The organism is Rhizobium oryzicola (assembly GCF_030504645.1).
Taxonomy (GTDB): domain Bacteria; phylum Pseudomonadota; class Alphaproteobacteria; order Rhizobiales; family Rhizobiaceae; genus Neorhizobium; species Neorhizobium oryzicola.
This window is the reverse complement of the sequence record NZ_JAUKWQ010000001.1, coordinates 1404857-1461784: the sequence shown is the minus strand read 5'-3', so window position 1 is coordinate 1461784 and position 56928 is coordinate 1404857. Positions and strand designations below refer to the sequence as shown.

General features: G+C 59.8%; 51 protein-coding genes, 1 tRNA gene and 1 pseudogene (1 of these 53 running past the window's edge). 25 read left to right on the top strand and 28 right to left on the bottom strand.

Annotated elements, in window-relative coordinates; translation table 11 throughout:
• Positions 1-36: 36 nt before the first annotated feature.
• Positions 37-112: transfer RNA gene (locus Q2T52_RS07260), tRNA-Thr, on the bottom strand.
• Between the two features lie 100 nt (positions 113-212).
• Between Q2T52_RS07260 and Q2T52_RS07255 the strand changes: the two are divergent.
• Positions 213-1052 (top strand): annotated as a pseudogene (locus Q2T52_RS07255) (NAD kinase); the annotation flags it as partial.
• Here Q2T52_RS07255 and Q2T52_RS07250 read toward each other — a convergent pair.
• Positions 1053-1709 carry a TetR/AcrR family transcriptional regulator gene (locus Q2T52_RS07250; protein ID WP_302075971.1) on the bottom strand — a complete coding sequence of 219 codons (657 nt, stop codon included), beginning with the start codon at positions 1707-1709 and terminating at the stop codon, positions 1053-1055.
• A gap of 167 nt (positions 1710-1876) precedes the next feature.
• Here Q2T52_RS07250 and Q2T52_RS07245 point away from each other — a divergent pair, with 167 nt between their 5' ends.
• On the top strand, positions 1877-3079 hold the full coding sequence (locus tag Q2T52_RS07245; protein WP_302075970.1) for a multidrug effflux MFS transporter: 1203 nt from the start codon (positions 1877-1879) through the stop codon (positions 3077-3079).
• A 70-nt stretch (positions 3080-3149) separates the two neighbouring features.
• Here Q2T52_RS07245 and prfB read toward each other — a convergent pair.
• The 3 genes from prfB to Q2T52_RS07230 form a co-directional block, all read right to left on the bottom strand.
• Positions 3150-4278 (bottom strand): peptide chain release factor 2 gene (gene prfB / locus Q2T52_RS07240; RefSeq protein ID WP_302075969.1). Its coding sequence is split into 2 segments (ribosomal slippage): positions 3150-4208 and positions 4210-4278, totalling 1128 coding nucleotides; the frame shifts between segments, so codons are not numbered across the junction.
• Between the two features lie 84 nt (positions 4279-4362).
• On the bottom strand, positions 4363-6819 hold the full coding sequence (locus Q2T52_RS07235) for a penicillin-binding protein 1A (RefSeq protein WP_302075968.1): 2457 nt from the start codon (positions 6817-6819) through the stop codon (positions 4363-4365).
• 266 nt (positions 6820-7085) lie between these two features.
• Positions 7086-8261, bottom strand: coding sequence for an N-acetylmuramoyl-L-alanine amidase (locus Q2T52_RS07230; protein WP_302076063.1), 1176 nt, complete (start codon positions 8259-8261; stop codon positions 7086-7088).
• 718 nt (positions 8262-8979) lie between these two features.
• Here Q2T52_RS07230 and Q2T52_RS07225 point away from each other — a divergent pair.
• The 6 genes from Q2T52_RS07225 (at position 8980) to aat (ending at position 15920) form a co-directional block, all read left to right on the top strand.
• The gene (locus tag Q2T52_RS07225) at positions 8980-11898 is read left to right on the top strand and encodes an Rne/Rng family ribonuclease (RefSeq protein WP_302075967.1); all 2919 of its coding nucleotides are present in this window, start codon (positions 8980-8982) and stop codon (positions 11896-11898) included.
• Between the two features lie 194 nt (positions 11899-12092).
• The gene (locus Q2T52_RS07220) at positions 12093-12860 is read left to right on the top strand and encodes a DsbA family protein (protein ID WP_302075966.1); all 768 of its coding nucleotides are present in this window, start codon (positions 12093-12095) and stop codon (positions 12858-12860) included.
• 114 nt (positions 12861-12974) lie between these two features.
• The gene (gene aroQ, locus Q2T52_RS07215) at positions 12975-13430 is read left to right on the top strand and encodes a type II 3-dehydroquinate dehydratase (protein ID WP_302075965.1); all 456 of its coding nucleotides are present in this window, start codon (positions 12975-12977) and stop codon (positions 13428-13430) included.
• Between the two features lie 7 nt (positions 13431-13437).
• Positions 13438-13917, top strand: a complete 480-nt coding sequence (accB, locus tag Q2T52_RS07210) for an acetyl-CoA carboxylase biotin carboxyl carrier protein (RefSeq protein WP_302075964.1) — start codon at positions 13438-13440, stop codon at positions 13915-13917.
• Between the two features lie 9 nt (positions 13918-13926).
• Positions 13927-15276, top strand: a complete 1350-nt coding sequence (accC, locus tag Q2T52_RS07205) for an acetyl-CoA carboxylase biotin carboxylase subunit (protein WP_302075963.1) — start codon at positions 13927-13929, stop codon at positions 15274-15276.
• Positions 15277-15278: 2 nt separating this feature from the next.
• A complete protein-coding gene (aat, locus tag Q2T52_RS07200; protein ID WP_302075962.1) occupies positions 15279-15920 on the top strand; it encodes a leucyl/phenylalanyl-tRNA--protein transferase in 642 nt (213 codons plus the stop codon).
• Between the two features lie 35 nt (positions 15921-15955).
• Here aat and Q2T52_RS07195 read toward each other — a convergent pair whose 3' ends face one another.
• The 7 genes from Q2T52_RS07195 to Q2T52_RS07165 form a co-directional block, all read right to left on the bottom strand.
• Positions 15956-17083: an acyltransferase family protein gene (locus Q2T52_RS07195; RefSeq protein ID WP_302075961.1), complete on the bottom strand. Its 1128-nt coding sequence runs from the start codon at positions 17081-17083 to the stop codon at positions 15956-15958.
• 156 nt (positions 17084-17239) lie between these two features.
• Complete coding sequence (locus Q2T52_RS07190) at positions 17240-17659, bottom strand: DUF2155 domain-containing protein (RefSeq protein WP_302075960.1); 420 nt, start codon at positions 17657-17659, stop codon at positions 17240-17242.
• A 101-nt stretch (positions 17660-17760) separates the two neighbouring features.
• Positions 17761-18159, bottom strand: a complete 399-nt coding sequence (locus Q2T52_RS07185; protein WP_302075959.1) for an NADH:ubiquinone oxidoreductase subunit NDUFA12 — start codon at positions 18157-18159, stop codon at positions 17761-17763.
• 99 nt (positions 18160-18258) lie between these two features.
• Complete coding sequence (locus Q2T52_RS07180; RefSeq protein WP_302075958.1) at positions 18259-18726, bottom strand: GNAT family N-acetyltransferase; 468 nt, start codon at positions 18724-18726, stop codon at positions 18259-18261.
• Positions 18727-18779: 53 nt separating this feature from the next.
• Positions 18780-19283, bottom strand: coding sequence for a GNAT family N-acetyltransferase (locus Q2T52_RS07175; RefSeq protein WP_302075957.1), 504 nt, complete (start codon positions 19281-19283; stop codon positions 18780-18782).
• Between the two features lie 39 nt (positions 19284-19322).
• The gene (gene gatB / locus Q2T52_RS07170) at positions 19323-20828 is read right to left on the bottom strand and encodes an Asp-tRNA(Asn)/Glu-tRNA(Gln) amidotransferase subunit GatB (protein WP_302075956.1); all 1506 of its coding nucleotides are present in this window, start codon (positions 20826-20828) and stop codon (positions 19323-19325) included.
• An 88-nt stretch (positions 20829-20916) separates the two neighbouring features.
• Positions 20917-21426, bottom strand: a complete 510-nt coding sequence (locus Q2T52_RS07165; RefSeq protein ID WP_302075955.1) for a GNAT family N-acetyltransferase — start codon at positions 21424-21426, stop codon at positions 20917-20919.
• A 296-nt stretch (positions 21427-21722) separates the two neighbouring features.
• Between Q2T52_RS07165 and Q2T52_RS07160 the strand changes: the two genes are divergently transcribed.
• Positions 21723-22214 (top strand): CesT family type III secretion system chaperone, encoded by a 492-nt coding sequence (locus tag Q2T52_RS07160; RefSeq protein ID WP_302075954.1) that lies wholly within the window; start codon positions 21723-21725, stop codon positions 22212-22214.
• Positions 22215-22254: 40 nt separating this feature from the next.
• A complete protein-coding gene (locus Q2T52_RS07155) occupies positions 22255-23430 on the top strand; it encodes a hypothetical protein (protein WP_302075953.1) in 1176 nt (391 codons plus the stop codon).
• A gap of 93 nt (positions 23431-23523) precedes the next feature.
• Here the strand turns inward: Q2T52_RS07155 and gatA are convergent, their stop codons facing one another.
• The 3 genes from gatA to Q2T52_RS07140 all read right to left on the bottom strand — a co-directional run bounded on the left by gatA (position 23524) and on the right by Q2T52_RS07140 (position 26194).
• Positions 23524-25005, bottom strand: coding sequence for an Asp-tRNA(Asn)/Glu-tRNA(Gln) amidotransferase subunit GatA (gene gatA, locus Q2T52_RS07150; RefSeq protein WP_302075952.1), 1482 nt, complete (start codon positions 25003-25005; stop codon positions 23524-23526).
• A 61-nt stretch (positions 25006-25066) separates the two neighbouring features.
• Positions 25067-25354, bottom strand: a complete 288-nt coding sequence (gene gatC / locus Q2T52_RS07145) for an Asp-tRNA(Asn)/Glu-tRNA(Gln) amidotransferase subunit GatC (protein WP_302075951.1) — start codon at positions 25352-25354, stop codon at positions 25067-25069.
• A gap of 135 nt (positions 25355-25489) precedes the next feature.
• Positions 25490-26194, bottom strand: coding sequence for a metal-dependent hydrolase (locus Q2T52_RS07140; protein ID WP_302075950.1), 705 nt, complete (start codon positions 26192-26194; stop codon positions 25490-25492).
• A 208-nt stretch (positions 26195-26402) separates the two neighbouring features.
• Between Q2T52_RS07140 and ruvX the strand changes: the two genes are divergently transcribed.
• Positions 26403-26897 (top strand): Holliday junction resolvase RuvX, encoded by a 495-nt coding sequence (ruvX, locus tag Q2T52_RS07135; protein ID WP_302075949.1) that lies wholly within the window; start codon positions 26403-26405, stop codon positions 26895-26897.
• Here the strand turns inward: ruvX and Q2T52_RS07130 are convergent.
• The 3 genes from Q2T52_RS07130 to Q2T52_RS07120 form a co-directional block, all read right to left on the bottom strand.
• Positions 26834-27166, bottom strand: coding sequence for a DUF6105 family protein (locus Q2T52_RS07130; RefSeq protein WP_302075948.1), 333 nt, complete (start codon positions 27164-27166; stop codon positions 26834-26836). The two genes, ruvX and Q2T52_RS07130, sit on opposite strands and share 64 nt — an antisense overlap.
• Complete coding sequence (locus Q2T52_RS07125) at positions 27163-27333, bottom strand: hypothetical protein (RefSeq protein ID WP_302075947.1); 171 nt, start codon at positions 27331-27333, stop codon at positions 27163-27165. The genes Q2T52_RS07130 and Q2T52_RS07125 overlap by 4 nt, the downstream gene beginning before the upstream one ends.
• A 130-nt stretch (positions 27334-27463) precedes the next feature.
• Positions 27464-29116, bottom strand: a complete 1653-nt coding sequence (locus tag Q2T52_RS07120; RefSeq protein WP_302075946.1) for an acyl-CoA dehydrogenase family protein — start codon at positions 29114-29116, stop codon at positions 27464-27466.
• A gap of 124 nt (positions 29117-29240) precedes the next feature.
• Between Q2T52_RS07120 and Q2T52_RS07115 the strand changes: the two genes are divergently transcribed.
• The 10 genes from Q2T52_RS07115 to rpmG all read left to right on the top strand — a co-directional run bounded on the left by Q2T52_RS07115 (position 29241) and on the right by rpmG (position 41200).
• On the top strand, positions 29241-30197 hold the full coding sequence (locus tag Q2T52_RS07115; RefSeq protein ID WP_302075945.1) for an aspartate carbamoyltransferase catalytic subunit: 957 nt from the start codon (positions 29241-29243) through the stop codon (positions 30195-30197).
• Positions 30194-31489: a dihydroorotase gene (locus tag Q2T52_RS07110; protein WP_302075944.1), complete on the top strand. Its 1296-nt coding sequence runs from the start codon at positions 30194-30196 to the stop codon at positions 31487-31489. Before Q2T52_RS07115 ends, Q2T52_RS07110 begins: the two co-directional genes overlap by 4 nt.
• Before the next feature lie 23 nt (positions 31490-31512).
• Complete coding sequence (gene plsY, locus Q2T52_RS07105; protein ID WP_302075943.1) at positions 31513-32130, top strand: glycerol-3-phosphate 1-O-acyltransferase PlsY; 618 nt, start codon at positions 31513-31515, stop codon at positions 32128-32130.
• An 8-nt stretch (positions 32131-32138) separates the two neighbouring features.
• A complete protein-coding gene (gene dprA / locus Q2T52_RS07100) occupies positions 32139-33287 on the top strand; it encodes a DNA-processing protein DprA (RefSeq protein ID WP_302075942.1) in 1149 nt (382 codons plus the stop codon).
• Positions 33288-33520: 233 nt separating this feature from the next.
• Entirely contained in the window at positions 33521-36187 is a 2667-nt protein-coding gene (gene topA, locus Q2T52_RS07095; protein WP_302075941.1) for a type I DNA topoisomerase, read from the top strand.
• The gene (gene rnr / locus Q2T52_RS07090) at positions 36184-38544 is read left to right on the top strand and encodes a ribonuclease R (RefSeq protein WP_436799495.1); all 2361 of its coding nucleotides are present in this window, start codon (positions 36184-36186) and stop codon (positions 38542-38544) included. The genes topA and rnr overlap by 4 nt, the downstream gene beginning before the upstream one ends.
• Before the next feature lie 10 nt (positions 38545-38554).
• Positions 38555-39022 (top strand): DUF983 domain-containing protein, encoded by a 468-nt coding sequence (locus Q2T52_RS07085; RefSeq protein WP_302075940.1) that lies wholly within the window; start codon positions 38555-38557, stop codon positions 39020-39022.
• A 5-nt stretch (positions 39023-39027) separates the two neighbouring features.
• Positions 39028-39723 (top strand): NUDIX hydrolase, encoded by a 696-nt coding sequence (locus Q2T52_RS07080; RefSeq protein WP_302075939.1) that lies wholly within the window; start codon positions 39028-39030, stop codon positions 39721-39723.
• A gap of 30 nt (positions 39724-39753) precedes the next feature.
• A complete protein-coding gene (locus tag Q2T52_RS07075; protein ID WP_302075938.1) occupies positions 39754-40938 on the top strand; it encodes an MFS transporter in 1185 nt (394 codons plus the stop codon).
• A 94-nt stretch (positions 40939-41032) separates the two neighbouring features.
• Positions 41033-41200: a 50S ribosomal protein L33 gene (gene rpmG / locus Q2T52_RS07070; protein ID WP_003587245.1), complete on the top strand. Its 168-nt coding sequence runs from the start codon at positions 41033-41035 to the stop codon at positions 41198-41200.
• Between the two features lie 717 nt (positions 41201-41917).
• On the opposite strand, the gene Q2T52_RS07065 is transcribed toward rpmG, so the two are convergent.
• Complete coding sequence (locus tag Q2T52_RS07065; protein ID WP_302075937.1) at positions 41918-43285, bottom strand: PleD family two-component system response regulator; 1368 nt, start codon at positions 43283-43285, stop codon at positions 41918-41920.
• A 13-nt stretch (positions 43286-43298) separates the two neighbouring features.
• A complete protein-coding gene (locus tag Q2T52_RS07060) occupies positions 43299-43670 on the bottom strand; it encodes a response regulator (protein WP_302075936.1) in 372 nt (123 codons plus the stop codon).
• Between the two features lie 127 nt (positions 43671-43797).
• On the opposite strand from Q2T52_RS07060, the gene Q2T52_RS07055 reads away from it, so the two are divergent.
• The 4 genes from Q2T52_RS07055 to Q2T52_RS07040 all read left to right on the top strand — a co-directional run bounded on the left by Q2T52_RS07055 (position 43798) and on the right by Q2T52_RS07040 (position 47502).
• Positions 43798-44106 (top strand): DUF3572 domain-containing protein, encoded by a 309-nt coding sequence (locus tag Q2T52_RS07055; RefSeq protein ID WP_302075935.1) that lies wholly within the window; start codon positions 43798-43800, stop codon positions 44104-44106.
• A complete protein-coding gene (locus tag Q2T52_RS07050; protein WP_302075934.1) occupies positions 44106-44762 on the top strand; it encodes a hypothetical protein in 657 nt (218 codons plus the stop codon). Before Q2T52_RS07055 ends, Q2T52_RS07050 begins: the two co-directional genes overlap by 1 nt.
• Positions 44763-44836: 74 nt before the next feature.
• Positions 44837-46126, top strand: a complete 1290-nt coding sequence (locus Q2T52_RS07045) for a DNA polymerase IV (RefSeq protein WP_302075933.1) — start codon at positions 44837-44839, stop codon at positions 46124-46126.
• Between the two features lie 128 nt (positions 46127-46254).
• On the top strand, positions 46255-47502 hold the full coding sequence (locus Q2T52_RS07040) for a L,D-transpeptidase family protein (protein ID WP_302075932.1): 1248 nt from the start codon (positions 46255-46257) through the stop codon (positions 47500-47502).
• A 12-nt stretch (positions 47503-47514) separates the two neighbouring features.
• Here the strand turns inward: Q2T52_RS07040 and dnaE are convergent, their stop codons facing one another.
• From dnaE to Q2T52_RS07000, 8 genes are all read right to left on the bottom strand, one after another.
• Positions 47515-50997, bottom strand: a complete 3483-nt coding sequence (dnaE, locus tag Q2T52_RS07035) for a DNA polymerase III subunit alpha (RefSeq protein ID WP_436799505.1) — start codon at positions 50995-50997, stop codon at positions 47515-47517.
• Positions 50998-52079: 1082 nt separating this feature from the next.
• On the bottom strand, positions 52080-52262 hold the full coding sequence (locus Q2T52_RS07030; protein WP_302075930.1) for a hypothetical protein: 183 nt from the start codon (positions 52260-52262) through the stop codon (positions 52080-52082).
• On the bottom strand, positions 52259-52543 hold the full coding sequence (locus Q2T52_RS07025) for a hypothetical protein (protein WP_302075929.1): 285 nt from the start codon (positions 52541-52543) through the stop codon (positions 52259-52261). The genes Q2T52_RS07030 and Q2T52_RS07025 overlap by 4 nt, the downstream gene beginning before the upstream one ends.
• An 11-nt stretch (positions 52544-52554) precedes the next feature.
• Positions 52555-52743 carry a hypothetical protein gene (locus tag Q2T52_RS07020; RefSeq protein ID WP_302075928.1) on the bottom strand — a complete coding sequence of 63 codons (189 nt, stop codon included), beginning with the start codon at positions 52741-52743 and terminating at the stop codon, positions 52555-52557.
• 148 nt (positions 52744-52891) lie between these two features.
• On the bottom strand, positions 52892-53578 hold the full coding sequence (locus tag Q2T52_RS07015; RefSeq protein WP_302075927.1) for an ABC transporter ATP-binding protein: 687 nt from the start codon (positions 53576-53578) through the stop codon (positions 52892-52894).
• A 15-nt stretch (positions 53579-53593) separates the two neighbouring features.
• A complete protein-coding gene (locus tag Q2T52_RS07010; protein WP_302075926.1) occupies positions 53594-54904 on the bottom strand; it encodes a lipoprotein-releasing ABC transporter permease subunit in 1311 nt (436 codons plus the stop codon).
• A 51-nt stretch (positions 54905-54955) separates the two neighbouring features.
• A complete protein-coding gene (proS, locus tag Q2T52_RS07005; protein ID WP_302075925.1) occupies positions 54956-56278 on the bottom strand; it encodes a proline--tRNA ligase in 1323 nt (440 codons plus the stop codon).
• Positions 56279-56753: 475 nt separating this feature from the next.
• Positions 56754-56928, bottom strand: the 3' portion of a protein-coding gene (locus Q2T52_RS07000; protein WP_302075924.1) for a DUF1467 family protein. It continues 104 nt past the right edge of the window; 175 of the gene's 279 nt are visible here — the last part of the coding sequence; its start codon lies beyond the right edge, outside the window; the stop codon is at positions 56754-56756.

The window sequence follows — 56928 nt, the reverse complement described above, 5'->3', positions numbered from 1 at the left end:
ACGCAAATAAGCGCCATCAAATTCAGAAGATGAAAATGGTGCCCCCGGCAGGGTTCGAACCCGCGACCCCCTGATTACAAATCAGGTGCTCTACCAACTGAGCTACAAGGGCGTTGGGCGGGGAATTACCACATCCTGTTCTGCTGTAAAGCGAAATCTGCTTTTTATCACAGGGATCATTCTCTTGAGGTGAGCGAGAACGGAACGTTTATCGCGACCTGCAGGCTTGTCCTTGCTTGAGATTATCGAGTACGAAAGCATGCTTATATGAGGGCGCCATGGTCGCGAACACAAAACGTCTTTCGTTTCAGGCGTCTCCGGCACCGGAGGCGCAGCATGCTTTCGAACAGTTGACGACCCTTTACGGTAACAGTTCCGTCGAAGACGCTGACGTCATCATTGCCTTGGGTGGCGATGGCTTCATGTTGCAGACGCTGCATCAGACCATCAACAGCGGCAAACGCATCTACGGCATGAATTGCGGCTCGGTCGGCTTTCTGATGAACGACTACCGCCTGGACGGTCTGTTCGAGCGAATCGACACTGCCGTCGAGAATGATTTTCATCCGCTGCAGATGAAGACCGTCAACGATGACGGTACAACATCCATCGCGCTTGCGATCAACGAGGTCTATCTGTTTCGCCAATCCTATCAGGCGGCGAAGCTGAAGGTAACAATCGATGGGCATGTGCGGCTGGAGGAACTGATTTGCGACGGCCTGATGATTGCGACTCCGGCGGGCTCCACGGCCTATAATCTTTCCGCCCATGGGCCAATCCTGCCCCTGGAAGCACCCCTGCTGGCCATGACGCCGGTCAGCGCCTTCCGCCCTCGCCGCTGGCGGGGCGCGCTTCTGCCGAACAAGGTCTGCGTGGATATCGAGATCCTCGAGCCCTCAAAACGCCCGGTCAACGCGGTTGCCGACAATACGGAAGTGAAGAGCGTGCTGTCAGTGCGAATCGCCCAATCGACCGATCGCACGGCGCGTATTCTTTCCGACCCCGATCACTCGTGGTCGGAGCGCATTCTCGCGGAACAGTTCAGCGACTGATCAATTACGGCGACCAAAGGCGCGCAGGAAGGTGCGTGTGGCATCAGCAGCCATGCGGTCAATTTCATGTTCCGGCGTCCTGCGCCCAAGCTGCTGGTCGATCCTGAGATCGGTTGCCAGAAGCGACATGTATTGGCGGGCGGCCAGTGCCGGATCGTCGAGTTCAAGATAGCCGGCAAGCGCCAGTTGCGCCAGGCGAGCAGCAACCGCCGGGTTTTTCTTGCCCGGCCCATATTCCTTCCAGGTCTCGAACAGCTCCGGGAAACGCGCGCCTTCCGTCTCCACCACCTTGCGTAACCAGCGGCCATTGGGATCACAGATTGCCTTGCGAAGAAGGCGAGCAGAAAAGTCCGTCAGCTCCTTCTCAAGATTTTCAGGTGCGACAGGAAAGGTGTCGAGGACCCGGAAAAATCCGGCGCTTGATCGATCGGTGATTTCCGACACGACCACCTTGAACAGATTATCCTTGTCGCCCAGTTGGTTATAGACTGTCTGTCGGGAAACCCCGGCCCTCGCCGCAATGGCATCAATGCTTGCGCCTGCAAAGCCTTCCTGCGCGAAAACATCGGCCGCGGCATTCAGGATCGCCTGACGCTTGTTCTGCGCCGGCGGCCAGGTGTCGAGCTCCGTCGCAAGTTCTGCTGTTGAATTTTTCATGACACTAACATACGACCCCTTGACGGATTGGACAATCGTGTCCAAAATATTTTACATGATCGCCAAGCCCCACGATCCACCGCTGGCTGGCTTTCATCTTTGCCCCCAAAATCGTCCTCGCCCTGCCGTAACACGACAGATGTGGTGACGGGAAAGGCTTTCTCCAAATGCAACGCAGAGCACCGTCACATGCCCTGACCCTGGGGCTGCTCTCCGCCATCGGGCTTTTCGCGCTCGACATGTATCTCCCCGCCTTGCCAACCATTGCCGCCAACCTCAAGGCCGACAGCCACGCGGTTCAGGCGAGCCTCATTTCCTTCTTTGCCGCCATGGCGGTCTCCCAGATCGTCTATGGCCCCGTATCCGACATGTTCGGGCGCAAACGTCCGCTCTATGTGGGACTCGTTCTCTACGGAATCGGCGCCATCGGCTGTGCGCTCTCCCCGTCTATCGGATGGTTGATCGCCTTCCGGTTCCTGCAGGGCATGGGTGCCTGTGCCGGGGTGGTCATCGGCCGGGCGATCGTGCGCGATCTGCACACCGGCGCCGCGGCAGCCCAACTGATGTCACGGCTGATGCTGGTCTTCAGCGTGTCACCCATCCTGGCACCCCTGGCTGGCAGCATCGTCACCGCTTTCGGAGACTGGCGACTGATCTTCCTGGTCATGGTCGCCGCCGGCCTGGTCGGACTGGTCGTTGCCATCTTCTTTCTTGAAGAAACCCGCCTGCCGTCGGCCCGCAGCCAAAGCAGCATCGCCGGTGCCCTGAACGCATATCGCACGCTGCTCAGCGACCCCTATTATCTGGGACTTGTCCTCATGGCAGCCTTCGGCATGTCCAGCTACATGATCTATGTGGCCAACTCCTCCTTCGTGCTGATCGAGCATTACGGCCTGTCGCCATCCTTCTACAGCGTCGTCTTCTCCTGCAATGCTGTCGCTTTTATCGGCATGTCACAGATGAATGGCTGGCTGGCGCGCAAGATCGGCCTACGCAAGGTGATTCGCGGCGCGGTCGCCGGCTATGCGACAATGATGGTGGCGCTCGCCTTCATTACCTCGCTCGGCATTGATCGCCTTGATGTCATGGCGGCCTTCCTGTTTTGCGGCTACGGCTTCCTGGGCATGATCATTCCCACTGCTGCCGTCCTTGCGCTGGAGCATCACGGACGTATTGCCGGCACAGCATCCGCCATGATGGGCACGATACAGTTCATCACCTCGGCCTTTGTCGTCGGGATCGGCGGCCTGTTCGTCGATGGCACGTCGCGGCCGATGGTGACCGTCATCGGACTTTGCTCAGTTGTCGTCTTCCTGCTGTCGATCGTCGTTCTACGGAGCCGGCAAGGTTCGCTGGCTGCCGCTGAGTAAGCTCATTCCCCTCAAAACAAGAACGGCCGGATCTCGCGACCCGGCCGTTTTCGATTTTCCTGTCAGGCGATCAATCGATATCGGAAACTGCGTCTGCCTTGCCGCTGATGCGATGAGCAAGCGCTGCTTCCATGAACTCGTTGATATCGCCATTCAGCACATCGTCGGGCGCGGTGCTTTCAACACCGGTGCGCAGATCCTTCACCAGCTGATAGGGCTGGAGCACGTAGGAACGGATCTGGTGACCCCAGCCGATATCGGTTTTGGAGGCCGCTTCGGCATTGGCCGCATCTTCGCGCTTCTTCAGCTCCTGCTCATAGAGACGAGCGCGCAACATGTCCCACGCCTTGGCGCGGTTCTTGTGCTGCGAACGTTCCTGCTGGCAGGCCACCACGATACCCGTTGGAATATGCGTGATACGCACAGCCGAGTCAGTGGTGTTGACGTGCTGACCACCGGCACCGGACGAACGATAGGTGTCGATGCGGCAATCGCTTTCATTGATCTCGATGTTGATCGTGTCATCAATGACCGGATAGACCCAGATCGACGAGAAGGACGTATGACGGCGTGCGTTGCTGTCATAGGGCGAAATGCGCACGAGGCGATGGACACCGGATTCGGTCTTCATCCAGCCATAGGCATTGTGGCCCTTGACGAGGATCGTCGCAGACTTGATGCCGGCTTCTTCGCCGTCATGCACTTCCAGCACTTCAACCTTGAAGCCGTTGCGTTCCGCCCAGCGGGTGTACATGCGCAACAGCATGCTGGCCCAGTCCTGGCTTTCAGTACCGCCGGCGCCGGAATGGACTTCCACATAGGTGTCGTTGCCATCAGCTTCGCCAGACAGCATCGCCTCGACCTGCAGCTTGCCGGACTCTGCCTTCAGGGCCTTCAGGGCTTCTTCGGCTTCGGTGACGATGCTCTCGTCGCCTTCTTCCTCGCCCATTTCGATCAGCTCGATGTTATCCTTCATCTGCTGTTCGAGGCGCTTCACGCCATTGATGCTTTCATCCAGTTGCTGACGCTCGCGCATCAGTTTCTGGGCTTCCTGGGCATCGTTCCAGAGGGTGGGATCCTCTGCCTTGTTATTCAACCAGTCCAGTCGTCTTATCGCCTGGTCCCAGTCAAAGATGCCTCCTCAGCAGGCTTATGGCCTGCTTGATTTCGTCGATTGCATTCAGTGTTTCGTTACGCATAGGTCTTCTTCTTGGTCCTCACGAAGGATGGGCCGTGCATAGTTGCGTTAGGCTCGGATGTAAAGCTTGAGTGGCCTTGGGCGGTCAGAACAGACCGCCCGCCCCCGATGTTACCGCCTGCTGTGCCTGCGGCGATGTCTTCAGGATTTCCTCGGGCTGAAGAACCTGCTCGCCAGCGCCGATGACGGAGAAGCTGGTGGCCGGGCCGGTGCCGGGCTTGAAGGCTTCCACGATGGTATCGGGATCGCCTTCCATGGCGGCCATGCCGGTCTTGCGGTTCACAGCCATCATGGTCATGCCCTGCGGCACTTGGAACTTGCTGGGCGCCGTCCGCTTGGCGGCATCCTTCAGGAAGTCACCGAAAATCGGCGCGGCAATCACGCCACCCGTACCACCGCGACCGAGAGGGGCCGGCGTGTCGAACCCAACGTAGAGGCCGGCGACCAGATCCGGCGTAAAGCCGACAAACCAGGCGTCCTTTTCATCATTGGTCGTACCGGTCTTGCCGGCGACCGGACGATCCTTGACGGGGATCTTGCCGGCGGCCGTGCCGCGCGTCACGACACCTTCCATCATCGATGTGATCTGGTAGGCAGTCATCGGGTCGAGAACCCGCTCGCGATTGTCCTGAATGTTCGGCTCGTCCTGGCGCGCCCAGTTGCTGAAATTGCAGCCGTCGCAGGTGCGCTCTTCATGACGGAAAATCGTCTTACCGTAGCGATCCTGAATGCGGTCAATCAACGTCGGCTTGATCTGCTTTCCACCGTTGGCAATGACCGAATAGGCGGAGACCATGCGCAGCACCGTGGTTTCACCGGCACCCAGCGACATGGAAAGCACCGGCAGCATCTTGTCGTAAATGCCGAAACGCTCGGCATACTGAGCGACAAGATCCATGCCCATGTCCTGCGCCAAGCGCACGGTCATGCGGTTGCGGGAATGTTCGATGGCAAAACGAAGCGTATTCGTGCCGCCGCCTTCACCTTCATAGTTGTCAGGGCGATAGACCTGGCCGCCAGAAACGATCTCCAGCGGATCATCGCTCAAAACGGAAGCCGGTGTATAACCGTTGTCCAGCGCGGCTGCATAGACGATCGGCTTGAAGGACGAGCCCGGCTGGCGCATGGCAAGCGTCGCGCGGTTGAATTCCGACTGGCCATAGGCAAAGCCGCCGACCATAGCGAGAACGCGGCCCGTATGCGGGTCCATCACCACCATGCCGCCCTGCACCTTCGGCGGCTGACGCAGACGGTAGGAGCCCTGCTTACCGGCAATTTGCTCCACGTAAACGACGTCACCAGGCCTTACGACGCCATCCGGTGCCTTCGCCGTCTTACCGGATTTTGCGTCGCGGTAAGACCATTTCATGTTGTCCGGCTCAATGCGGCCCGTCTCGCGCTGGTCCTCCAACTTGCCGTTGGCGCCCGGCTGGGGCTGCATGCCAAGATCAACGCCCTTGGCAGAGACGGCGGTCACGACGGCGAGACGCCATTCCGGCACGTCGCGCATGGCAGGGATCTTCGCAAGCTCCGGACCCCAGTCGCCGGCGACATTGATCTGCGCCACGGGCCCGCGGAAACCGCGGCGTTCGTCGTAATTGATCAGGCCTCGCTGAAGCGCATTGCGTGCCAGAAGCTGCAGGTCGGGATCGAGCGAGGTACGGACGGAAAGCCCGCCTTCGTAGAGCGCCTTGTCACCGTACTTGTCGATGATCTGACGGCGCACTTCGTCCGAGAAGAAATCCGATGCGAAAACGGAGGCACCCGAGCGGCGCAGCTTGACGCCGAGGGGCTGCTTTTTGGCTTCGGCCGCGTCACTGGTGGTGATGTAGCCGTTTTCCGCCATGCGGTCGATGACCCAGTTGCGGCGCTCAAGGGCAGCCTGCTCGTGGCGGATGGGGTGATAGTTCGCCGGGCCCTTCGGCAGCGAGGCCATATAGGCCGTCTCGGCAATCGTCAGTTCCGTCACCGGCTTGTCGAAATAGGTCAATGCGGCGCTTGCGATGCCGTAAGAGTTCAGGCCGAAGAAGATTTCGTTGAGATAGAGTTCAAGGATCTTGTCCTTGGAATAGGTCTGCTCGATGCGGAAGGAAAGAATGGCTTCCTTCACCTTGCGGTCGATGGTCTGGTCGGCGGAGAGAAGAAAGTTCTTCGCCACCTGCTGCGTGATGGTCGACGCACCTTCCGGACGGCGGCCAGAACCGAAGTTCTGGAGGTTGTTCAAAATTGCGCGGCCGAGACCCCAGGGGTCGATGCCCGGATGGGTATAGAAATTCTTGTCTTCCGCCGACAGAAATGCCGCCTTGACGCGGTCCGGGATAGCCTGGATGGGTAGGAACAGGCGGCGCTCGCGCGCATATTCCGCCATCAACGCGCCGTTACCCGCATGCACGCGCGTCGTCACCGGCGGCTCGTAGGACGCGAGCACTTCGTAGTTGGGCAGATCCCTGGATACGCCAGTCAGGTAAACGGCGCCGACAACCGCGGCGCCCAGAAAGAGCACGCAGGCCAGTCCAAAGAAATATCCAAGCAATCTGATCATATACAGCTACCGTCTTGGTGACATAGGCGCAAAACAAGCACCGTCTTATGCATCGAGGCGTTTTGCACGGCGGTCGGTTCCAGCGCAAGCCTGCGCAACTCCCTGCCGCCAGACTTCATCATCTATCCCCGCTTAAAGCCCTTAATGTGAGTAAAATAGGGCTTTCGCACTGATTTGATAGATCGCAACCCCTTGCCGCACCGCAAACAGCCAATCAACGGCCAAGTGTGGCCACATGATCACGTTTCGGAGAGATGGAAGCGGGATTAGCCACCCTTGGCAGCTGATTCGGTGCGGTAGCGCGTGACAGCAGCGGCGAGACGGTCCACCACCTTTTCCCGCCATTTCGGATCCTGGAGCTGCTTTTCGTCCTCTTCATTGGACAGGAAGCCAAGCTCCAGCAGGATTGATGGGATATCCGGTGCACGCAAGACCTGAAAGCCAGCCTGTCGATGCGGGTTGTTGATCAACCCAATCTGCCCCTCGAAAGATTTGACCACGCCCTCCGCCAGCGATGTCGAGAACGCCTGCGTTTCGCGACGCGCCAAATCGAGCAGGATGTCGGCCACCTCAGGCGGGCCGCTCTGGATGCTGAAGCCTGCCAATTCGTCGGAGAGGTTTTCACGCGCAGCAAGATTGGCCGCCATCTTGTCCGATGCGGTATCCGACAGCGTATAGACGGTGGCACCACGAATGTTTCGCTGCCCGAGAATATCCGCATGCAGCGAGATGAACAGATTGGCCCCACCCTGGCGCGCCAACGTCACGCGCTCGGAGAGCGACAGGAAGGTGTCGTCCTGACGGGTCAGGAACGCCTTTATCCCTTTTTGCTGGTTCAGATGCTCAACCAAAGCCTTGGCGAAGGCGAGCGTAATGTTCTTTTCCTGGACCTTGGTCGCGACGCCTGTCGCGCCTGCGTCGATACCGCCATGGCCGGCATCGACTGCCACAATGAATAGACCGTCACGAGACGGGGTCGCGGAATTGAGATTGGCTGGCGCTTCGATAGCAGCCTGGGTCCAGCTCTGCGATTTGACCAGCTCCGCGAAGGCCTGCGGCGTTGTCATCTCCGCATCCAGCACAAAGCGATAGCCGTGCCCCTCATTCGGCAGGACCTCAGCATGCACAAGCTTGACCGGTCGAATCGCTGTCAGCACAATACGTGCACTGCCTTCGTTCATCGTACCGTAGCGGATGTCCTTGAACAGGCCGCGTGGATTCAAGTCATGGGCCGGAAAGCCGAAGGCCGTGGCCGGAAGATCCACGATGATCCGTTCGGGCGAGGCAACGTAGTGGATCGAAAAGTCCGGCTTTCCATCGAAATCAATGACGATGCGAGTCCGCGCCTCGTCACCGGCGATGCGCGCGGCAAAAGCCAGAAGTTCCGACGATGCATTTTCCGAAGACGGTGCCGCCTGCGACGGCGCGTACTGAAACAGCATCACCATGCAGATGACGCACACGAGCAGCAGATGTCCGCCGGCATCGGAGATCCGGTCGCGCATTCTCATCGGCCAACCTGCGCGTGCAACGTTCTCGTCATGTCCCCTCACCGTCTTCGCCAAAGCCCGTTTGCGTGATTCTGGTACCCCCATGCAACAGATCGGCACGATGTTCCACCATCACTTCCGGCAATAGGCATGTAGCCTGCGATTGCCGCCTCGCTAAACCTGCAATTTGATCCATAATAAGGCAGATCAGGCTTTCCGCTTGCTATTGTGACAGATAAAACATACAAGGCTTATGAGGGTTTAAGCGTGACGGGATAGTCCGTCGATAGGCAGCCAGCATGTGTTCTGGCGCCATGGACCGGCAGACATCCGTCGTCGCTACGCTTGGCCTGAAACTCTATCCGATCCGGCAACGGCCGGGACAATACCGGATGGTTCGCCATCCATGCTCATCAGGAGCAAATTCATCGGGCCCCACAGGGGTCTATTGTATCGTCATTCTCGACTGGTTTTTGATGTTGCGGCACGAATTGCATAACCGGAACGATCTGAAGGGGCCAAGGGCTCATCAGTGCGTTTCGATGATGCCGCCACACCCCGTTCCAGCGAGAATTTTCTTATCCGGCGGAACGGACGCGAGACTCGATAGGACTGCCCCCTCGGCAGTATCCTCGGCACTTGCGCGTCGGCGCCGAGGAGCAGACATTCAATGGCAGACAGAATGCTTATCGACGCGTCTCACAAAGAGGAGACGCGCGTAGTCGTTGTCCGGGGCAACCGGATTGAAGAATTCGATTTTGAATCGCAACACAAGAAACAGATTCGCGGCAATATTTACCTGGCCAAGGTAACGCGAGTCGAACCGTCGCTTCAGGCCGCCTTCGTGGATTATGGTGGCAATCGCCACGGCTTTCTGGCCTTTGCGGAAATCCACCCGGATTACTATCAGATCCCCCTCGCCGATCGTCAGGCGCTTCTCCAGGCGGAAGCGGAAGAACAGCGTCACCATCCCGACCATGACCTTTCCGAACCTGTTGTCGATCTTGCTCAGCAGGACCAGCCGGATATTGGCATTGTCGCGCAGGTCGAAGCCGCGTTGGGCTCCGAAGCCGAACAGCCAGCCGTTTCCGAAGAGCCGGTAGTGGCCGCTGTCGAAGCTGAAGCAGCGCCTGCTGCCGAGGAAAAGCCGAAGGCAAAGCCACGCCGCACGCGCTCTCGCAAAAAGGCTGCTGAAGAAGCGCCTGCCGCAGAAGCTGCTGCTGAAACTGAGGCCACTGCCGATAGCGACGACGATAGTACACCTGGCCACATGGCTGCGTCCGTCGATACCGATTCGATCTCCGAAGACGTGATGGATCGTCGCCGGGACGATGACGACGACGATGATGATGACGATGACAACCACGAGAAGGAAGTCATCGAGTCGGTCGGCGCCGAAGACGCGATGGAAGAAGTTCCGGATCGCGTCTTCCGCAAGCCGCGCAAGCAGTACCGCATTCAGGAAGTCATCAAGCGCCGCCAGATCCTGCTGGTGCAGGTGGCCAAGGAAGAGCGTGGCAACAAGGGTGCAGCGCTCACCACCTACCTGTCGCTCGCAGGCCGCTATTCAGTGCTGATGCCGAATACGGCGCGTGGCGGCGGCATTTCCCGCAAGATCACCAATCCGACGGATCGCAAGCGCCTGAAGGAAATCGCCCGCGAACTCGAAGTTCCGCAGGGCATGGGCGTGATCCTGCGCACAGCCGGTGCAAACCGCACGCGTGTCGAAGTCAAGCGCGACTTCGAATACCTCATGCGCCTGTGGGAAAACGTCCGCACACTGACGCTGAACTCGATTGCGCCCTGCCTCGTCTACGAGGAAGGCTCGCTGATCAAGCGCTCTATCCGCGACCTCTACAACAAGGACATTTCGGAGATCATCGTATCCGGCGAAGACGGCTATCGTGAAGCGAAAGACTTCATGAAGATGCTGATGCCGAGCCATGCGAAGGTTGTTCAGCCCTACCGCGATCTGCACCCGATCTTTGCGCGTTCCGGCATCGAAGCGCAGCTCGACCGTATGCTGCAGCCGCAGGTGACGTTGAAGTCCGGCGGCTATCTCATCATCAACCAGACGGAAGCCCTGGTCGCGGTTGACGTCAACTCCGGCCGCTCGACGCGCGAACATTCGATCGAAGAGACAGCCCTGCAGACGAACCTGGAAGCCGCGGAAGAAGTCGCGCGCCAACTGCGTCTGCGCGACCTTGCCGGCCTCGTTGTCATCGACTTCATCGACATGGAAGAGAAACGCAACAACCGCGCTGTCGAGAAGAAGCTGAAGGATTGCCTGAAGAACGACCGCGCACGCATTCAGGTCGGCCGTATCTCGCATTTCGGTCTTCTGGAAATGTCGCGCCAGCGTATCCGCGCTTCGGTGCTGGAATCGACCACGCAGGTCTGTTCGCATTGCGGCGGCACAGGTCATGTGCGTTCGCAGTCCTCGATTGCTCTGCATGTGCTGCGCGGCATCGAAGAGCACCTGCTGAAGAACACCACCCACAACATTACTGTTCGCACGACGCCCGAGATCGCGCTCTACCTGCTCAACCACAAGCGCGGCACGGTCACCGATTACGAGAAGCGTTTCGGTGTGTCGATCTTCATCGAATCGGATGTCAGCATTGGTTCCAGCCACTTCGCGATTGATCGCGGCGAACCGGTGGAAAACCCTGTCAAGATCGAAAGCCTGATCCAGTTCGCGGCCATTCCTGTCGAAGACGAGGACGATGATATCGTTCCGGAACCGATGGACGAGGACGACGAAGAAGTCGCAGCGACCTCTTCGCAGCCGCAGGAAAGCGCGCGCAGTGATGAGGACCGTGAAGGCGGTCGCAAGCGCAAGCGTCGCCGCCGTCGTCGCAACCGCAATGGCGAGCGCAATGCTGAAGGCCAGGCGAACGACGCGCAGGAAAGCGATTCGGACGAGGATGATGACGGCGAAGAGGGCGATGACGAAGGCACTGTTGCTGCTGACGCTTCGTCCGAGATGGTCACCTCCGACAGCGAGGAATCGCAGCGCCGCAAGCGCCGTCGTCGCGGTAAGCGTGGCGGCCGCCGCAATCGGGGCGACGAAGAGACGTCTGTTTCGGCAAATGGCTCTGAAGAGAGCGATACCGAAGGTAATGACGACGGTGACGCAGAAGATGCGGTAAGCACCGAGGAGGTCGTCGCCGAGACGATCGAAACACCGGTTGTTGAAGCGGAACCTGCAGTGGTGGCCGAAGCAACTGAGCCCAAGGCGACCAAGCCGCGCCGTACGCGCCGTGGCAAGGCCTCCGCCGAGGCGGAAGCACCGGTTACCGAAGCACAGGTTGCCGAACCTGCACCTGCGGCTGAGCAGCCTGCCGAAGTGATTTCTGCCGCTGAACCGGCTGCCGAAGTCGTACCGGTCCAAGCTGAAGAGGCTGCGCCTGTTGCCGAGGCTCAGGACGACGAGGCCGGCAAGCCGGCCCGCGCTAACCGCGGCTCCAACATTTCCTCCTCCGCACCGGTGGTAACCTCCACGGCGCCGACCGAGGGTGATGGTCCGGATGGCGGACCAACCAAGCCAAAGAAAGCCGGCTGGTGGCAGCGCCGTGGCTTCCTGTAAGCAACGGACATCAACAATCGAGCAGCGGCCGCCCTTGTGCGGCCGTTTTGCTGTAAAGGCTATGGTCGTACCAAACGGAGATTTGAGTTTCGTTTTTTGCGCCGCAATGGCTAATTACGGCTCATATCGAATGGGCGACATTCTGACTGTGAGTCGGGCACGTACGCCCAGCAACCAAGATGACGGGGATATCTATGTCGAACTTCTTCAAAACGGCGACTGCCACACTCCTTGCCGGGGCCACGGCTCTGTCGTTTGCGGCCGTGCCTGCCCGCGCGCTGGATGACCAGCAGAAGAAGGAGATGGGGGCATTCATCCGCGAGTACCTGCTGGCCAACCCGGAGGTGCTGCTGGAGGTACAGGATGCTCTGGAGAAAAAGCAGCGGGACATGCAGATCTCCCAGGCCGCCAACGGCATCACGGCGCACAAGGAAGCGATCTTCTCCTCTCCGAGCGATATTACGCTCGGTAATCCCAAGGGTGACGTGACGATCGTCGAATTCTTCGATTACAACTGCACCTACTGCAAACGCGCCCTTGGCGACATGGACAAGATCCTCTCCAAGGACAAGCAGGTTCGCTTCATCCTGAAGGAATTCCCAATCCTTGGCCCGGATTCGGTTGCCGCGCACCGTGTTGCCAATGCGGTCAGGCTGATTGCGCCGGACAAGTATCCCACCTTCCATCGCGAACTCTTGGGCGGTGATGTGCGCGCCTCCGAGGAAACCGCGATCGAAGTCGCCACGGCTCTCGGCATCAAGGAGGCAGACATCCGCAAGTCGATGGAAGACCATCCGAACGACAAGGATGTGAAGGCAACCTACGAGCTTGCCAACAATCTCGGCGTGACCGGCACGCCCTTCTACGTCGTCGGCAATGAGGCCGTCTTTGGGGCTGTCGGCTACAATGAACTGTCCGGCAAGATTTCCAACATCCGCGCCTGCGGCAAGGCAAGCTGCTGAGGAACGTCATCGCGATTCACCTAAACCCCGGTTATGCACGGCTTTCGTGGCTTGGGCCTTTCCCTTGACCGCTCGACAGTCTATAGGTGGCGCTGATTTTTTGACGGAAACTCCATGAGCAAGACGATCTTTGTTCTGAACGGCCCGAACCTGAACATGCTTGGCAAGAGAGAGCCCGGCATCTATGGCGGCAAGACGCTGAAGAACATCGAAGCCGATTGCATCGCCGCAGGAGACCGGCTTGGCTTCACTGTTGATTGCCGACAGAGCAATCACGAAGGCTCGCTGGTCGATTACCTTCACGAGGCGGATGACAAGGCAGTGGGCGTGGTAATTAATCCCGGTGCCTATGGCCACACGTCAATTGCCTTGCATGACGCGATCCGGGCCATTTCGGTGCCCGTAATCGAAGTTCATATTTCCAACATCCACGCGCGCGAAGAGTTTCGTCACAAGTCGATGATCGCACCGGCTGCCAAAGGCATGATCTGCGGATTGGGACCTCACGGCTACATTCTGGCGATCGAAGCCCTCAGTGGCATCACCACCAAAGAACAACAGCAGAAATAGGTTGACCATGTCTGAGAAGAAGAACGGTATTGACAAGGGGTTGATCCGCGATCTGGCGAACATCCTCAAGGATACCGACCTGACGGAAATCGAAGTCGAGCAGGACGACCTGCGCATTCGCGTCTCCCGCACCATTCCGGCTCCGCAATACGTGCAGGCTGCCGCGGCTCCCGCTTACGCCGCAGCGCCCGCCGCTGCTGCTCCGGCCGCTTCCGCCATTGCGGCCCCTGCTGCTGACGCACCGAAGGACCGCGCCAATGCCGTGACGGCCCCGATGGTTGGCACCGTCTATCTGTCGCCGGCACCGGGCTCGCGTCCCTTCATCGAAGTGGGCGCGACCGTCAAGGAAGGCCAGACGCTTCTCATCATCGAAGCCATGAAGACCATGAACCAGATCCCGGCCCCGCGTTCGGGCCGTGTCACGGAAATCATTGTCAACGACGCGCAGCCGGTCGAATATGGCGAGCCGCTGGTCGTGATCGAATAAGGCAGGTTCATGATCTCCAAGATTCTCATTGCCAACCGCGGGGAAATTGCCCTTCGCGTGCTGCGCGCCTGTAAGGAACTCGGCATCGCGACCGTTGCCGTTCACTCGACGGCTGATGCCAATGCCATGCATGTGCGGCTTGCGGACGAAAGCGTTTGCATCGGCCCGCCGCCCTCGCGTGACAGCTATCTGAATATCCACCAGATCGTTGCAGCCTGCGAGATCACCGGTGCCGATGCGGTTCACCCGGGCTATGGCTTCCTTTCGGAGAACGCCAAGTTCGCTGATATCCTGGATGCACATGGCATCACCTTCATCGGGCCGACGGCGGAACATATCCGCATGATGGGCGACAAGATCACCGCGAAGCAGACAGCTGTGGCGCTGGGTATCCCAGTCGTTCCCGGTTCCGACGGCGAGGTGACGCCTGAGAATGCGCTGGAAACCGCGCGCAAGATTGGCTTCCCGGTGTTGATCAAGGCAACCGCCGGCGGCGGTGGTCGCGGCATGAAGGTGGCGAAGACGGAAGCGGACCTGGAAGAGGCGTTCAACACCGCCCGTTCCGAAGCCGCCGCTGCCTTCGGCAACGACGCCGTCTACATGGAAAAGTACCTCGGCAAGCCGCGCCACATCGAAGTGCAGGTGGTCGGCGACGGCGAAGGCAATGCGATCCATCTTGGCGAACGCGATTGCTCGCTGCAGCGTCGTCACCAGAAGGTCTGGGAAGAGGCGAACTCCCCTGCCCTGAACGTCGAGCAACGCATGAAGATCGGGCAGATCTGCGCCGACGCCATGAAGAAGATGAAGTACCGCGGCGCCGGTACCATCGAGTTCCTCTACGAGAACGGCGAGTTCTATTTCATCGAAATGAACACCCGCCTGCAGGTGGAGCACCCGATTACCGAAGCGATCACCGGCATCGACCTCGTGCATGAGCAGATCCGCGTCGCCTCCGGCGCCGGCCTGTCCGTGACCCAGGAGGAGATCCACTTCTCCGGCCACGCCATCGAATGCCGCATCAATGCGGAAGACCCCCGTACCTTCGTTCCCTCGCCGGGTACGATCACGCATTTCCATGCACCGGGCGGTCTTGGCGTGCGCGTGGATTCGGGCGCCTATGCGGGCTACAAGATCCCGCCTTACTATGACAGCCTGATCGGCAAGCTCATTGTACACGGCCGCACGCGCGTTGAATGCATGATGCGTCTTCGCCGTGTTCTGGACGAGTTTGTCGTCGACGGTATCAAAACCACATTGCCACTGTTCCAGGATCTGGTGTCCAACCAGGACATCGCCAACGGCGACTATGACATCCATTGGTTGGAGAAGTATCTGGCCGACGAAAAGGCTCAAGGATAGACATGGCAGGGCGACGCGGCAGATATTATCCAGCTATAACACCGGATATTCTGCTGCGCGCCTATTCCATCGGTCTGTTTCCGATGGCCGAAGCAGCAGACGACCCGGAGATATTCTGGGTCGAGCCGGAAGTCAGAGGGGTCATCCCTCTTGATAATTTCCACGTGTCCAAAAGCCTGAAGAAGGCGATCCGCCAGCGCCCCTTCGACATCAGGGTGAATACCGCATTCGAGGCAGTCATGGCCGGTTGCGCTGAAGAAGCGCCAGATCGCCCCTCCACTTGGATCAACGTCACCATTCGCCAACTCTATGCCGAGCTGCACCGCATGGGCCATGCGCACAGCGTCGAGGCCTTCGAGGATGACGCGCTCGTGGGCGGGCTTTATGGCGTTTCACTGGGGGCTGCCTTCTTCGGCGAAAGCATGTTCTCTCGCCGCACCAATGCCTCGAAGATCTGTCTCGTGCACCTGGTCGAGCGGCTGAACGAGCGGAAGTTCCGCCTTCTCGATACGCAGTTCACCACCGATCACCTGAAAACCTTCGGCGCGATCGACGTGCCGAAGGAGGACTATCTGGTCATGCTGAAAGAGGCACTTGCGCCGCCGTACCGCAGCTTTGCCGATCGGTCGATCATCACCGGCTAATCCAACGCCTTTCGCTTGCAGACCCCTCTCTTCCCCTAATGCATAGCCATCACGGGTTTACTGAGCTTTCTACGGGCGGATTCGAACCGGGCTTTCAACTTGAGGAACTGCACTTCAATCAGATGGAAAGATGCCACCGCAAGCGCGACGGTCATACCCAACCCGCATCCCCACCGAGCGATAGACACACCGTGATCACCAACCGCGGCCTCATTCATCTTCAGGGCGAAGAGCACCGGGTAATGATAGAGGTATAGACCGTAAGAGATCTTTCCAACATAACGTAAAGGTGGGTAATCCAGTCCACGGCGGATCACGGCGGGCGCTGGACCGCTGCCAAGAGCAACAAGCGCCAGCACCGCTGTACTGACCAGCCCAAAGCCGACAATTGCAAGAACCCAATACAGCCCCTCAGGGGGGATGACCCCAGCTGCCCGTGCCAGAATGGCCGTCACCAGAATTGCAGTCCCTGCGCCCAGCAGCTGAAGGCATCTGGCTCCAGAAAAAGAAAAGCCTTCCGATTCTGAAAACGCCAAATATCCACCGAGCGACAATGACAGCATTCTGGTTGCCGAAGACATATAGATTAGATCATCGGCGAGCGGTCCGCTGAAGTTCAGCGCGAACAAACTTCCGGCGAGTACGGCCAAAGCCGGCACAAGGATGGCTGTGATGAGCCTGCCGGACCTCATTGGAATCGCACTGATCAAGAAGGGCCACGCGAGATAAAACTGCTCCTCGACGGACAGTGACCATGTATGCTCCATGGCATGTGGAGCGGGATAGAAAGGATGATAGAGATTGAATGTATAGGTGGATAAACTAAGAATTTCTGATTGCGAAAAGCCGAAGAAGGCAGCGGAAACCAACAGGCACAAGATATAAATCGGGACGATCCTGATCGTCCGCTTGATGTAAAACGAGCCCAGTTGAATGTGCCCGGTCTCGCGCTTCTCGTTGATCAAAATCCGCGTAATCAGAAAACCGCTGAGCACAAAAAATAGATCGACGCCAAGTGTTGAAAGCCGCAACGCGTGGACAAGCCTGTTCAACAAAGCCGAAAAAGGCACCCCCTCGATCGCGGGAAAATGCGCCAGCAACACGGCAACTACTGCGATCGCCCTCACTCCATCAAGAGCCGGAATCCTCTTTACCGTGTTCATCGCCCTGCGTCTTCCGTTAACAAAACGTAAACACGCTAGTCCTTTTTCAGGCACCAACAACCAAAACGTCAGGGAATGGTTAACCCGTCCGGGAGCAACAGAATGCGCTCTCGCGGAGGTAGGCAGGGTTTTTGAGACTATTTTATCAGCCTGCGATTACTTCGCAGCGGGTGCCGGTACGTCGGACTTCTGCTTGCAGCCCGTCAGCCAGACGTCATAGATCGGATGCTCGACAGCGTTGAGACCGGGGCTATCTGCAAACATCCAGCCGGTAAAGATGCGGCGGATCTTGCGGTCGAGCGTAATTTCGTCGACCTCCACGAAACTGTCGATCTTCTGCGCCTCGCTGTCGTCACGCGAATAGCAGACCTTCGGCGTCACCTGCAGGGCGCCATACTGCACAGTCTCGTTGATATAGACGTCGAATTTGGTGATACGGCCGGTGATCTTGTCGATGCCGGCAAATTCCGCCACCGGGTTTTCGATGCGGGCCGCGAATGCCTGCCCGGCAGACAAGGCCAAGGCACCGCAAAATGCTGCGGACAGGACGGTCTTGGAGATCAACGGCTTCGGCATCAACGTCTCGCGGCTGTGTTTCCCGTTCCGGACGATGCCCGGAACAGAGACGCGTTAGAGCGCGATTGTGGCGTCAACGCGGAAAAGGCCATCAGCACCGATCAGGCGCCGGGCGTCCAGGCGTCGTAATCGCCGGTGACACGCGGGCGCTCGCCCGTTGCATCCAGCGAGCCTTTCGGCTTGTAGGCCAGTGCCGTACCCGTCAGGTTTTCGTGATGCGGCTTCTGCCACTCGCGAACTGTGTAGCTTTCCTTGCTCGGCGGAACATCCGTGCGGTAGTGCATCCAACCGTGCCAGCCTGGCGGGATAGCAGAGGCTTCCGCGTAGCCTTTATAGATGACCCACCGGCGAGGCAGGCCGAAGGAGGTCGTGCCGCCTTCGTAATAGACATTGCCGAACTCGTCTTCGCCAACGCGCTTACCGTTGCGCCAGGTAAAGAAGCGGGTCCCGATCGTCTGACCGTTCCACCAGGTAAAGATTTGAAGGAGGAGATTCTTCATAATTTTCCAACGTCCTCGCGAAGACAAGGAATGCAATCCTTGAACCTGCTTATGCTATCTCATCGGTCGAATGTCCAGCCTTTCGCAAGCCGGCCACTACTATTTGAGCGGCATCTTGAAACCTGCATGGGACTTTACAAACCCCAGCCGCTCGTAGAACCTGTGGGCATCGGTGCGGGCATTGTTGGAGGTGAGATATGCCGCCTTGCAGCCATGCCGGCGCCCCTCCTCCAAGGCATGCGTAATCATTTTTGCGCCGATCCCCTGCCCGCGACGATCGGACCGCGTTTGCACCGCCTCGATCCGCAGATTGACCGCACCACGGCCCGCAAGGGTTCTATAATAGGTGAGCTGGAAGGTGCCGACCACCTCACCCTGCAATTCCGCAACGAACAATTGCTCGTGGCTCGCCGTGTCGATTGAGTGAAAGGCACGCAGATAATCTTCGAAGGCTTCCGGGTCGTTCGTATCGCCATGGCCGCCGACGGCATCATCGGCAAATAACGCAACCAGATTTCGAAGATCGTCTTCCCGTGCACGACGAATCACGAGGTTCTGTCCGGTCATCTCACTTGCTCCTCCGTGCGTCGCGGCATGCCGCAAGAGCCGGTGGCGCCCATTCAGAGCGCCAGCGGCTTTTCCATGATGACGGCTTCGATACCGCTATCACCACCGCCGCAATTCTTGGTGCGGTCCACCTCAACGAAGCCGAGACGGTTATAGAAGGATATGGCGCGCACATTCTTCAGCTCAACCTCGAGCCGCATGAGTTCCGCATCCGGGAAGCAGGTTTCAAGCTCTGCGAAGATATCGCGGCCGATGCCCATGTTCTGGAAGCTCGGATGCACATAGAGCTGGTGCAGGACAGCGGTCTTGGTCATCTTCTCCGACATGGCCGCGTATCCCATGCCGCCAAGCTGGCGGCCGTCGTCAGCCACCAGAAATTCGCCATCCTTGCGCAGAATGCGGGAGCGAATCGCATCCGGCGTATGCCAGGCAGCGATCAACTCGCCGACCTTGGCTTCGCCATAGAAGGGAACGTAGGTCGCAACCCACGTTTCCCGGAGCAAGGTTCGCACTGCCTCGACATCCCGCTCGCTGGCGGTGCGGACGAAGAATACCATCGGCGTCTCCTGAAGGGTCTTCTTGCGAAGACCGCCTCCTTATTCGTCTTCGATGCCGAGCTTGGACTTCACCAGCGCCTGCACAGCCTGCGGATTGGCCTTGCCGCCCGTCGCCTTCATGACCTGACCCACGAACCAGCCGGCCAGCGTGGGCTTTGCCTTGACCTTGGCGACCTGATCCGGGTTGGCGGCAATGATGTCATCCACGGCCTTTTCGATGGCGCCGGTATCGGTCACCTGCTTCATGCCGCGGGCTTCGACGATCTCGGCCGGATCACCGCCCTCGTTGAAGACGATCTCGAACAGGTCCTTGGCGATCTTGCCGGAGATAATTTCGGCCTTGATGAGGTCGATGATCCCACCGAGCTGGGCGGGTGAAACCGGAGTCTCTTCAATGCCTTTGCCGGCTTTGTTCAACGCCCCTAGCAAGTCGTTGATGACCCAGTTGGCTGCCGTCTTGCCGTCACGGCCTTCCGCCACGGCTTCGAAATAATCGGCAATCGCCTTTTCGGAGACGAGAACGGAGGCATCGTAGATGGACAGGCCGAGTTCCGCCACGAAACGCGCCTTCTTGTCGTCCGGCAATTCCGGCAGATGCGCCTTCAACTCGGCCACGAAGGCATCGTCGAATTCCAGTGGCAGCAGGTCCGGGTCCGGGAAATAGCGGTAATCCTGCGCGTCCTCCTTGGAGCGCATCGAACGCGTTTCACCCTTGCCCGCATCGAACAGGCGGGTTTCCTGCTCAATGGTGCCGCCCTCTTCCAAGATGGCGATCTGGCGGCGCGCTTCATATTCAATCGCCTGACCGATGAAGCGAATGGAATTGACGTTCTTGATTTCGCAGCGCGTGCCGAAGGGCTCGCCCGGGCGGCGTACGGAGACGTTGACGTCAGCGCGCATGGAGCCCTCGTCCATGTTGCCGTCGCAGGTGCCGAGATAGCGCACGATGGAGCGCAGCTTCGTCATATAGGCCTTGGCTTCGTCAGACGAGCGCATGTCCGGCTTGGAGACGATTTCCATCAGCGGCACGCCGCAACGGTTCAAGTCGACGAAGGACATGGTCGGATGCTGGTCATGCATCAGCTTGCCGGCGTCCTGCTCCAGATGCAGACGCTCGATGCCGATCTCGATATCCTCGAATTGGCCCTGGCGGTCCGGACCGAGCGAGATAACGATCTTGCCCTCGCCGACGATCGGATCCTTGTACTGGGAGATCTGATAGGCCTGCGGCGAATCCGGATAGAAGTAGTTCTTGCGATCGAAGATCGAGCGGTTGTTGATCTGTGCCTTAAGGCCGAGACCCGTGCGCACAGCCTGCTTGACGCACTCCTCGTTGATGACGGGCAGCATGCCGGGCATGGCCGCATCCACCAGGGACACGTTGGAATTTGGCGCCTTGCCGAATTCAGTGGAAGCACCTGAGAAGAGCTTGGAATTGGACAGGACCTGCGCGTGCACTTCCATGCCGATAATCACTTCCCAGTCGCCAGTGGCGCCGGGGATGAAACGCTTCGGATCGGGGGTACGGACGTCGACAAGGGTCATTGGTAATTGCTCTTCATACGGTCGTTCGAATGTCCGTCAGGTAGAGCAAATGTGGCGGAGGCGCAAGCTTTGCTGCCCGGTTGCGGGCTCAGAATTCAGAGCCGTACCCGTCAGCCTCTTCCGTCACTAGATGTTTTGCCAGACCGACGGACTGCACATCCTGATCGAGCTTCGGCGAATAGGAAACAGAGAGCCAGCTGACGCGGTAGCCATGTTTCTCGAAAAACTGGACGGCGCTTGTGTTCTGAGCGTGGGTTTCCAGCCTCGCCTCCTCAAATCCCTGGTCGCGGATCTGCGTTTCGATATCCGCCAGCAGCGCAGAGCCAACCCCCTGGCGAAGAAAATCCGGATCGACCCAGAAGTCGGTTATCTTCTCGTCCAGGCCCTCGCGCGCGGCCCAGCCCACCACATCTCCATTCAGGTCAGCGACCGAAATTGTCAGCCAGGCATTTTGGGTAAACCCGGCAAAGGCGTTCAGCGCATTTTCCCTTAGATCCGACCGAGTGCCGATCGGCTCCATGGCCTGTTCCCAGGCACGCAAGCCGATATCAGTCAGTTTGGCTGCCTCGTCTTCACGAGCAATGCGGATTGTCAGCATGGCGGTCCCGGTTTCCCCTGCGGCTATCACACCACGAGCAGACGCAAATTGCACGCCAGATTATGAGACTTGGTTGCCGACTTGCATTTCTGGCCACCCAAGTGGGGCGGCCTGAAGAAGGATCTCGGCGCTGTCATGGCGCGAGCGTCGCACAACCGGGAAGACTTGGCGGGCGAATATCAGTCCCTGTCATGTTCGACACATGGAGAGCCATCCAGGCCGTCTTATCCTTTCCTGGAAAGAGGGCAAGGCGTCTTCGCCATGTCCGTACACCCCGGGGCCTATTGGAGATAGCCATGGATACCGCCGTCGATTTCACAAGCATCAATGCCGTCATCTCAGGCTTTGGAGACTATATCGGCCTGCCCGGTCTGCAACTCGATGACGACGGGCAATGCACCCTCTCCTTCGATGAGACCGTGCTGACCTTCCGCCACGATCGGGCGCGAGGCGGTCTTCTGCTGCAGGCCGAGATTACCGAAATTGCCGCTCAGGCCGATCCCAGCTTTTTCCGGCATGTCCTCGACGCCAACCGGATATCCGTACAGTTGGCGACTGGAACGCTGGCGATGGATGGCGACAGCCTGGTGTGGCTTGACCGCATCGCCGCCGAGGGCCTCACACAAGACAGTTTTCAAACGCATCTGCAAGCCGCTCTCGACCACATCGAATCCTGGAAGGCGTTGCTCGCCCATCCGGCCGATATCGGTAACGGCATTCCCCTGCCGACCCTTGCCGACGATCCGTCCGCCGAAGAGGCCAACAGCTCTCTCATCCTTCGCCCCTAACCTCTTGCGCGGCCATCAGCCCGAGATTGGAGTTTACGTCATGGTTGACATCCAAGTTTACCGCAATGCCGTCGCTGCCCATGGAACGCGCGGCCTGCTGCGTACGGACAGCAAATCACAAGAGGTCAAGACCTTTGCGACAAATCGCTTCTTCGGCAAGCTCGTCGCCTGGATCAAGAACCCGAAGGAAGGAACGACGAAGTACGAGTCGAACGAGCACACGAAGCAGGACTTTCTGAGGGCCATCGGGGAAAAATACGGGATCGCTTTCCAGGAAACCGTCACGAGCGAGGTTGAGGGGAAAAGCGGGAAGCCGCTATCTTTGCGGGTCGTGCGGCAGGTTCTGGAGCAAGGAGACCGAGTGGCGACGGACCCGGTTCGGCGAAACGAATTTAACCTCAACCACGTGTTCGCACCTCAACATCGCACATATTCCTGGCTGAAGGGTGCGCTCTGGAACGGTGTAACAGAATCCGGATTGCATAAGCATCTGGCAGCGATAGCCGGAGATTCATATAATGAAAAAGATAAATTTCTAAAAGAATGTGTATTTCCCTCAATTAAAGACGACGCGGCGGAAGCAATTCTTGCAGCTGGCCGCGATGGAAATGCGCAGCTGACATTCGAAGGCGGCACGCTACGCATAGATAATGTTCCAGTACAAAATATCGTGGACAAAGCCATCAAGGATTCGGGTATCTTTAAGCTGAAGCGCGAAGCGCTGGATGCCATCGATACCCTTCCCGCAACCGACGAGTCCAAATTGAGGGCCAAGACGATCGTCTTCGGTCTGACTGGCCACAATAAGGAAGGGTACTACCTACCTGAAAACCCCGCTGCAGACGTCATTGACATGATGAGGGGGGCGTTTTGGAACGAAAGCGGCTGGGACGCCATGAAAACCTACGTAAAGGAAGCGTTCAATATTGCGGCCGAAAGCAGCAGCGGCAGTCAGCTTGCTGCGGACAAAAATGCATTCTGCGAACAACTTTCCAGTGTGATTGCTCCGCTCGGGCCACACGTGACCTCAATTCTTGCAAAAGCACATCTAGCAAAATTGATAGGAAACTTCCGGGTCGAAGAGGTAAAAAACATATCCGCCTTCATAAAAGATCTCAGCAACGACCCGCCCCAGAACAATGAAAACCTTGGCGCGGTGCTCAAGGCCATTGAACCCATCCAGAACGCCGCAAGCCTTTGGGATCAATACGAGTAACCGCTTCGGCCTGGAGCCGACCAGAGCCTCGGGAGGTAAATCCGAGGCTCTATGCCAATAGGGCTATATGCGCATACGGTCCCGACCGGGGCCTCACCACCACTTGGCCGGCGTGAACGTGCCGGCTGCCTGCTCGATGACATGCGCCGTCTTGAACAGCGTCTCTTCCTCGAAGGGCTTGCCGATCAGCTGCAGGCCGAGCGGAAGGCCCTTGTGGTCGAGGCCGGCCGGCACGGAAATGCCCGGAAGGCCGGCCATGTTGAGCGTGATCGTGAAGACGTCCTGCAGGTACATCTTGACCGGATCGGCCGCCAGTTCCTTATCACCGATGGCGAAGGCGGAGGACGGCGTGATCGGCGCGAGGATCGCATCCACGCCCGCATGGAAGGCATCTTCGAAATCGCGCTTGATGAGTGTGCGCACCTTTTGAGCGCGCAGATAATAGGCGTCGTAATAGCCGGCAGAGAGCACATAGGTGCCCATCAGGATACGGCGTTGGACTTCCTTGCCGAAGCCTGCGGCACGGGTCTTCTCATACATGTCGGCAATGTCCTTGCCATCGACGCGCAGGCCGTAGCGAACGCCGTCATAGCGGGCAAGGTTGGAGGAGGCTTCGGCAGATGCAACGATGTAATAGGCAGGAAGCGCGTACTTCGTGTGCGGCAGAGAAATCTCCACGACTTCTGCACCGGCATCCTTCAGCCATTGCATGCCCTGACGCCACAGCGCCTCGATCTCCTCTGGCATGCCGTCAATACGATATTCCTTGGGGATACCGATCTTCATGCCCTTCAGAGATTGGCCAAGTGCTGCCTCATAGTCCGGTACGGCCACATCGACGGACGTGGTATCCTTGGCGTCAACGCTTGCCATGGTCTTCAAGAGGATGGCGGCATCGCGCACATCGCGCGCAATCGGGCCTGCCTGATCGAGCGAAGACGCGTAGGCGACAATGCCCCAGCGCGAGCAGCGGCCATAGGTCGGCTTGATGCCGACCGTGCCGGTGAAGGCTGCGGGCTGGCGGATGGAGCCGCCGGTATCGGTGGCGGTCGCGCCAGCGCAGAGATGCGCGGCAACCGCGGCGGCGGAACCACCAGAGGAACCGCCCGGAACCAGCTTCTCATCCGAACCCTTGGCCTTCCAGGGATTGACGGCGGGACCGTAATAGGAGCTCTCGTTGGAAGAGCCCATGGCAAACTCATCCATGTTGAGCTTGCCGAGCATGACGGCGCCCTCGTTCCAGAGGTTCTGCGTGACCGTCGATTCGTACTGCGGCTTGAAGCCGTCGAGGATATGGCTGCAGGCCTGGGTGTGGACGTCACGCGTCGCAAACAGGTCCTTCACGCCGAGCGGGATGCCTTCAAGCGCGCCAGCCTTGCCGTCAGACAGACGTTGATCGGAAGCCTTGGCCATCTCCAGAGCCTTGTCAGGCGTGACAGTCACATAGGCATTCAGCGCGCCATTGGCGGCATCGATCGCCTTCAGATAGCTTTCCGTCAATTCGACGGCCTTAATCTCGCGCGACTTCAGCTTGTCGCGGGCGGCTGCAATGGTGAGGCTTGTGAGTTCGGTCATGGTCTTTCGCGTGCGTTCGAGGGCTTATGGAGGCTGGAGACGGGCGGCTTGGATTAGCCGCTTACTCGACAACCTTCGGCACAAGGAAGAAATTCTGTTCGGCCACCGGCGCATTCGCCACGATGTCGGCGGCCTTGTCGCCATCATTCACGACATCGACGCGCTTCTTCATGGCCACAGGCGTGACCGATGTCATCGGCTCGACGCCGGTTACATCCACTTCGGACAATTGCTCGACGAAACCGAGGATACCATTGAGTTCCCCCGTCATGCGCTCCGCTTCCTCTTCGGTCACGGCAATACGGGCAAGGCGCGCAACGCGCTTTACTGTGGCGAGATCAACGGACATCAGGACTTCTCCGGCTGAATTTTCCTCCCGCTATAATGGCCGCGCCCCGGCTGCGCAACGGGTTAGCTCAGGAGAAACACTCCGGATCACCATGAGAGGCAGAAGCCGGGCACAATCGGCCCGGCTTTGAGGCAATCAAATCGACAGCGTCTGGCCGGGCTTCGGCGTCTCGACCTTGGTCTTCAGGCCTTCCATGCCCTTCACGAACTTTTCCGGCGTCGCATCGACGATCGGGAAAGAACCGTAGTGGCAGGGAATGGCGTGCTTGAAATCGAAGAAGCGCTGGCAGGCGAGCGCGGCCACCGCCCCGCCCATGGTGAAGCGGTCACCGATCGGCACAAGGCCGATATCCGGCTGGTGCAGTTCATTGATCAGGCCCATGTCGGTAAAGATATCCGTGTCACCCATATGCAGCAGGCTCGGCTCATCCTCGAAATGCAGCATCAGGCCGTTGGCATTGCCCAGCGAATGAGACACCCCGTCCTCGGAAATCTGCGCGGAAGAATGCAGCGCCTGGGTGAAGGTGGCGGTGAAGCCGCCGAGATGCACCGTGCCGCCCGTGTTGCCCATTTCGATCTTCTTCACGCCCTTGGAGCCCAGCCAGGCGGCAAGGTCCGCATTGGCAAGAACGGTGGCGCCCGTTTCAGCGGCGAGCGCGATGGTATCGCCCACATGGTCGCCATGGCCGTGGGTCAGCAAGATATGCGTGATGCCGTCAGCCACATCCTTGCGATCCTGACCCGAAAAGGCCGGATTGCCCGTCAGGAACGGGTCGATCAGAATCTTGGAATGGGCGGTTTCAATCCGGAAGGCCGCGTGGCCGAGCCAGGTGATCTTCATGGAAAATCTCCTCTGAGAGTGAGTGGATGCTGGTGGTAGGGCGCCTATCAACGCGCCTGGACGAATCTGAAACGAAGCTCTTCTATTACAACAAATGATAGCTCGCGGATCACTGGCGCGTGACTGCTTGCGTTAGACGTACATAGGTGCGACATCGCAGTGGAAAAGATCAGGGTGAGCATCCCTGCCAGCCGGAGATGACGACCGCATGACCATAATGACGATCGAGGAACTTTCCGAGGCACTTTCCCCCTCGCAGGCCATCGCCGGTCTCGATCTCGGAACCAAGACGATCGGGCTTGCCGTTTCAGATCTCGGTCGCCGCTTCGCCTCGCCCCGTCCCGTCATCAAGCGCGTCAAGTTTGGCAAGGATGCCGAAGTGCTGCTGGCCTTTGCGGAGAAGGAAAAAGTCGCCGCCTTCGTCATTGGCCTGCCCATGAACATGGATGGCTCCTCCGGCCCGCGCGTGCAGGCGACGCGCGCCTTCGTGCGCAGCATGTCGGAAAAGACGGACATTCCCTTCGTCTTCTGGGACGAGCGGCTTTCCACCGTTGCGGCTGAACGCGCGCTGCTGGAAATGGATGTGTCGCGCGCCAAGCGGGCCGAACGCATCGATTCGGCGGCTGCCAGCTTCATCCTTCAGGGCGCGCTGGACAGGCTCGTATCGCTGACCAGAACGTCCGGCTTCGGCGATACCGCGTGACGTTTGCGCCACCACGCGGCAATGGCGCGCCGCTTCCTGAAAAGTAGAATGCCAATCACGATCAGGCTGTCGAAGGCGACGGCACGGGCCACCATGGGCGGCAGGTCTTCCGGCGGAATGCCGAGAATGCTGCCATAGATCTGGAAGACGAGATCGTGCGTCTGGCGCGTCAGCATGAAGAAGCCGAAGCTCATGTCGTAGTAGGACAGCCAGTACCAACTGCCGAGCAAAGCGACCGGACCTGCCCACAGGATCAGAAACCACTTCATGCGGCCTCTCCTTGCATGGGCATGCCATCATCCAGCGACAGCACTGCCCAGCGCATCAGCGCCATGATGCTCAAGACCGTCGCCGGCACGGTAATATCCATCGCCAGGACGGAAAAGAATGCGACGGCTGACAGCAGCAACGCATAGGCTGAAATTCGGTTTCCCATTCGCGTCCAGCGCTTCCCGGATGGTTAACAGTTCGTTAACGCCAACTTAGGGTCTGGGGCCGCAAGAGCAACCAAAACCCCGCCCTATGGTTAACGGCGTGACCTTCACTGTGGAAAACAGAGGCTGTGATCAGCTGACGGCGGGGTAGAGAAGATCGACGATGTAGGAGGCATCGAAGCGGGAATCGAGCATGCCGTAGGTCGAGCGCCAGCCACCGGCCAGACGCGTTTCCAGGAAGGCATCGGCGATTTTCCCTGCGCCCAGGCGGAAAAGTTCGGCGGCACCGGCTGCAAGCGCCAGCTGCTCCACCAGCAGGCGGGCAGCCCCCTCATCCTTTTCGGCCAGCGCCATGGCGGCGCGCAGCACGTCGGTGGTCTTGCGGCCGGCGGGGCCGAGATCTTTCTCGATACCGCCCAGCACCATATCGAACAGGTCGCGTCCACGGGAGAGAACGCGCAGTACATCCAGCGCCATCACGTTGCCGGAGCCTTCCCATATCGCATTGACCGGGGCCTCGCGGTAATGGCGGGCAAGCGGGCGCTCTTCCACGTAGCCATTGCCACCCAGGCATTCCATCGCTTCATAGATCAGCGAAGGCGAAATCTTGCAGCACCAGTATTTGATGACCGGCGTCATCACTCGGGCATAAGCTGCGTCGCTCGGGCTGCTGGGTGCCTTGTCGAAGGCTTCTGCCAGACGATAGGCAAGTGCCGTGGCGGCCGCCACATCGAGCGCCATATCGGCCAGAACACGCGTCATCAACGGCTGGTCTATGAGGTTCTTGCCGAAAACGTTGCGGCCCCGGCAATGATGCACGGCTTCCGCCAGCGAGGCGCGCATGATGCCGGCAGAGGCCAGCGCGCAATCAAGGCGCGTCAGGGTCACCATGTCCATGATGGTGCGCACGCCGCCGCCCGGCTCGCCCAGCAGATAACCGAATGCGTCGGAAAACTCGACTTCGGACGAAGCGTTCGAGCGGTTACCGAGCTTGTCCTTCAGCCGCTGGAAGCGCAGGCCGTTGGCAGTTCCGTCTTCCAGAAGGCGCGGCACCAGGAAGCAGCCGAGCCCATCACTGGTCTGGGCCAGCATGATGAAGGCGTCGCTCATCGGCGCCGACATGAACCATTTGTGGCCGGACAAGCGATAGACCCCCTCGCCCACCCGCTCCGCGATCGAGCGGTTGGCGCGCACATCCGTGCCGCCCTGCTTTTCCGTCATGCCCATGCCAAGCGTGATGCCGCTCTTCTGGAAGGCCGGGCGGTTGGACGAATCATATTTGCGCGAAAGGACCCGCGGCACCCAGTCCTTGTGGACGCGCGGTGATGCCAGCATGGCCGCGACGGATGCGCTGGTCATGGTCAGCGGGCAGAGATGCCCGCATTCCAGCTGCGCGGTCAGATAGAAGCGGGCGGCGCGGGCGCGGTGCTGCGCATTGCGTGCCTCGGGAATGTTTTCCCAGATGGAGGAATGCAGGCCAGTTGCGGCGGAGCGCCGCATCAGCGCGTGCCAGGCGGGGTGAAATTCCACCGTATCCAGCCGCTCACCGCGTGGTCCATGGGTGCGCAGCTTCGGCGGACTTTCATTCGCCATGCGCGCCAGTTCCTGCGCCTCGGGCGAAGTCACATACCGGCCGAGCGCATCAAATTCCTCGCGCAGAACGCGGTGAAGACCCGCCGTCAGATCCACCATCAGCGGGTCTGTGCGGTAGGCGTTGATACCGGACCAGAGACTTGGCTGGTTCAGCTCGTTGAAGGTGTCGTCGGTCCGGGTCATCTGATTCATGGGATGCTTCTAATCGAATTTTTCGCAAATTGCATGGGGATCTCGGATTCTCCTCGAAAGCATCCGCTTGCCGTGCCCGTCTGCTGTCTCTATAGACCGCGTGATCATAGCGGAGGACATTTTCGTGGTCTTCTTTCCCCACCGCCATCTCCTCGGCATCAAGGGCCTGACGGAGCAGGATATTACCTTTCTTCTCGACAAGGCCGACGAAGCGGTCAAGATTAGTCGTCAAAGAGAGAAGAAAACATCGACCCTCCGGGGCCTGACACAAATCAATCTCTTCTTCGAAGCCTCGACCCGGACGCAATCCTCCTTCGAGCTGGCGGGCAAACGTCTCGGCGCCGATGTGATGAACATGTCGGTCGGCAACTCTTCGGTCAAGAAGGGCGAGACGCTGATCGACACGGCTATGACGCTGAATGCCATGCGGCCGGATGTTCTCGTCATCCGCCACTCCTCCGCCGGTGCCGCCGCCCTGCTCGCGCAGAAGGTGGCCTGCTCGGTGGTGAATGCAGGCGACGGCCAGCACGAGCACCCGACCCAGGCGCTGCTTGATGCACTCACCATCCGCCGCGCCAAGGGGAAGCTCTCGCGCATCATCGTGGCGATCTGCGGCGATGTGCTGCACTCGCGGGTGGCACGCTCCAACATCCTGCTGCTGAACGCCATGGGCGCGCGCGTGCGGGTCGTTGCCCCCTCCACGCTCCTGCCCTCCGGCATCGCTGAGATGGGCGCAGAGGTCTACCACTCCATGGAAGAGGGCCTGAAGGATGCGGACGTGGTGATGATGCTGCGCCTGCAGCGCGAGCGCATGTCCGGCGCCTTCGTGCCGTCGGTGCGCGAATATTTCCACTTCTACGGTCTCGATGCGGAAAAGCTCAAGGCTGCAAAGGAAGATGCGCTTGTGATGCATCCCGGCCCCATGAACCGCGGCGTGGAAATCGCCTCGGAAGTCGCCGACGGCCCGCAGAGCGTGATCGAAAGCCAGGTGGAAATGGGTGTCGCGGTGCGCATGGCCGTGATGGAAGCGCTGCTGGTTTCCCAGAACCAGGGCCCGAGAAGTGAGGGATTTGGCGCATGACACAGCCACTTGTCCTGAAGAATGTCCGCATCATCGACCCGTCGCGCCAGCTGGACGAGGTCGGTACGATTATTGTCGGCGAAGACGGCCGCATCCTGGCAAGCGGTCGCGATGCGCAGAACCAGGGTACACCTGAAGGCGCCAAGGTGCGCGATGGCCAGGGCCTCGTTGCGGCACCGGGCCTGGTCGATGCCAAGGTTTTTGTCGGAGAACCCGGCAACGAACATCGCGAGACGATCGAGTCCGCCAGCCGTGCGGCAGCAGCCGGCGGCGTAACCAGCTTCATCATGATGCCCGATACCGATCCGGTTCTCGATGACATCGCCCTGATCGAATTCGTGAAGAAGACGGCCCGCGACAAGGCGGTCGTCAACGTGCATCCGGCAGCCGCGCTGACCCGTGGGCTGAAGGGCGAGGAGATGACCGAGATCGGGCTGCTTCGCCTGTCCGGCGCGGTTGCCTTCACCAATGGCCATCATGGTCTGGCGGACACGCAGGTGCTTCGTCGTGCTATGACCTATGCACGGGAGTTCGACGCAGTCATTTCGCTGGAAACGCGTGACCCTTATCTCGCCGTCAACGGCGTCATGAACGAGGGGCTGCTTGCGAGCTGGCTCGGTCTTTCCGGCTCGCCGCGCGAAGCGGAAATCATTCCGCTGGAGCGCGATCTGAGAATCGCTGGCCTGACGGGCGCGAAATATCACGCCGCCCAGATTTCCGTTCCGCAATCTGCGGAGGCGATCCGCACGGCCCGCCAGCGCGGCGCTAAAGCCACCTGCGGCATCTCGATCAATCATCTGTCGCTCAACGAGAACGACATCGGCGAATATCGCACCTTCTTCAAGCTGTCGCCGCCGCTTCGCTCGGAAGATGACCGACAGGCCATGGTCGACGCGCTGGCGGACGGGACGATCGATATCATCGTCTCCTCGCATGATCCGCAGGATGTTGATACCAAGCGCCTGCCCTTCGCTGATGCCGCGGATGGTGCGATCGGACTGGAGACCATGCTGGCGGCGGCTCTTCGCCTGCACCATTCCGGCCAGGTGCCGCTGTTGCGCCTTATCGACGCCATGTCGACGCGGCCCGCCCAGATCTTCGGGCTGGATGCAGGCACGCTGAAGCCGGGCGCGAAAGCCGATATCACGCTGATCGATCTCGATGAGCCGTGGATCGTCTCGGCGAAGCAATTGCTTTCCCGCTCGAAGAATACGCCCTTCGAGGATGCGCGCTTCAGCGGCCGCGCGGTGGCGACCTATGTGGCCGGCAAACCGGTCTTCGACCTGGCGTGAGCGGATGATCCAAGGGGTGGGACATGACTGAACTCTTTCACTGGCAAATCACGCTGCCGATCGCGGCTGCCGCGCTGGCGCTCGGCTACCTGCTCGGCTCCATTCCCTTCGGTCTGCTTCTGACAAAGGCTGCCGGTCTCGGCGATATCCGTTCGATCGGTTCCGGCAATATTGGCGCCACCAACGTGCTGCGCACCGGCAACAAGAAGCTTGCTGCAGCGACCCTGCTGCTCGACGCGTTCAAGGCCACGGCTGGAGCCGTGCTGGCGGCAGCCCTTTGGGGCCCGGAAGCGGGCATCCTCGGCGGCTTTGCTGCCTTCATCGGCCACCTCTTCCCGGTCTGGCTCGGCTTCAAGGGCGGCAAGGGCGTCGCGACCTATATCGGCACGCTACTGGGTGTGGCTCCCGCCATGGTGCTGGTCTTTGCACTGGTCTGGCTCTCGGTCGCTAAGCTCAGCCGCTATTCCTCGCTGTCCGCCCTCGTCGCCATGCTTGTCATTCCGGTTGCATTATGGATTATTAGTGCAGAAAAGGTTGCAATCGCCATGGCCATCATGACGATCATCTCCTACTGGAAGCATAAGGCAAACATCGAGCGGCTGATCAACGGCACGGAAAGCAAGATCGGCCAGAAGGGATAAGGACCAAGATGACGGTTGCCGGAGCGGGTCGAAAGGGAATCGCGCTCACGGACCGTCAGAGGATCGCCTGGCTGCGGCTGATCCGCAGCGACAATGTCGGCCCCTCCACCTTCCGCGATCTCATCAACCATTTCGGCACCGCCGAGGCAGCACTCGCCGCCCTTCCGGATCTTTCCCTTCGTGGTGGTGCGATGCGCGCCATCCGCATCGCCAGCGTGGATGATGCGGAGCGCGAATTGGATATGGCGCACCGCATGGGTGCCCGGTTTGTCGGCATCGGTGAGCCGGATTATCCCCCTGCACTTCGCCAGATCGAAGCGGCCCCGCCACTGATTGCGGTGAAGGGCAATCTCTCCGTCACAAGCCAGCCATCCGTCGGCATTGTCGGATCGCGCAATGCATCGATCAGCGGCGCGAAATTCGCGGCTATGATCGCGCGCGATGCTGGGCGCGCTGGATATTCTGTCACCTCAGGTCTTGCACGCGGCATCGATACCGCAGCCCACCGAGCGAGCCTTGAGACGGGTACCATCGCCGTTCTGGCGGGAGGCCTGGACAAACCCTACCCGCCCGAGAACCTTGGCCTTCTGGATGAATTGACGCACGGCAACGGCATTGCGGTGAGCGAAATGCCATTTGGCTGGGAGCCCCGCGCACGCGACTTTCCCCGCCGTAACCGCTTGATCGCCGGTGTTTCCCTTGGCGTCGTCGTCATCGAGGCGGCAAAGCGGTCCGGTTCGTTGATTACGGCGCGCATAGCGGCTGACTTCGGGCGTCTGGTGTTTGCCGTTCCCGGCTCACCGCTGGATCCACGCTGCGCCGGAACGAACGGATTGCTGAAGCAGGGCGCGATCGTCACCACAGGCGCAGATGACGTGCTGCAGGCGCTCGCCCCGATTTCCCAACTGGATCTGTTCGATATGTCTCAGGCAGAAGAACCACCTTCGGAACGGTCTCCCTCTTCCATGCCGCTGCCGGATGACGATGCACGCGCCCTCATCGCACAGGCGCTCGGGCCGACACCGGTTGAAGTCGATGACGTGATCCGCCACACGGAACTCCCAGCTGCAATGGTCTATCTCGTCCTGCTGGAACTAGACCTTGCCGGCCGCCTACACCGACACATGGGCGGACTTGTCTCGCTGTCTATGGAGTGATGGCGAAGCGGTCGAATGCCCAATCGGCAGCCTGTTTTTGCACCTACTCCTGCGGCACCAGGCCTAAATCTATAGATGCAATAGCGCCAAACAAGCGCATTGATTGCATTTGCATCTTGAGAACAAATTGAGCTATGCCCTCTTGACCATAGACAAAACGCCCTCCATGTCGGGAGGTCAGATTTCAGGGCCGCGTTCAATCCTGCCGCAGCCCCACGCTTCAGAGAACAAATATGAATGTCGTTGTCGTAGAATCTCCGGCCAAGGCCAAGACCATCAATAAATATCTTGGCCCGGGTTATAAGGTTCTCGCCTCCTTTGGCCATGTTCGCGACCTTCCTGCAAAGGACGGATCGGTGCTTCCCGACCAGGACTTTGAAATGTCCTGGGAGGTTGATGGCGCATCAGCCAAGCGCATGAAGGATATTGCCGACGCCGTGAAGGGCTCGGACGGACTGTTTCTCGCGACCGACCCGGATCGCGAGGGCGAGGCGATTTCCTGGCACGTGCTCGATCTTCTCAAGAAGAAGAAGGTCATCGGCGACAAGCCGGTCAAGCGCGTGGTGTTCAACGCTATCACCAAGAAGGCCGTGCTGGATGCCATGGCCAATCCGCGTGATATCGACACGCCGCTGGTCGATGCCTATCTCGCGCGCCGCGCACTGGACTATCTCGTCGGTTTCAACCTGTCACCTGTCCTGTGGCGCAAGCTGCCGGGTGCCCGCTCCGCCGGTCGGGTGCAGTCGGTGGCGCTTCGTCTCGTCTGCGACCGCGAAAGCGAAATCGAACGTTTCGTCTCCGAAGAATACTGGAACATTTCGGCGCTTCTGAAAACGCCGCGCGGCGACGAGTTCGAAGCCAAGCTGGTGTCTGCGGATGGCAAGCGCCTGCAGAACCGCGCGATCAAGACAGGCGATGACGCCAACCGCCTGAAGGCGGTGCTCGATGGCGCGGCCTATATGGTCGATACCGTCGAAGCCAAGCCGGTCAAGCGCAATCCCGGCCCGCCCTTCACCACCTCGACACTGCAGCAGGCCGCTTCCTCCAATCTCGGTTTCTCGGCCTCGCGTACCATGCAGGTGGCCCAGAAGCTCTATGAGGGTATCGATATCGGCGGCGAGACGGTCGGTCTCATCACCTATATGCGTACCGATGGCGTGCAGATGGCGCCGGAAGCGATCGATGCGGCCCGTCGCGCGATCGGTGACCAGTTCGGTGATCGCTACCTGCCGGAAAAGCCCCGCTTCTATTCCACCAAGGCCAAGAACGCGCAGGAAGCCCACGAAGCAATCCGCCCGACCGATTTCAGCCGCTCACCCGACAAGGTGCGCCGTTACCTGGATTCGGATCAGATCCGTCTCTACGAACTTGTCTGGAAGCGCGGCATTGCCAGCCAGATGGCCTCGGCCGAAATGGAGCGCACCACCGTCGAGATCGCAGCCGTCAACGGCGGCGATCGCGCGGGCCTGCGCGCCGTCGGCTCCGTGGTTCGCTTCGACGGCTTCCTGGCCGCTTATGTCGACAGCCGCGAGGACGGTGAAGCCGGCGAGGATGACGAGGATGGTCGCCTGCCGGAAATCAATGCGCGCGAGAAGCTGGACAAGAACAAGGTGAATGCCAGCCAGCACTTCACCGAGCCGCCGCCACGTTATTCCGAAGCCTCGCTGATCAAGAAGATGGAAGAGCTCGGCATCGGCCGCCCGTCCACCTATGCCGCCACATTGAAGACGCTGAGCGACCGCGAATACATCGTTGTCGAGAAGCGCAAGCTCGTGCCGCATTCCAAGGGCCGCCTTGTCACGGCGTTTCTCGAAAACTTCTTCACGAAGTATGTGGAATACGACTTCACGGCCGATCTCGAGGAAAAGCTCGACCGCATCTCCGCCGGTGAGCTCAACTGGAAACAGGTTCTGCGCGATTTCTGGCAGGATTTCTTTGCCCAGATCGAGGACACCAAGGAACTGCGCGTCACGAACGTGCTGGATGCCCTGAACGAGGCGCTGGCGCCGCTCGTCTTCCCGAAGCGCGAAGATGGCAGCGATCCGCGCATCTGCCAGGTGTGCGGCACCGGCAACCTGTCGCTGAAGCTTGGCAAGTATGGCGCCTTCGTCGGCTGCTCCAACTATCCGGAGTGCAACTACACGCGCCAGCTTTCGGGCGATGGCGCGGAAGCGGAAGCCAGCGGCCTCAACGAACCGAAGGCGCTCGGCACCGATCCGATGACCGGCGAGGAACTCACCCTACGCTCCGGTCGTTTCGGACCCTATATCCAACGCGGTGACGGCAAGGAAGCCAAGCGGTCCTCGCTGCCACGCGGCTGGAAGCCCGAAGATATCGACCACGAGAAGGCGCTGGCGCTGATCAACCTGCCGCGTGACATCGGCAAGCATCCGGAAACGGGCAAGATGATTTCCGCCGGCATCGGGCGCTATGGACCGTTCATCCTGCATGACGGCACTTATGCGAATCTCGAAAGCGTGGAGGATGTCTTCACCATCGGCCTTAATCGTGCTGTCACGGTTCTGGCCGAGAAGCAGAGCAAGGGTCCGGCCCGTGGCCGCTCGACGCCTGCGGCGCTGAAGGAGCTCGGCGAGCACCCGCAAGGTGGGGCGATTACCGTTAGGGAAGGTCGCTATGGACCTTACGTGAACTGGGGCAAGGTGAATGCCACCCTGCCCAAGGGCAAGGACCCGCAAAGCGTCACCGTCGAGGAAGCGCTGGCCCTGATCAACGAGCGGGCCGAAAAGGCCCCTGCGGCGAAGGGCAAGGCGAAGGCGACCAAGACGGCAAAGTCCGCCAAGTCGGATGATGCCGGTGAGGCGAAGACCGCCAAGAAAACCAAAACTGCGGCCAAGCCGAAGGCCACCGCAGCCAAGACAAAGAAGAAGACGGACACGTGACGAAAGAACCGCGCGAAGGCAGACATCAAAAGGCGACCAGCCGCACATCAACCCCTCGCGCGGGCAAGGCAGTGATCAAGGAATCCCCTGCAATCGTGCAGGGCTTCCTGCCCCCGCGCGAGATCCTGCTGGAATTCATCGCCGACAATCCCGACCGCTCCAACAAGCGCGAGATTGCCAAGGCCTTCGGGCTGAAGGGCGAAGCGCGCGTGGAACTGCGGGACCTGCTGCGCGACCTCGAAGACGAGGGGCTGCTGCAGAAGAGCCGCAAGGGCCTGGCACGTCCAGGCGCCCTGCCGCCGATGACGCTTCTCGACATCACCACCCGCACGACGGACGGCCAGTTGATTGCCCGCCCGAGCGAATGGCCGGAAGATGCGGGCGTTGCACCGGCTGTTCTGGTGCGCCAATCCTCGGATGCGCGTGGCAAGGGCAAGGCGCCTGCTGCAAACCTCGGCGACCGGGTGCTTGCGAAGATCTTCCCGGCCAAGGAAAAAGGCGGCCCTGCCTATACGGCGCGCGTGGTCAAGATCATCGACAAGCTGAAGAATGCGGCCTTGGGCGTCATTCGCGTGCTGCCTGACGGTGATGCCCGCCTGATGCCCATCGACCGACGCGGCGAGGAAATGCAGATCAGCAGGCAAGATCTCGGCGACGCCAAGGATGGCGACCTGATCGAGGCCGATGTGGTGCGCGGTCGCTTCGGCCTGCCCCGTGCCAAGGTTCTGACTGTCTTGGGATCGGTCGCGACCGAAAAGGCGATCTCGATGATCGCGATCTACGCACATGGCATTCCGCATGTGTTCCCGGCACAGGTGATGGAAGCCGCAGCAGCCGCCAAGCCTGCCAGCATGGTGAAGCGCGAGGACTGGCGGGACGTGCCGCTCGTCACCATCGACCCGGCAGATGCGAAGGACCATGACGACGCCGTCTATGCCGAACCGGACCCCTCGCCCGACAACGAAGGTGGCGTGATCGTCACCGTCGCGATCGCCGATGTTTCCTATTACGTCCGTACCGGGTCTGCGCTCGATCGTGAGGCGCTGAAGCGCGGCAACTCGGTCTATTTCCCCGATCGCGTCGTGCCCATGCTGCCGGAGCGGATCTCCAACGACCTCTGCTCGCTCCGGGAAGGCGAAGACCGTCCGGCGATTGCCGTGCGCATGGTGTTTTCCAGGGAAGGCCGCAAAGGGAGCCACACCTTCCATCGCATTATGATGAAGAGTGCGGCCAAGCTCTCCTACCAACAGGCGCAGGCGGCCATCGACGGCAAGCCTGACGACAAGACCGGCCCGCTGCTGGAGCCGATCCTGAAGCCGCTGTGGCGCGCCTATGAGATCATGAAGCGGGGCCGCGACCGCCGCCAGCCGCTGGAACTCGACATGCCCGAACGCAAGATCGTGCTGAAGCCTGACGGCACCGTCGATCGCGTCTTCGTGCCGGAGCGGCTGGATGCGCACAAGCTCATCGAAGAGATGATGATCCAGGCAAACGTCGCCGCCGCCGAGACGCTGGAGAAGAAGCGGCAACCGCTGATCTACCGCGTGCATGATGCGCCGTCGCTGTCCAAGCAGGAGAGCTTGCGCGAATTTCTGGCGACGCTCGGCATTGCCATGGCCAAGGGCGGGCAGCTGCGCTCCAACTCGTTCAACGGCATTCTGGCCAAGGCGGAAGATACGCCGCACCAGACCATGGTCAACGAGATGGTGCTGCGCAGCCAGAGCCAGGCGATCTACAGCCCCGAGAATATCGGCCACTTCGGCCTGAACCTCCTGAAGTACGCCCACTTCACCTCGCCGATCCGCCGCTATGCCGACCTGATCGTGCATCGCGCGCTGGTCGGTTCGCTGGGTCTTGGCGAAGGCGCCATCACGCCGGAGGAGGAAGCGCAGCTCGATGATATTGCGGCGGAAATCTCCACCTTCGAGCGCCGCGCCATGGCGGCAGAACGGGACACAATCAACCGCCTGATCGCGCACCATCTGGCGGGCCGCGTCGGCGAGGAGTTCGAGGGCCGTGTTGCGGGCGTGACCAAGGCGGGACTATTTGTCGCCCTCCCCACCTATGGTGCAGATGGCTTTGTGCCCGTATCTACGTTGGGCAGCGACTACTTCATCTATGACGAGAGCCGACAGGCCTTGATCGGCGAGAAGCACGGCCTGGGCTATCAGTTGGGTGATCCGGTCGATGTCCGGCTGGCAGAAGCCATTCCGCTGGCGGGTGCCCTGCGCTTCGAGATGCTGAGCGAAGGCCGCAAGATGGGGATCGCCACCCGATCCTTCCACAAGGCGGGACGGCGCGAGCGGCGAAGCGGCCGTGCCCAGCCCGGAACACGACCGCCCAGACGCGGCCGGTAGGAGACAAGCAATGACAGGTCGCCCTGATGCAGCAGTTTCCAAAACGAGTCCTGTTCGCTATGGCGGGCAGGATGATGCGGAAAGGCCGCTCGGCAGATCGATCAAGCGCGGCCTGCTGAACAGATGTCCGCATTGCGGGGAAGGCAGGCTGTTTCGTGCCTTCCTGAAGCCTGTCGATGCGTGTGCGTTCTGCGGCGAGGACATGCACCATCAGCGCGCAGATGATCTGCCCCCCTACCTGGTCATCTTCATCATCGGCCATGTGACCGTTGGTGGCTACATGATGACCGACCTGGTGTGGAACATCTCCATGTGGGCACATCTCGCCATCTGGGTGCCGATCACGGTGCTGCTTGCCTTCGGCACGATCCAGCCTATCAAGGGTGGCGTGATCGGGCTGCAATGGGCGCTGCGGATGCATGGCTTCGGCGGCCATGACGAGGACACCGATCCCGGACGGGGCGGTCCAATCGAATGACGGGCATGAGCAGCCAGGATACGAAGCGGCTGTCATCAGTGCAGACGCAGGCGAAACCTCGTTTGCGCCCGCGCGCCTCGGCTTCGCTCATCCTGATCGACCGGTCTGGCACCTCGCCCACCGTGCTGGTCGGCAAGCGCAGCAGCGGCCATGTCTTCATGCCGGACCTTTATGTCTTTCCGGGAGGCCGTAGGGATCCACGCGATCACGCCCTGCCCTATTCCCGAGACCTCGACCGGCGTGTGCTGACCCAGTTGCTCGCGAAAGCCGGAACGCGCCTGACACCGAACGGTGCTCGCGCGCTCGCCTTGGCAGCCATCAGAGAATTGCGGGAGGAAACGGGCCTCATCTTTGGCTCCGCTCAGAGCCCCAAGACAGGCGCGCCAGATCTTTCCTGTCTCCGCCTGATCGCGCGGGCTGTCACTCCACCAGGTGCTATCAGACGTTTCGACAACCGTTTTTTCGCCACCTTTGTCGATGAAGCCGCAATCGATCCTTCCGCCCTCGCTGATAGCAGCGAGTTGCAGGACCTACGCTGGATATCGATTTTCGACCTTTCCAACCTGAAAATGCCGGAGATTACGCTCGCCGTGCTCAACGAGTTGAAAATTTTACTTGAGTCCGATCCATCTTTACCGTTTGGAAGCGCCGTGCACATCTACTCAAGGCGCGACACCGGCTTCGTGCGCACTCGGCTGTAGGCAATGGATTCATACTCGAAGGAAAAGCAGATGTCTCAGCCGGATGGTGGCACCAACGGCCATGTCGAAGAGATCCATTGGCCTTCCCTGGTCGCAGCCATATCCGCCATCAGCGCGGTCGGAATCGCTATAGGCCTCGGCCTGCCACTGCTCAGCATCATTCTGGAAAAGCGTGGTATCTCCTCCACGCTGATTGGCCTGAACTCAGCCATGGCCGGTGTTGCGGCCATGATCGCCGCACCGATCACCACCCGTATCGCCCATAGCCTCGGCGTGGCGAGAACTATGCTGTGGGCTGTCGTCATTTCCGCCGTCAGCGCGCTCGGCTTCTACTATGCCGAAGCCTTCTGGATGTGGTTTCCGCTGCGCCTCGCCTTCCACGGTGCCACCACAACGCTATTCATTCTGTCAGAGTTCTGGATCAATGCCGCCGCGCCGCCGAAACGACGTGGGCTGGTTCTCGGCATCTATGCGACCGTGCTGGCCGTCGGCTTTGCGATCGGACCGCTCATCTTCTCTGCGATCGGCAGCGAGGGCCTGCTGCCCTTTGCCATCGGCGCCTGTGCCATCATGCTTGCGTTCATACCCATCTTCGTTGCACGCGGAGAAAGCCCCGTATTGGATGAGAAGCCGCAGCAGCACTTCCTGCGCTATATTTTCCTTGTGCCGACCGCCACGGCTGCGGTGTTCGTTTTTGGCGCAACGGAAGTGGGCGGTCTCTCCCTCTTTCCGATCTATGCCAGCCGCTCAGGCATGCCGGAGGCGGAAGCTGCGGCGCTGCTGACGGTAATGGGAGTTGGCAACATGGTGTTCCAGATCCCGTTCGGTATGATTTCCGACCGTCTGAAAGACCGGCGTCCGATGCTGTTCATGATGGCCGTGGCGGGGCTCTGCGGATCGATCATACTGCCCCACCTGATGCATAACTGGTGGCTGATGGCGTCCATGCTGCTGGTCTGGGGTGGCTGCGTCTCCGGCCTCTACACTGTGGGCCTCGCGCATCTCGGCTCGCGACTCACCGGTGCCGACCTCGCAGCCGCCAATGCCGCCTTCGTTTTTTGCTATGCCGTGGGCACCGTGGCCGGTCCGCAAGCGATTGGTGCCGCCATCGATATCAGCGGAAACAGCGGCTTTGCCTGGGCCTTGGCGGGCTTCTTCGGCGCTTATGTGCTGATATCCCTGGGCCGAACGCTTTTCCGGTCAGAACGGACTTGACTTTTCGGGCGCGATTTGTAGTTTCGCGCCAGATTTCGCTGCGGACTGCGCTCGGGCGTCCGCGGCTTGATTTTTATTTAGAGGCAGGAAGACCATGGCGAAAGCTACGACCATCAAGATCAAGCTGCTGTCGACGGCCGATACTGGCTTCTTCTACGTCACGACGAAGAACAGCCGTACGATGACGGACAAGATGACGAAGACCAAGTACGACCCGATTGCAAAGAAGCATGTCGAGTTCAAGGAAACGAAGATCAAGTAATCTTCGGATCCATCGATCATCGCAAAAGGCGCGGCGCCCCGGCTCCGCGCCTTTTGCGATTCAGGATTGTAGCCGCTCCTCTCCAGCGCAGAGGCCCCTACCGACTACATCCAAAACGTGTGCTAATCTGATACAGTCAAATTTACGTCAACCACCCGTGAGGCGGCCGATCAGGTCATATTTGACCGGCGGGAAGAGATCTCAAGTGAGGGCGATGAAAGCCGTGAAAGCGCCGCCCTAAAGGCAACTGTCGCACAAGAATTGATCATTTGCAGAGATTTGGGGGTCGGCCGATACGCAAGAGCGGCACGAGGAACCACTTTAATCTGCGTATCGACCGACCGACCCCACGACCCAGGAGATGCGGCGGACCTGAGCATCATGGGGTATCACTGTTCCGAAGAACATATTCCGTACGGTCAAACTCGCGTAAAACCGCGAGAAAATCAACCTAATCTTAACTAGGTCACCAATTTGCGTGAGACATGGTTAAAACCAGAGGCGCAAACTACAGTTGAATTAGGTGTTTCTGGGCTGGACTAGGGTTAGCCATTAACATTTGATAATAATGTATCGGATTTGACTACCCTATTCTTTCATTCCACGAATCAGCGCCCCCGCAGCAACGACCATCGTGGCCGAATTGTCGGCACCGCGCGCTGGCATCGCAGCTACTTAGCCTTTACATGAAACAGATGGAGTGGCGGTGTGATCCGATCAGGCCGCCGCAGCGACAACACGATTGCGGCCGCTGCTCTTTGCTTCATACAGAGCGCGGTCGGCCTGCTTCAGCAATTGTTCGGGCGTTTCCACCCCTTCCACATTGCTGGCGATGCCCATGGAGGCGGTGATATTGAGGCTGAGCCGGGCATGGGCAAGTTCGAAGGGGCTGCCTTCGATGATGGAGCGAAGGCGCTCGGCAATCGCAGCGGCCTGGCCTGGATCGGTATCAGGCATGACGACGACGAACTCCTCGCCGCCATAGCGACAGGCGAGATCGGCCCCGCGCACGGTCGTGCGGATGCGGCGGGCGAATTCCTTCAGCACTTCATCGCCGGCATCATGCCCATAGGTGTCGTTGACATGCTTGAAGCGATCGATGTCCGTGATGCAGACAGAGAGTGAGCGTCCGCGCGCAGCGGCTCGGTTGAACAGCGTCTTGAGATGATTGTCGAGGTAACGTCGATTGTGCAGGCCGGTCAGACCGTCGGTCACCGCCAGCTCGATGGTCTGGCGAACGCTCAGCCGCAGGCGGTCATTGTAACGCTTGCGCTTGATCTGCGTGAGCGTGCGCGCCACCAATTCGTTCGGATCTATAGGGCGCAGGATATAGTCGTTGACGCCGAGATCGAGCGCACGGATCACGAAATCCTCATCTCCTGTTTCCGCCACGACGAGCAGCGGCAGCAGGCGCGTACGCTCCAGCAGGCGCAGTTGCGCGCAAAGGCGCAAGGGATCATAGTCGTCACCGGAGCCATTCACGATCACAAGGTCGACCGGCGTCTCGGCAGCTTCGAAAAGTGCCGCCTGTGGGTCAGACATGGCAATGACATCGGCAATCGGCTTCAGCGCCTTGATGATCCGCTCCTGAGAGCTCGCGCGGCCATCGACCAGAAGCACCTGCCCTGGCCCTTCCAGGCCATCGAGTTTCAACATGTCGTCCACACCGATGGTGCGCGCCGTCTCCGCGCGGATGCGCAGCTCGTCACTCAGCGCCTTCAGGCGAACAAGACTCTTCACGCGTGATACAAGCTGAAGATCGTTGACCGGCTTTGTCAGAAAGTCATCCGCACCGGCTTTTAGACCACGTACGCGGTCCGCCGGCTGGTCCAGTGCCGTCACCATCACGACGGGGATATGGGCGGTGCGTGGATTGGATTTCAGGCGCTCGCAAACCTCGAAGCCGTCAATGCCTGGCATCATGACATCGAGCAGAATGATATCCACATGCGTGCTGTCAACGATCTCAAGCGCGCGGAAGCCGTTCTCGGCTGTCAGCACGTCGAAATATTCGGCAAGGAGACGCGCTTCCAGCAGCTTCACATTGGCCGGAATATCGTCGACTACCAGGATCCTTGCCGTCATATCCGTCTCTCGCTCAGGCGTCGCCCAGATAGGTCTTGATGGTTTCGATGAATTTCGGAACCGAGATGGGCTTGGAGACATAGGCTTCACAGCCGCCCTGCCGTATCCGTTCTTCATCCCCCTTCATGGCAAAGGCCGTGACGGCGATGACCGGGATGACATGCAATTCGTCATCCTCCTTCAGCCATTTGGTGACCTCAAGCCCTGACACCTCAGGCAGCTGGATATCCATCAGGATCAGGTCCGGACGGTGCTGGCGGGCAAGGTCAAGCGCTTCCATGCCGTTGCGGGTCTGGATCGTCGTGTAGCCGGAAGCTTCAATCAGATCGCGGAAGAGCTTCATGTTCAGCTCGTTGTCTTCGACAATCATCACCCTCTTGGGCATTACGCTTCCTCAAATCCTGCCTTGCAAGCCGATATCAGGCATATAAGCTCGCACTACGGCCGATTCCATAATTCGGTAAACGGAAGTCTAGGGCGATTTGGTTGAAGAAAAGGTAATATTCTGCGTCATGCCTCCTTATCATACGACCAAAACGGCACTTTTACCGAAACCGGATGAAACCGCCGCCGCAATCCTTCAATGGCTCGCCAACGATCTGGACATGCTGGGCCGCTTCCTGGCGATCTCGGGCATGCAACCGAACCAGCTTCGGGGTGCCATCAATGATCCCGGTTTCTTGGCCGGCATGATCGATTTCGTCATGGGGCACGAGCCGACGTTGATGGCCTTCTGCGAGGCAAGCGAATGGAAACCGGAAGCGGTCGTGGCCGCCTGGCACCATTATTCCGGCCCCGGTCTCGGTTCTGGAGAATATTGATGGGCGAGATTCTTGACCTTGCCCATGTGCGACTGACTGACCGGCCGCTGGCCGTTTGCGACGTGGATGATGTGGTGCTTGAATTCTTCGCACCATTTCAGCTCTATCTGGAAAGTCTCGGTCACCGCTTTCTGCCGCGCTCCTTCCGTCTGCACGGTAACATCGTGTCTGCGACGGACGAAACCCCCGTGGAAGATGTCCGTGTGAGCCAGTTGATCCTGGACTTCTTCGAGGCACAGGAAGCCTGGCAAACGCCGACAACAGATGCCATTGCCGCCCTGAAACGGATTGGCGCGGAGGCTGATGTCGTCTTCCTCACCGCCATGCCGCCCCGCTATACGCAGATCCGTCGCAGGTTGCTCGATAGTCTCGACCTGACCTTTCCGCTTCTCGCGACCGAAGAGCCCAAGGGGCCTGTGGTGCGGGAACTGCACGGCGAACGCGACCTGCCCGTCGCCTTCATTGACGACATGGCGCATAATCTGCATTCGGTGGGCGAACATGTGCCAGAATGCCTTTTGATCCAGATGGTGCCGCCGCTCGACATCCACAAGCTCGCGCCTCCCGCCGCGCCGCATGTGGTGCGCGTGGGTGACTGGACTGCGGCCAGCCAGCATATCGACAGCCATTTTACGGGAACAGGTGCAAAAGCCTGAATGATCTGAAGCGCCTACTTGTGAGGTGACCAGGCCAAGGATAATGTGGCTATGTTCAACATTTGTTCCGAGCTATGGCACAGGGCGCCGCACATCATACCGGTTTTTGCAGAGATTGCCTGACGGGCCAGGCAGAAGGACTGAGGCGTTGCCGCGCCTGCGGAAGCCCGCGTCTTGTCTACCACCCGGAACTCTATGACCTCACCATCGCGCACATCGATTGCGATGCCTTCTACGCCTCCGTTGAGAAGCGGGATAACCCTGAACTCGTCGACAAGCCTGTGATCATTGGCGGAGGAAAACGCGGCGTCGTTTCCACCGCCTGCTACATCGCCCGCATCAACGGCGTTCGCTCTGCCATGCCCATGTTCAAGGCGCTGGAGGCCTGTCCGGATGCGGTGGTCATTCGGCCCAACATGGAGAAATATGTCACCGTCGGGCGACAGGTGCGCGCCCTGATGCAAGAACTGACGCCGCTGGTGCAGCCGCTTTCCATCGACGAGGCCTTTCTCGATCTTTCGGGAACCGAGCGCCTGCATCACGATCCGCCGGCGCGCATTCTCGCGAAACTCGCCCGTCGCATCGAAAGAGAAATCGGCATCAGCATTTCCGTCGGCCTCTCCTATTGCAAGTTCCTCGCCAAGGTCGCGTCCGATCTGCAGAAACCCCGCGGCTTCTCCGTCATCGGGCAGGCGGAGGCGGTGGGTTTTCTGGCGCCGCGCCCGGTCACGACCATCTGGGGCGTCGGCAAGGCTTTTGCCGGGACGCTGGAGAAGGATGGCATCCGCACCATCGGTCAGTTGCAGACCATGGAAGAGAGCGATCTGATGCGCCGCTATGGCACCATGGGACAGCGCTTGTGGCGTCTGGCGCGCGGGATTGATGACCGCACCGTGCATCCGAACGATCCCGCGAAAAGCGTTTCCGCCGAAACGACCTTCTTCGACGACATCTCCCGGTTCGAGGATCTCGTGCCCATCCTTCGGCAGCTTTCGGAAAAGGTCTCGACGCGCGTCAAGCGCCAGGGCGTTGCGGGGCATACGGTGGTGCTGAAGCTGAAGACCGCCGACTTCAAGAGCCGCACACGCAATCGGCGCTTGGAAGACCCGACGCAGCTTGCCGACCGCATTTTCCGCACGGGGCTCAACCTCCTTGAGCGGGAGACGGATGGCACAAAGTTTCGACTGCTTGGCATTGGGGTGACTGATCTCACAGACCCGGCCCGAGCCGATCCACCGGACCTTGTCGACCAGCAGGCGACGCGGCGGGCGGCGGCGGAAGCTGCGATGGATAAACTGCGCGACAAATTCGGGAAACAGGCGGTCGAAACAGGCTACACTTTCGGGACGCGCAACCGGGACTGATGCCCCGGATCAATGAAATGTGATGCGATCATCCACAGGTCAGGGTAGCAGATCTCTCCTCCGGAAACCTTCGTTAAACTTCGCGGCGTATTTTAGCGGTTCTGTTTTGCGTAAGATGAGGTGCCCCCATGTCCCGAAAAGCCATGCTTGCCCTGGCTTTGCTGTCGAGCTGCGTGTTGACCACCGCAGCCGAAGCGGCCTCCCGCACCTTGCAGATCATTGTCTCGAAAGACACGCAATCGCTTGCCGTCTATGACGGCGACAAGGTGATCGCCACCTCGAAGGTTTCGACCGGCAAGGAAGGCCACGACACGCCGACCGGCATCTTTTCCATTCTGGAAAAGCAGAAATTCCACCGCTCGAACATCTATTCCAATGCGCCCATGCCGTGGATGCAGCGGCTGACCTGGTCCGGCATTGCGCTGCATGAATCCGACAGCGTGCCGCGTCGCCCTGCCTCACATGGTTGCGTGCGCCTGCCCGGCGCCTTTGCCCGCGAACTCTACGGCATGACCGAGCGTGGCGTGCACGTGATTATCGCCGACGCCGCCGTCGAACCGCGCGTCATCAGCCATCCGGATCTCTTCCAGCCACCGGCACCGGTGCCGGACCTTCTCTCCGACGTGCCATTGCGGCCCTCCACGGTCGGCGTGACGATGCAGGAGGTGCAGGTGGCCATGCATGTGCCGAAGCCGGAGATTGACCTGAGCGCCCCCTCCCCGCAAAAAGCAGAGGAAGCGGAACCGGCGCCGATCCGCATTCTGATCACGCGTCGCACCGAACGCGACAACATTGCCGACATCCAGTCGATGCTGACCGAACTCGGCTTTGACGCAGGTGAGCCGGATGGCGTGGTCGGCACTGCCACCCGCTCGGCGATCCTCGGCTACAAGCGCTGGAAAGGCCTGCCCGAAAAAGGTCCGCTCTTTACGGACGCACTGATCAAAGCCCTGCACGCCTCGACCGACCGCCCGATGCCACCGGCGGGCCAGCTCCTGGTGCGCCAGGGCTTCAAGCCGATCCTTTCGCAGTCCGTGCCCATTCGGGATCCGCAGATCGCACTCGGTACCCATTTCTTCAATGTGGCTGACGTCGATCGCAAGAAAGGCGCAGCAGAATGGCAGGGGCTCAGCCTGCCAAACGTTCTATCCGCATCCACCCGCCAGCGCTTCGGGATCACTGAGGATGCCTCGGAAGGTCCCGAGGCCATGAAGGCCGCCCTTGACCGTATCGAGATCCCGGCAGACTTGCGCGCTCAGCTCGGCAAGATGATCTCCACCGGCAGCTCCCTCACCATCAGCGATGAAGGCGTTGGCCCCGATACCGGCGATGGTACGGATTTCATCACCATCACCCATTCCAAAGCGCGGAGCTGAGCCGCGCTCTTCTCAGACGAGTTCGACATCCAGCACACCGGGCGCTGCCCGGAGTGCCGCCGCGATTTCCGGCGAGATGCGGTATTTCTCAGATAGCTCCACCTCGATCTCGCGCTGGCCGTCATCCTTGATGACGACGAAGGAGACAAGGCCATCACCGCGCGTATTGAGGTGGCGCGCCACGGTTCTGAGCGGTCCTGAATCGCGCACATAGACGCGAAGCGCCTTCTGCATCTGAACCGACTTCTCCTCCAGCGACTGCACCGTCTGGATGCGAAGCCCGATGCCTTCCGGCCGCTCATCCGCCTGCACAACGATGACAAGCGATTTGCCAGGCTCCAGCAGATCGCGGTACTGGTTCAAGGCTTCAGAAAACAGCACCGCCTCGAACTGACCGGTGGCATCGGAAAAGGTGACGATGCCCATCTTGTTGCCGGTGCGTGTCTTGCGCTCCTGCTTGCCTGTCACGGTGCCTGCCAGACGCCCGTTCGTCGCGCCCGCCTTCACCGCGGCGGAAAAATCGGCAAAGTTCTGGACACGCATCTTGGCCAGCACATCCTTATAGGTATCAAGCGGATGTGCCGAGAGATAGAAGCCGAGCACCTGATACTCGCGCATCAGCTTTTCGGATGCGGTCCAGGGATCGAATTGCGGCAGGATCAGCTTTTCCGGACCAGCCGCCGAAGACGATCCGAACATGTCGTGCTGACCGCTCGTCTTGCCTTCCGCGGCACGTTGCGCATAGCCAATGATGCGGTCGAGGCCCGTCACCAGTTCGGCGCGGTCGCGTCCGAAGCAATCGAAGGCACCGGCATAGATGAGGCTTTCCAGCACGCGCCGATTCACCTGCTTCGGGTCGATCCGCAGGCAGAAGTCCTCAATGCTCTCGAAGGGCTTGTCGCCGCGTACGGCGACAATGTGCTCCACGGCAGACTCGCCCACACCCTTGATAGCGGCCAGCGAATAATAAATGCAGTTCTCGCCCGTCTCGAACATGCGGAACGAGGTCTGGATTGAAGGCGGCACGACCTTGATGCCAAGGCGCCCCGCATCCTGACGGAAGTCGTTCAGCTTCTCCGTATTGGCCATATCATAGGTCATCGACGCGGCCAGGAACTCGACCGGGTAATGTGCCTTCATATAGGCCGTCTGGTAGGAGACGATCGCGTAGGCGGCCGCGTGCGATTTGTTGAAGCCGTAATTGGCAAACTTTGCCAGAAGATCGAAGATTAGATCAGCCTGTGGCTTGGACACGCCGTTCTTGATGGCACCATCAACGAAGCGGGCGCGCTGCTTGTCCATCTCCTCCTTGATCTTCTTACCCATGGCACGGCGTAGAAGGTCGGCTTCGCCGAGCGAATAGCCGGACAGGACCTGCGCGATCTGCATGACCTGTTCCTGGTAGACGATAACGCCCTGCGTTTCCTTCAGCAGGTGGTCGATCGTCGGGTGGATCGACTCGATTTCCTCCTCGCCATGCTTGCGGGCATTGTAGACCGGGATGTTTTCCATCGGACCTGGACGATAGAGCGCCACCAGCGCGATGATGTCCTCAATGCAGTCTGGCCGCATGCCGAGCAGCGCCTTGCGCATGCCGACACTTTCCACCTGAAACACGCCGATAGTCTCGCCGCGCGACAGCATCTCGTAAGTCTTCTGGTCATCCAGCGGGATCTTCGCGAGATCGACGGAAATCCCCCGCTTGGCAACGAAATCAACCGCCGTCTTCAACACCGTCAGCGTCTTCAGGCCGAGGAAGTCGAACTTCACCAGACCCGCCTGCTCCACCCACTTCATGTTGAACTGGGTGACCGGCATATCCGAACGCGGATCGCGATACATTGGCACCAGCTTTGACAGGGGGCGATCCCCGATCACGATGCCGGCGGCGTGGGTCGAGGCATGCCGGTAAAGCCCCTCGATCTTCTGAGCGATATCGAGAAGCCGGGCGACGACGGGCTCCTTCTCCGCCTCTTCCTGCAGCTTCGGCTCTTCCTCGATCGCCTTGGAGAGCGGTGTCGGATTGGCCGGATTGTTCGGCACCAGCTTGCAGATCTTGTCCACCTGCCCGTAGGGCATTTCCAGCACACGGCCGACGTCGCGCAGCGCGGCGCGAGCCTGCAGCGAACCGAAGGTGATGATCTGCGCCACCTGCTCGCGCCCGTACTTCTGCTGCACGTAGCGGATCACCTCTTCCCGGCGGTCCTGGCAGAAGTCGATATCGAAGTCCGGCATGGAGACGCGTTCCGGGTTGAGGAAGCGCTCGAACAGCAGCGAGAAACGCAAGGGATCGACGTCCGTGATCGTCAGTGCATAGGCAACCAGCGAGCCTGCACCCGAGCCACGACCCGGACCGACGGGGATATCGTGCTGCTTGGCCCATTTGATGAAGTCCGAAACGATCAGGAAGTAGCCCGGAAACTTCATGCGCTCGATGACCGAAAGCTCGAAATCAAGCCGCTCGCGGTAATCCTGCTCCGTATAGCCGGCGGCCATGCCAAGTTCGGCCAGACGCGCTTCCAAACCCTCCACCGACTGCCGACGAAGTTCGTTCGCCTCGGCGCGCTCCGCCTCTTCCTGATCGCCCGTACCGCCAGTGAAACGCGGCAGGATGGGCTTGCGGGTATTCAGAACGAAGGAGCAGCGGCGAGCGATTTCGACGGTGTTTTCCAGCGCCTCCGGCAGGTCAGCAAACAGTGCGGCCATTTCCGCTCGGCTCTTCAGGCAATGATCCTGCGTCAGGCGGAATCGACTGTCGTCGGAAACGATGGCGTTGTGCGCCACCGCCATCAGCGCGTCATGCGCATCATAATCGGATTTGGACGGGAAGAAGGCCTCGTTGGTCGCAACCAGTGGAAGATCGTGCTGATAAGCAAGGTCGATCAGCTTGCGTTCATGGCGACGGTCGAAATTGGCATGGCGCTGCAGCTCGACATAGAGCCGGTCGCCGAACACTTTCTTCAGTCGCAGCAGCCGCATTTCAGCTTGCGCGCTGTGACCGTCCTTCAGCAGAGGGTCGATTGGGCCGGAACTGAAGCCGGTCAGCGCAATGATGCCATCCGCCCCCTTCTCCTCCAGCCAGGACATGCGGATGTGCGTGGCCTGACTGCCCTCGCCGCCGAGATAGGCTTCGCTAATGAGATCGACCAGCCGCTCATAGCCGACATCATTTGAGGCCAGCAGAACCAGCGACGGCAATTTGACAAAACCTTGCTGTCGCTTCTCTTCTCCCTGGTCTTCCATGTCGATGGAGACCTGGCAGCCGATGATGGGTTGGATGCCATCGCCGACTGCCTTCTGAGAGAACTCCAGCGCGACGAAGAGATTGTTGGTATCGGTAATGGCAATGGCGGGCTGACCGTCAGAGACCGCCTTGCCGAGGATTTTCTTGAGCGGCAGCGCGCCTTCCAGAAGCGAGTAGGCGGAATGAACCCTCAGATGGACGAATTGCGGCGTCGCTTCTTTTTCACCAGCCGGCGCCGGGGTTGTTGCCATATCCGCCATTGATTCATCACCTTCATTCTCAATCGACCCATTGTCCGAAGAAGGCCTGCCAAAGTCCACCCTTACCGTGAAGGATCAACCGCTTTTCGGCGATGGCGCCGTCACATCGACATGACGAAGAGGCTGAGGCTGGCAAGAAACATCATGATGGATGCGAATGCTGCGATGTCCCGGAGAATGTCTGTCATCGTCCCGCTCCTGTTCTCTGATGTTTTTATTTTGTTCTATTCTTGTTCGCGCGTCAACAACAAGAACGAAGGCGGAACAAACTTATTTAATGAAAGGTGAATGGCAGGAAATTTGCCCGGTTTCCACAGGCAATGGAGCGCGATCACGCGACCGGAACGGCCCGTGGTTTGGTTTCTGTTCTTGCTGCATGCTCCGGGCGGAAAATCGCTTCACACTTTTCATGAGCATGCGGGTATTTCGGCCGGGGCGCTGAAAGCTGCCTCGTATTGGGTAGTATAGGTAGCACCTCTCAGCGCCCCGTTCGGTCGTTTCTGCCCGCGGGTGGGGTCCCTCTGACTGGAAGATCAGACCGAGCCGTTTGCCATCGCCGTTCCCACAGGCTCTTTCGAACCGGCAGGCGGACAACGGGCGATGCGAGCCCGAACCCGTCTTCCCCTTGTGTGCCACACAGGCACGTCCGGCGCGCCGCTGGGTATTTCGGAGAGGCCGCGCTGACGTCCGACGCGCATCCTCTCCGCCCGTGTCGCCGGAGGGGGACTCAAGTTTCGCGGACCCGGATCCTGAGGCTTTGCGTCTTATCCCCACAACCCGAACCGGCCCCGCATCGCCGGCACGCCTGCCGGTGTATCCGCTGCGGAACGAAGTGATCGTAGGCATGAGTTTCGGGGGCGGGGAAAATTTTCTTCGCCGTCTTCCTCGGGCTTGATCCGAGGATCGATTGAAAGGCAAATGGGATCAACCGGTTGCGGATCCGAACGAGGCGGCGAGATTGCTTCCGTCTCGCCTTTTGCTTCCCCGCATCGATCCTCGGGTCAAGCCCGAGGATGATGGGGGACGGTGAAAGGACCGTTACACCCTGCGCTCCTTCACCTTCTCTGCACGGATCAAAAACCTTCGCGACCCGGCAGATCCGAGGCGCCGGTGGCGACATAGACCATGGCGACGATGATCAGTTCCATCAGAAGCATAGCCAGAATCACATGCGTAACACCGAGGCGGCGAGGCGCATGGCGCGGCAGCGTGAGCGAACGGCAATAGCCGGAACGTCGGACAGGACGTACCCTCATCTGGCTATCCGCGTAGAACGGTGCTTGTCGACACTTGGTGCCATGACCTTCTCTGCCAGATCATTCAGGATTGCCAGGATCTGATGCTCCGGCAGGCAGCAGACGGAACAGGGGGCGCCCGCACAATCATACATCGCAGCGCGCACCGCCGAACCACGATCGGCGAAAACGCCCGAGACGAGACCGTCTCCATCGCATACCAGCCAACGGCCACCGGCCTCACGGCCGATTAGGAAACGGACGGTGGCATGCACATGCCGATACGGAAAATTGACGCGCATGGCACATCGCCTCAAACCCACGAGGCGCTGGCAATGCCGATCAAGGCAAGCCCACCCAACCCCATCAAGGCGAGAAGCCGAAGGAAAACGCTAAGGCCAGGCTGGGAGCGGACGGCGGGCTCGAAGGGCTGCTGCCAACGCCGCGCTTCCTTTTGGGCAAGATGTTGCGCGAGGGACAAGCGATCCAGACGATCGTACATGGCAATTCTCCTTCGAACGAGCGCAGCCGCAATGGCGGCAGCTGCTTTAGAGGAAGGACGTTATGCATCTCGGGATAAGGTTTCGATGGGAGAGACGATGGCGGCAGATAAGGAAATGATCAAGACTGGCCACCTGCGCCGAGGCAGCTCAGAACTCCACAACCTTGCCGTTTTCGATCGTGACGCGGCGGTCCATGCGGCCGGCCAGTTCATGATTATGGGTCGCGATCATGGCAGCCAGACCCGACTGGCGCACCAACGCCTCCAGCGCATCGAACACATAGGATGCAGTCTGCGGATCGAGATTGCCGGTCGGCTCATCGGCCAGCAGCAGCAAAGGCGCGTTCGCCACCGCACGTGCGATTGCCACTCGCTGCTGCTCGCCGCCTGACAGTTCCGCCGGGCGGTGATCGCCGCGATGGCCAACACGCATGTAATCCAGGAGTGCCGCCGCACGTTCCTGCGCTTCCTTGGGCGCAAGACCGGCAATCATCTGCGGCATCATCACGTTTTCCAGCGCCGAAAATTCCGGCAGCAGGTGGTGGAACTGGTAGACGAAGCCGATATCCGACCGGCGAATCGAGGTCCGCTGCTCATCTGTCAGCTTTCCGCATTCGCGGCCATTGATGAAGACTTCCCCATTGTCTGGATGCTCCAGCAGGCCAGCGACATGCAGAAGCGTGGATTTGCCGGTGCCTGATGGCGCAACGAGGGCGACGATTTCGCCGCTGCGGAGTTCGAAGTTGGCGCCCTTCAGAATGGACAGAACGGTGTCGCCCTGACCGTATTGGCGATCCACACCGGCGAGCTTCAAGACGGATTTGCGTGGTGGCATGAGCGTCAGTCGGTCCTATTCGTAACGGAGCGCCTGCACCGGATCGAGGCGCGAGGCCCGCCAGGCGGGGAAAATGGTGGCGATGAAGGACAGAACCAGCGCCATGATGACGACGGACATGGTCTCGCCAAAGCTCATTTCCGCCGGCAGCTGGCTGAGGAAATAGAGCTGCGGATCAAACAGCACGGTGCCTGACAGCCAGGAAAAGAACTTGCGGATCGACTCGATGTTGAGACAGACGATCACGCCGAGGAGAACGCCGGCAAGGGTGCCGACAATGCCGATCGCAGCACCCGTCATGAAGAAGATGCGCATGATGGCCTTCGACGAGGCTCCCATGGTGCGCAGGATGGCGATGTCGCTGCCCTTGTCCTTCACGAGCATAATGAGGCCGGAGATGATGTTCAGCGCGGCGACCAGCACGATCAGCGTCAGGATCATGAACATCACGTTGCGCTCCACCTGAAGGGCGGAGAAGAAGGTCTGGTTCCTCTGCCGCCAGTCGGTGATATGAATCTGGCGGCCCGCGGCTTCCTCGATCTTGGGCTTGAGGCTGTCGATCTGGTCAGGGTCCTGCACGAAGAGTTCGATCGACTGGACGATGCCGTCGGCATTGAAATAGCTCTGTGCTTCCGCGAGCGGCATGTAGATGATCGAGGCATCATATTCGGACATGCCGATCTCGAACACGCCCGACACCGTATAGGACTTGACCCGTGGCGTGACCCCCATTGGAGTGACATCGCCTTCCGGCGACACGAGCGTGATCTTGTCACCGGCGCCAAGGCCGAGCGACGCCGCCAGACGCGACCCCACGAGAACACCTGAACCCGTTGCAAATCCCGTCAGATCGCCGGAGCGGATATTGCCGGAAACGGACTTCAGCTTTTCCAGATCCTCGGCCCGCACGCCGCGTACCAGCGCGCCGGAACCCGCCCCTTCGCGACCAGACGCCAGCGTCTGGCCTTCCACCAGCGGCAGGGCCATGGTGACACCTGGAACGCTCGTGAACTTCTTCGCGAGGTCTGCGTAATTGTTAAAGGGCTGGTCGATCGGCTGGACGATCATGTGACCGTTGATGCCGAGAATGCGGGAGATCAGTTCCGTGCGAAAGCCGTTCATCACGGCCATGACGATGATGAGCGTCGCAACACCCAGCATGATGCCAACGAAGGAGAAGCCGGCAATCACGGAAATGAAGGCTTCACGGCGCCGGGAGCGCAGGTAGCGCCACGCCACCATCCGCTCGAAGGCGGAAAAAGGACCGGCCGCAGGGCTTGCGCCCTGCTCTTCATCCCAACGATCCTTGGTGGTGGCGTTTGCCATGTTGCCTCCTGCCGCTTTCACGACGCTGTCATTCTTCTAAAGGCGGTCTTATCAGGCCGTGAGGCGGTTCAGCGCCGCTTCAACCGTCATGGTCTCGCGGGCACCCGTCTTGCGGTCTTTCACTTCCACTTCACCCGTCGCGGCCGAACGGGGGCCAACGATCAGCTGAACCGGGATACCGATCAGATCCGCCGTTGCGAACTTGGTGCCGGCGCGGTCGTCAGTGTCATCGTAGAGCACATCCTTGCCCGCCTTCGTCAGGCCCTTATAGAGGCTGTCACAAACGCGGTCGCAGGCCTCGTCACCCGCCTTCATGGTGATGACCATGGCATCGAAGGGCGCAACCGATTCCGGCCAGATGATTCCATTCTCGTCATGCGAGGCTTCGATGATGGCGGGAACAAGGCGGGTCGGGCCAATGCCGTAGGATCCCATGTGGACAAGGTGTTCCTTGCCATCAGGTCCCTGCACCTTGGCGCCCATCGGCTCAGAATATTTCGTGCCGAAATAGAAGATGTGGCCGACTTCGATGCCGCGGGCGGACAGGCGGTCGCCTTCCGGAATGGCGTTGAAGGCGGCTTCGTCATGCATTTCAGACGTTGCGGCATAGGCGGACGTCCACTTGTCGAAGATCGCCTGCAGGCCGGCGATGTCATCGAAATCCGTGTCGACCGAGGGGATTTCGAAGTTCACGAAGTCTTTATGAGAAAAGACTTCCGATTCGCCCGTATCCGCCAAAATGATGAACTCGTGGCTGTGGTTGCCGCCGATCGGGCCGGTATCGGCGCGCATGGGAATGGCGCGCACACCAAGCCGCGCGAAGGTGCGCAGGTAAGCCACGAACATCTTGTTGTAGGAATGGATGGCGTCCTCGCGGGTCAGATCGAAGGAATAGGCATCCTTCATCAGGAACTCGCGCGAGCGCATCGTGCCGAAACGGGGGCGGATCTCGTCACGGAACTTCAGCTGGATGTGGTAGAGGTTGAGCGGCAGGCTCTTGTAGGACTTCACGTAGGAACGGAAGATGTCCGTGACCATTTCCTCATTGGTCGGGCCATAGAGCATCGGACGGTCCTGGCGGTCCTTGATGCGCAGCATTTCCTTGCCATAGGCCTCATAGCGGCCGCTTTCCTGCCAGAGTTCTGCGGATTGCAGCGTCGGCATCAGAAGCTCAACGGCGCCTGCCCGGTTCTGCTCTTCGCGGATGATGGCATTCACCTTGTCCAGAACGCGCTTGCCCAGCGGCAGCCAGGAATAGATCCCCTGGCTCTGCTGGCGGATCATACCCGTCCTGAGCATCAGACGGTGAGACACGATTTCCGCTTCCTTGGGGTTCTCCTTCAGGATCGGCATGAAGTAGCGAGACAGGCGCATCGGATTTTCCGGGTTCTTTTAGGGCGTTCCTGTGTGCCAGGAATCGACGGATGATGAAGCAATATAGGGCTGGCTACATAGCTTGTTCGGAGGATGAAGGAAACCCGCCTGCACGCGCGCCACGCACGCAAGGACAAACGTTCCACAGTGGCACGGATGCCTTGATTGCGCCCACTTTGTGACAAGTATGATAATTTCTTTGTCAACAAGATTTTTTTTCACGACTGTAGTAATTATGCAAAAATTAAGAGTGACAAAGCCCAAACGCTAGGCTAGTTTCGGCTCATAAAAGAGGCAGGGAGTTCAAATTTCTGCCATTCGCGGTCAAGTCTTGGGAGGATCAGATCTTAGGCGCGCATGCTCGCAGCCCCGGCAACGGTTAAGGATCACGCGAAACTAAGAACAAGGCTTAACGGCCTTGTTTTTTTTTGATTTACCGGCAGCGTAGTGACCATCTTCCGTAACGTAAACCCCGTTACCGTGTTGCGCCGAAATCGGGAATGACGCGCGGAAACGAACTGAGGCTGATGCCGTAGCGGGTCGAGACGAAATACCAGCCTGCATAGAGCGCAGCCGAAACCAGGGTGGTCAACAGCACCACACGCCCGCCGCGAAACCGCGTTGGTGCGCTCTCCACAGTCCCCAGCACC

Excerpts from the sequence above, each read along its gene's own strand:
- Q2T52_RS07085 (WP_302075940.1), top strand. The coding sequence starts at position 38,555 with ATGACAGGTCGCCCTGATGCAGCAGTTTCCAAAACGAGTCCTGTTCGC.
- Q2T52_RS07190 (WP_302075960.1), bottom strand. The coding sequence starts at position 17,659 with ATGCCGAAGCCGTTGATCTCCAAGACCGTCCTGTCCGCAGCATTTTGC.
- Q2T52_RS07165 (WP_302075955.1), bottom strand. The coding sequence starts at position 21,426 with ATGCTGACAATCCGCATTGCTCGTGAAGACGAGGCAGCCAAACTGACT.
- Q2T52_RS07110 (WP_302075944.1), top strand. The coding sequence starts at position 30,194 with ATGACACAGCCACTTGTCCTGAAGAATGTCCGCATCATCGACCCGTCG.
- Q2T52_RS07195 (WP_302075961.1), bottom strand. The coding sequence starts at position 17,083 with ATGAACACGGTAAAGAGGATTCCGGCTCTTGATGGAGTGAGGGCGATC.
- proS (WP_302075925.1), bottom strand. The coding sequence starts at position 56,278 with ATGCGCCTGTCTCGCTACTTCATGCCGATCCTGAAGGAGAACCCCAAG.
- ruvX (WP_302075949.1), top strand. The coding sequence starts at position 26,403 with ATGACCATAATGACGATCGAGGAACTTTCCGAGGCACTTTCCCCCTCG.
- Q2T52_RS07235 (WP_302075968.1), bottom strand. The coding sequence starts at position 6,819 with ATGATCAGATTGCTTGGATATTTCTTTGGACTGGCCTGCGTGCTCTTT.
- accC (WP_302075963.1), top strand. The coding sequence starts at position 13,927 with ATGATCTCCAAGATTCTCATTGCCAACCGCGGGGAAATTGCCCTTCGC.
- Q2T52_RS07225 (WP_302075967.1), top strand. The coding sequence starts at position 8,980 with ATGGCAGACAGAATGCTTATCGACGCGTCTCACAAAGAGGAGACGCGC.
- Q2T52_RS07075 (WP_302075938.1), top strand. The coding sequence starts at position 39,754 with ATGTCTCAGCCGGATGGTGGCACCAACGGCCATGTCGAAGAGATCCAT.
- Q2T52_RS07045 (WP_302075933.1), top strand. The coding sequence starts at position 44,837 with ATGGCACAGGGCGCCGCACATCATACCGGTTTTTGCAGAGATTGCCTG.
- Q2T52_RS07080 (WP_302075939.1), top strand. The coding sequence starts at position 39,028 with ATGAGCAGCCAGGATACGAAGCGGCTGTCATCAGTGCAGACGCAGGCG.
- Q2T52_RS07015 (WP_302075927.1), bottom strand. The coding sequence starts at position 53,578 with ATGCCACCACGCAAATCCGTCTTGAAGCTCGCCGGTGTGGATCGCCAA.
- topA (WP_302075941.1), top strand. The coding sequence starts at position 33,521 with ATGAATGTCGTTGTCGTAGAATCTCCGGCCAAGGCCAAGACCATCAAT.
- Q2T52_RS07010 (WP_302075926.1), bottom strand. The coding sequence starts at position 54,904 with ATGGCAAACGCCACCACCAAGGATCGTTGGGATGAAGAGCAGGGCGCA.
- Q2T52_RS07040 (WP_302075932.1), top strand. The coding sequence starts at position 46,255 with ATGTCCCGAAAAGCCATGCTTGCCCTGGCTTTGCTGTCGAGCTGCGTG.
- Q2T52_RS07220 (WP_302075966.1), top strand. The coding sequence starts at position 12,093 with ATGTCGAACTTCTTCAAAACGGCGACTGCCACACTCCTTGCCGGGGCC.
- Q2T52_RS07125 (WP_302075947.1), bottom strand. The coding sequence starts at position 27,333 with ATGGGAAACCGAATTTCAGCCTATGCGTTGCTGCTGTCAGCCGTCGCA.
- Q2T52_RS07120 (WP_302075946.1), bottom strand. The coding sequence starts at position 29,116 with ATGAATCAGATGACCCGGACCGACGACACCTTCAACGAGCTGAACCAG.
- Q2T52_RS07230 (WP_302076063.1), bottom strand. The coding sequence starts at position 8,261 with ATGCTGTTTCAGTACGCGCCGTCGCAGGCGGCACCGTCTTCGGAAAAT.
- accB (WP_302075964.1), top strand. The coding sequence starts at position 13,438 with ATGTCTGAGAAGAAGAACGGTATTGACAAGGGGTTGATCCGCGATCTG.
- Q2T52_RS07180 (WP_302075958.1), bottom strand. The coding sequence starts at position 18,726 with ATGACCGGACAGAACCTCGTGATTCGTCGTGCACGGGAAGACGATCTT.
- dprA (WP_302075942.1), top strand. The coding sequence starts at position 32,139 with ATGACGGTTGCCGGAGCGGGTCGAAAGGGAATCGCGCTCACGGACCGT.
- Q2T52_RS07140 (WP_302075950.1), bottom strand. The coding sequence starts at position 26,194 with ATGAAGATCACCTGGCTCGGCCACGCGGCCTTCCGGATTGAAACCGCC.
- Q2T52_RS07155 (WP_302075953.1), top strand. The coding sequence starts at position 22,255 with ATGGTTGACATCCAAGTTTACCGCAATGCCGTCGCTGCCCATGGAACG.
- Q2T52_RS07025 (WP_302075929.1), bottom strand. The coding sequence starts at position 52,543 with ATGCGCGTCAATTTTCCGTATCGGCATGTGCATGCCACCGTCCGTTTC.
- aat (WP_302075962.1), top strand. The coding sequence starts at position 15,279 with ATGGCAGGGCGACGCGGCAGATATTATCCAGCTATAACACCGGATATT.
- Q2T52_RS07065 (WP_302075937.1), bottom strand. The coding sequence starts at position 43,285 with ATGACGGCAAGGATCCTGGTAGTCGACGATATTCCGGCCAATGTGAAG.
- Q2T52_RS07250 (WP_302075971.1), bottom strand. The coding sequence starts at position 1,709 with ATGAAAAATTCAACAGCAGAACTTGCGACGGAGCTCGACACCTGGCCG.
- gatB (WP_302075956.1), bottom strand. The coding sequence starts at position 20,828 with ATGACCCTTGTCGACGTCCGTACCCCCGATCCGAAGCGTTTCATCCCC.
- plsY (WP_302075943.1), top strand. The coding sequence starts at position 31,513 with ATGACTGAACTCTTTCACTGGCAAATCACGCTGCCGATCGCGGCTGCC.
- Q2T52_RS07055 (WP_302075935.1), top strand. The coding sequence starts at position 43,798 with ATGCCTCCTTATCATACGACCAAAACGGCACTTTTACCGAAACCGGAT.
- gatC (WP_302075951.1), bottom strand. The coding sequence starts at position 25,354 with ATGTCCGTTGATCTCGCCACAGTAAAGCGCGTTGCGCGCCTTGCCCGT.
- aroQ (WP_302075965.1), top strand. The coding sequence starts at position 12,975 with ATGAGCAAGACGATCTTTGTTCTGAACGGCCCGAACCTGAACATGCTT.
- Q2T52_RS07060 (WP_302075936.1), bottom strand. The coding sequence starts at position 43,670 with ATGCCCAAGAGGGTGATGATTGTCGAAGACAACGAGCTGAACATGAAG.
- Q2T52_RS07030 (WP_302075930.1), bottom strand. The coding sequence starts at position 52,262 with ATGAGGGTACGTCCTGTCCGACGTTCCGGCTATTGCCGTTCGCTCACG.
- rpmG (WP_003587245.1), top strand. The coding sequence starts at position 41,033 with ATGGCGAAAGCTACGACCATCAAGATCAAGCTGCTGTCGACGGCCGAT.
- dnaE (WP_436799505.1), bottom strand. The coding sequence starts at position 50,997 with ATGGCAACAACCCCGGCGCCGGCTGGTGAAAAAGAAGCGACGCCGCAA.
- Q2T52_RS07130 (WP_302075948.1), bottom strand. The coding sequence starts at position 27,166 with ATGAAGTGGTTTCTGATCCTGTGGGCAGGTCCGGTCGCTTTGCTCGGC.
- Q2T52_RS07050 (WP_302075934.1), top strand. The coding sequence starts at position 44,106 with ATGGGCGAGATTCTTGACCTTGCCCATGTGCGACTGACTGACCGGCCG.
- Q2T52_RS07160 (WP_302075954.1), top strand. The coding sequence starts at position 21,723 with ATGGATACCGCCGTCGATTTCACAAGCATCAATGCCGTCATCTCAGGC.
- Q2T52_RS07185 (WP_302075959.1), bottom strand. The coding sequence starts at position 18,159 with ATGAAGAATCTCCTCCTTCAAATCTTTACCTGGTGGAACGGTCAGACG.
- Q2T52_RS07245 (WP_302075970.1), top strand. The coding sequence starts at position 1,877 with ATGCAACGCAGAGCACCGTCACATGCCCTGACCCTGGGGCTGCTCTCC.
- Q2T52_RS07020 (WP_302075928.1), bottom strand. The coding sequence starts at position 52,743 with ATGTACGATCGTCTGGATCGCTTGTCCCTCGCGCAACATCTTGCCCAA.
- Q2T52_RS07175 (WP_302075957.1), bottom strand. The coding sequence starts at position 19,283 with ATGGTATTCTTCGTCCGCACCGCCAGCGAGCGGGATGTCGAGGCAGTG.
- gatA (WP_302075952.1), bottom strand. The coding sequence starts at position 25,005 with ATGACCGAACTCACAAGCCTCACCATTGCAGCCGCCCGCGACAAGCTG.